We start from the raw sequence: 57,199 nt of genomic DNA, 5'->3' as shown, positions 1-57,199 counted from the left end.
TCCTGCGGCGCACCGGGGCGGGCGTCGATCTGCCAGCGCCGATGGCCCTGGGCCTGCAGCAGGAACACGTCGTACTGGTCGACATGGGCGCCGACCGAACCGCCCGGCGCGGCGAACGAGACCATGATGTCGTCGATGCGCCAGCGCGGCAGGAAATCGAAGGCCGGCAACAGGGCGGCCACGTCGGCGTCCCATTTGTCGACGTCTTGGACTAACAGGGTCCAGTCCTGCTGCGGCAGGCCGGGGAATTCGGACTCCTCGAACGGCCCATGCCGCAGGGAGTAACGATCGTTCGCGCGATCGTGCTGGATCAGGCGCGCCAGCACGCCTTCTTCGCAGGCTAGGCCGGCCAGGTCTTCGGGCTGGATCGGCGATTGCAGGCCGGGGAAGGCGTTGCGGATCAGCAGCGGGCGTTTCTGCCAGTAGTCGCGCAGGAACACGGCCGGCGTCATGCCGAGCGGCGGGCGTCGAGCGGCGTCGACTTCGATGAGAGGCGATTTCATGGGCGCGAAGTCTACGCCAGGGGCGTCGCGCTTGGCGTCGTCGTGGGTAGCGGAATCAGCGCGGCGTCAACGCGTCCTTCAGTTCGCTCTCGCGGCGTTCGATGTCGGTGTTGAGATCGCCGCCGCGGCCGAGTTCGGTGGCAGGCGCGGCTGCGCCGCCGCCTTGGGCCACACGCAAGCGCTGCAGATGCGCCGGCTCGCGCGGCAGGGTCAGGCCGCGCGCGGCGAGCAGTTGCTGGCAGCGCTGCTGCCATTGCGCGAGCTGCGGGAATTTGCCGTCGTTGATCGGCCACCAATAGACGTTCTCGACCACGGTCTGGGCGCCGATGCGCTCGGGTTTGGCCGCGCTTTCGAGGCGGTGGGTGGGGTCGGCGCCGTGTTCGAGCAGCCAATGGGTCTTGTCGAACTGGCCGCGCGAGTAATACGTCAGCAAGGTGTCGCCATCGCGGCCGTGGGCCGGGGCATCGATGTCGGCGCCGTGCTCGATCAGCAGCTTGACGTTGTCCCACTGCCCGGCGAGGGCGGCGATCCGGGTCAGAGGTTGCTGATCGAGGTCGCTGGCGTCGGCGCGGCCGCCGTGTTCGAGGAAGGCGCGTAAAACCTCCGGCGATTCGGCTTTGGCCGCCCACACCATGACCGTGCCGACCGCGGGCACGGCGCGGTTGGGGTCGGCGCCGGCATCGAGCAGGGCGACGACGCCGGCCGCATTGCCGCGCAGCACCGGCCAGGCCAACAGCGGCAGGCCGCCCGGGGACACCGCATTGGCGTCCGCGCCTTCGTTGACCAGGCGGCGTACCTCGTTGCCGTGGCCGGCCGCGGCGGCCTGCGCGAGTTCGAGTTCGGGGCCGTTGAAATGTTGCTCGATCTGCAAATTGGGGGCCATGGCGACGACGGGCTCGGCAGAAGGTGTGGATGCGGAGGATGCGACGGCGGGCATCGGTGCGGAGTCGCTGCAGGCGCACAGCGCCAGCAGGACCGAAGGCGCCCAGCGAGGACGCGAGCCGGCTGGACGAGAGCAGGCTGGACTAGAGCCGCTTCGGCGGAAGGGCACGCGGGTCATGCCGGCAGTATGGTCGCTGCGCCGATCATCCGGCGTGAGCCCGGTTCATCGGCCGAGGCTCAACCGAGCTGCTCGCGCAAGGCCGCTTCCTCGCTGTCGATATGGCTGGCCATGGAGTCGTCGAACACGCCGAAGCTATGCCGGTCGACCATTTCCAACACGCTGGGGATGGTATCGGGCTCCAGCCCGGCCTCGATCGCGGTGGCCACGCCGGTCTCGATGGCGTCGGTCGCGTCGGCGGCCAGGTCGCCGCCTTGTTCGACCAGGTCGCCCAGCGACTCGATGCCGTCGCCGAGGGTCTCCACGCCGTCGCCGAACGCGCCGAGGATCGCACCGGCCGGGCCGGGCAGATGCTCGTCGATGAATTCGGTGCCGCTGTCGACCAGGTCGGTGAAGCCGCCGACGATGTCGCCGAACAGGCCGCCGCCGTCGCCGATGGTCTCGGCGATGTCGCCGAGTTCGCCGATCGGCAGCTGGTCGGACGCATCGTTGATGCCGTCGATGGTGTCGTCGAGCGAGACGATCTCGGGACGCGCTTCGCCGTGCTCGTCGGTGGCGTCGAGGGTGACCCGGCGGCCGACCGCGTCGGGCAGGTTGAGCACGCTTTCGGCGGTGGCGTTGGTCGGCAGCACCGCATCGTCCTGCAGACGGTTCGCGGCCAGGCCGACCCCGTTGAGGATGGCGGCGAAACCAGCGGCGTTGTCCTCGGACAGGCCCGAGGTCGCGGCCTGCAATTCGGTCAGCAGGTCGCCGTCGACGCTATATGTGGTGATGTTGCCGTCGGCCTGCTCGAAGCTCAGGCCGCGCTCGGCCAGTGCCGCCTCGACCGTGGCCGGGTTGACCCCGGCCGGGTTGGAGACGATGCCGGGGTTGCCGGTGACCAGTGCCGCCGCGGTGGCGAGGCCGCCGCCGAGCGAGTGGCCGCTGAAGATCACGTTGTCGCCGCCGTGTTCGGCGACCGAGCCGGCGATGTCGATGGCCTGGTTGTAATAGGCCTCGTCGTTGTCGAGCGCCTGGGCCACGTCGGCGTTGACGTCCTCCAGGTCGGCGAAGTCGGTGCCCTCGAATTGCAGCACCGGCGCGGCATCGGGGCCGAATACGGCGGGGTCGGGGATGAACAGCTCGGCGTTGAAGCCCGAGCCTTCGGGATGCAATTGCTCTGAGGTCAGCCCGTACTGATCCAGCTCGGCGTCGCTGGCGCGGTGCCAGCCTTCGGGCACCTCGTCGTCGGCGCCGAGCGAACGGCTCAGCGCCAGCACTTCACGGTCGTGGTACAGCGTTTGCAGGGCTTCGGTCTGCTGCCACAGGGCGCCGTCCTGGTCCCGCTGCGCCTGGGTATAGCCCTGGGTCAGCAGTTCGCGCTGTTCCGGGTTCGAGGTCGCGGCGTTGACCCGCGCTTCGATCTGCTCGGGAGTCTGCGCCGGCGGCGGGGGCGGCGGTTCCTGCTGCAGGACTTGTTCGACGACACGGGAGACGCTTTGGACGAAATCGGTGACGAAGGACATGACCGTGATCCGGGCTGTGACGGCTGCCACGAATCTCGCCACAAGCTGCGCCGGTCCGCCATCCGGGCGGACCCTAGCTAGGGTCCGCCCGGGGGCGACCCGACTCAAGCCGGAGGTCGCCCCGGGGCGGCCCCACTCAAGCCGGAGGTCGCTCCAGGGCGGCCCGACTTCGCCCCGGAGCCCGTTCCGAACTCAGGCCGAAGTCGCGACCTCGTCGTAACCGCGGCCGACGAACTGCAGCAGGCACCAGCCGTGCCCGAACGGGTCGGCGATCTGGACGATGCGGCCCCAACTCGTGCTGCGGATGCGATCTTCCTGCACCGCGCCGGCGGCGACCGCGCTGGCGAGCGCGGCTTCGACGTCGTCCACGACCACGTCGCAATGCACCGGCGTCCAATGGCGCGAGTACACCCGTACATCGTGGCCGGCGGCCTGACTGCCCTCGGTCTTGAGCAGCAGGTAGACCGGCGCTTCGCCGCCGAGCAACTCGACCACCCGGTCGCCGAAGCGGCGGCCGACATGCAGGCCGAAGGCGTGGGTGTAGAACGCAGTGGCCTCGTCGAGGTGCGGTACGTCGATGTTGATCAGCTGTTTCATCGGGCGGCTCCGCAGGCGATAGCCGCCGATCATGCGCGATCCCGCGCTAAGGCCGCGTGGCGACGCGGCCGCGCGGCAGGCCTGGATCACGGTTTGGTAGAGGCGCGTTCCTTGGCCAGACGTTCTTCGAGCTTGCCGGCGCCGGTTGCGGCATAGCCGCGACAGCCGCTGGGCTCCTGCCCGGGGCGGTCGGAGCCGGCGTCGAGGCGCGCGAACAGATCGCTGGCGTTGGGATGCGGGGTCACCAGGATGTCGCAGGGCAGCGCGGCGACGGTATCGATGCTGCGGCGGAACGCCGCCAGCACGCCGGGATGCGCGGCCTCGTCGCTGTAGCGATACACCTTGTCGGTAAACGGAGTGAGACTGTCGGCGTAGGCGATGGCGCGGCAATCGCCGGCGTCGTCGCAGGCGCGCCAGCTCCAACTGGTGCCACCGGGCGTATGGCCCGGGGTGGCGTGCGCGGTCAGCACGATCGGGCCCAGGCTCAGGGTTTCGCCGTCGCCGATGGGGCGCACCGCGGTCACCGGCGGGAACGGCGACACGCTCAGGAACTGCGGATCGCCGCGGTCGCCCTTGCCGGTTTCCAGCGCGGCGATGGCCGGCGTGCGCGCGACCACGGTCGCGCCGGTGACGCGCTGCAGATAGGCGAGGCCGCCGGCATGGTCGTTGTGCTCGTGCGAATTGAGCAGGTAGCGGACTTGGCGCGGATCGAAACCGAGCTTGCGGATATTGGCTTCGATCTGCGGCGCGGCTTTTTCGGTGGCGCCGTCGATCAGCACATGGCCCTGCTCGGAAGTAATCAACACCGCGCTGAGCCCGCAGGTGCCGACGTACCAAGTATTGCCGTGAATGCGGCGCGGCGGCGCAGGCTGGTGCCAGTCGGGATCGGCCGCGCACGGCGTAAGCGCGGCGGTAGCGGCGGTGCTTGAATCGGCGCTGGCGCTCGAATCGGTGTTGGTGTTTGAGTCCGGTGATGGCGCACTCGCGCAAGCGCCGAGCATGGACAACAGGGAGGCGGCAAGCAGACCGGAGCGCAGGCGCATCAGCGAATCCCGAACGAAGTGGAAGGCCGCACACTATGTTCGATCATGCCGCGCAGTGGAACCGCTGTGCGCGAAGCGCGCTGATCTATCTGCTTTGGGCTTTGGGTAGGAGCGACGCAAGTCGCGACCGCGCAGGCTCATGATCGCGACGCCGCTGTCTGAAACCCTGCGGTCGCGGCTCGCGCCGCTCCTACCCAAAAGCGGCGCATCGCTCAGCTTTTTTGGGGCTTCAGGGGATTTTGGGGTAGGAGCGACGCAAGTCGCGACCGCGTCGCGCCATGATCGCGACGCCATTATCTGAAACCCCGCAGTCGCGGCTCGCGCCACTCCTACAAAGAAGCAACGCATCGTCAGGCTTTGGCTTTGCGCCTTGGGGTAGGAGCGACGCAAGTCGCGACCGCGTCGCGCCATGATCGCGACGCCATTATCTGAAACCCCGCAGTCGCGGCTCGCGCCGCTCCTACAAAGAAGCAACGCATCGTCAGGCTTTGGTTTTGCGCCTTGGGGTAGGAGCGACGCAAGTCGCGACCTCGTCGCGCCATGATCGCGACGCCATTATCTGAAACCCCGCAGTCGCGGCTCGCGCCGCTCCTACTCAGAGCGGCGTACACGACCGCGTCGCGGCCAGCGAATCAGATCTCGCGCGCCAACTTCTCGGCGAGGCCGATATAGCTGCCCGGGGTCATCGCCAGCAGGCGTTGCTTGTCCTCGGCCGGCAGTTCCAGCGAGGCGATGAACTCGCGCATCGAAGCTTCGTTGATGCCATGGCCGCGGGTCAGGGCCTTGAGTTGCTCGTAGGGGTTCGGCAGACCGTGACGGCGCATGACCGTCTGCACCGCTTCGGCCAACACTTCCCAGGACGCGTCGAGATCGGCGGCGAGGCGCTCAGGGTTGGCGTTGAGCTTGCCCAGGCCGCGCAACAATGCATCCAGACCGATCAGGGCGTGGCCGAAGGCGGTGCCGAGCGCGCGCAACACGGTCGAGTCGGTCAGGTCGCGCTGCCAGCGGCTGATCGGCAGCTTGGCGGCGAAATGCTCGAACAGGGCGTTGGCAATGCCGAAGTTGCCTTCGGCGTTCTCGAAGTCGATCGGGTTGACCTTGTGCGGCATGGTCGAGCTGCCGACTTCGCCGGCCTTGACCGACTGCTTGAAGTACCCCAGCGAAATGTAGCCCCAGACGTCGCGGCACAGGTCGATGCAGACCGTATCGATGCGGCGCTGCGCGTCGCAGACTTCGGCGATGCCGTCGTGCGGTTCGATCTGGGTGGTATAGGGCTGCCAGTCCAGGCCCAGTGAGGCGACGAAGCGCTGGGCGAAGGCCGGCCAGTCGATGTCCGGATAGGCCGAGACGTGGGCGTTGTAGTTGCCGACCGCGCCGTTGATCTTGCCCGGCATCTGCGCGCCGGCCAGGGTTTCGCCCTGGCGCTGCAGGCGCGCGACCACGTTGGCGATTTCCTTGCCGACTGTGGTCGGCGAGGCGGTCTGGCCGTGGGTGCGCGACAGCATCGGCAGCGCGGCGTAGTCGTGGGCCATCGCGCGCAGCTTCTGGATCAGCTCGTCCAGGCGCGGCAGCAGCACGTGCTGGCGGGCTTCGTTGAGCATCAGCGCGTAGCTGAGGTTGTTGATGTCCTCGCTGGTGCAGGCGAAATGCACGAACTCCAGGGCCGGGCCGAGTTCGGCGTCGTCCTTCAAGCGTTCCTTGATCAGGTACTCGACCGCCTTGACGTCGTGGTTGGTGGTGCGCTCGATTTCCTTGACCCGTGCGGCGTCTTCGATCGACAGCTCGTCGGCGAGCTTGCGCAGGCGGGCCGCGGCGGCTTCCGAGAAGGGCTTGAGTTCGACGATGCCGGGCTCGTTCGCCAGCGCCAGCAGCCACTCCACCTCGACCTTGACGCGGGCCTTGATCAGGCCGAATTCGGAGAAGATCGGCCGCAGCGCATCGACCTTGCCGGCATAGCGGCCATCGAGCGGGGACAGGGCGAGCAGGGTGGTCTTGGGATCGGCGGACATGGCACGCGCAGGGCAGTAAACAGTCCGCCATTCTACAGCCACACCGCCCCGGGCCGCTTCGGGCCCCTTGCCGGGCCTGCGGATCGAGCCCGGATGAAACCCGGACCGAACCCCATTTGGCGGTTCGCGCTCACACTCTCGACGCCTGGCCCGGCCCTCGCCATGATGACGCCCGCCAGCCGCTGCACGCGCCAGCCCCCAAGATCCGCCGGGCGTATCCTCGCAGCATCCGCGATACGCAGCGGCGCCTCGCGTCCCCCTTGAATCGATGGAGCTGGCCATGGCGACTTCCGCCAAGAACAAAAGCAAGACCGCAAGCAAGGCTGCGCCCAAGCGCGATGGCAAGCGCGCGACCGGCACGTCCGCGGTGGACAAGCGCGCGACCGGCACGTCCGCGGTGGGCAAGCGCGCAACGGGCGCGTCCCCAGTGGACAAGCGCGCTGCCGGCAAACCCGCTGCCGGCGTCCGCCTCGAACACGACAGCATGGGCGAGCTCAGCGTACCCGCCGAAGCCTTGTGGGGCGCGCAGACCCAGCGCGCGGTGCAGAACTTCCCGATCTCCGGCGTGCCGATGCCGCGCGAATTCATCCGTGCGCTGGCCCTGGTCAAGGGCGCGGCGGCCGAGGTCAATGCCGGTTTCGGTCTGCTCGACAAGGGCCCGGCAGCGGCGATCCGCGCCGCCGCGGCCGAAGTCGCCGAAGGCCGCCACGACGCGCACTTCCCGATCGACGTCTACCAGACCGGCTCGGGCACTTCCAGCAACATGAACGCCAACGAGGTCATCGCGACCCTGGCCACGCGCGCCGGCAAGCATGCGATCCATCCGAACGATCACGTCAATCTCGGCCAGAGTTCGAACGACGTCATCCCGACCACGATCCGGGTGTCGGCGCAGTTGGCGGTGACCGAATCGTTGTTGCCGGCGCTCAAGCACCTGCGCAAGACCATCGAGGCGCGCGCCAGGGGACTGGCCAAGGTCACCAAGACCGGCCGGACCCATCTGATGGATGCGATGCCGCTGACCTTCGGCCAGGAATTCGGCGCCTGGGCAGCGCAGTTGAACTCGGCGCAGGCGCGCATCGAGGACAGCCTGAAGCGGCTGCGCCGCCTGCCGATCGGCGGCACCGCGATCGGCACCGGCATCAACGCCGATCCGCGCTTCGGCAAGGCCATGGCCAAGGCCTTGTCGGCCGCCACCGGCAGCAAGTTCGAGTCGGCCTCGGACAAGTTCGAAGGCCTGGCGGCGCAGGACGACGCGGTCGAGCTGTCGGGGCAACTCAATGCGCTTGCGGTGGCCTTGATGAAGATCGCCAACGACTTGCGCTGGATGAACTCCGGGCCGCTCGCCGGCCTGGGCGAGATCGAACTGCCGGCCCTGCAGCCGGGCAGCTCGATCATGCCGGGCAAGGTCAATCCGGTGATTCCCGAAGCCCTGGCGATGGTCTGCGCCCAGGTCATCGGCCACCACGCAGCGATCACCGTGGCCGGGCAGAGCGGCAATTTCCAGCTCAACGTGATGCTGCCGCTGATCGCCCACGACCTGCTCGACTCGATCCGCCTGCTCGGCAACGCCATGCGCCTGCTCGCCGACAGCAGCATCGCCGGCCTGAAGGTGCGCGAGGCGCATGTGCGCGAAGCCCTGGACCGCAACCCGATCCTGGTCACCGCGCTCAACCCGATCATCGGCTACGAAAAGGCCGCGGCGATCGCCAAGCAGGCCTACAAGGAAGGGCGGCCGGTGCTGGAGGTGGCGATGGCCGCGACCGGCCTGCCGGAAAAACAGCTGCGGCGCCTGCTCGACCCGACCGCGCTGACCCGCGGCGGCATTCACGGCAGTGGCGGTGGCGGCGGCTGAAGAGGGGCCGGACGGCCTGGCGGTGGCTCGCCGCCGCGCTCGGCTGATGTTCGATTTCACGGCGAATTCACGCGCGAAATCGAATGTGCTGCACTCGGCTCGAATTGTTCGAGGATTTTATTTCGCGACCTGAGTGGGGTTTCGCGGCGAGGCCGGTTCGCTATCCTCGCTGCGCATACAGGCAGCAATCCAGTCGCCGGGACATACTCGGCGGCAGTCGGACAGACCGGCAGGGGCGGTCGAGCGACAACCGGCATCCGGGCCATCGGGCCCCGGGATAGGTCGCGTCGAACCCACCCCCTATCGGACTGATCCGCCGGACGCCGTCCCGTCCCGCGCCACGGGGCGGTGCGTCCGCGGTTTTCCCGGTTTTCGCACGCTTGCCGACGCCCCGTCGCGCAACCGGTTATTGAGCGGTAACCGGTCTGCAACGCCAGGTGTATATCGAGCGGTTCATGTCCCAACGTCCGGCCGACCGTCGCCAAGCGGTGGCCGGACGAGCTGTTTCCCCCGACCCCCGGATCCGATCCGGTCAGCCATAACCAGAAGTGGAGCTTCGCTCATGAATTCGATTCGATTCTTTCGGTACGCCGTCGTCCTGTCCCTGTTCGCCTGTGCCGGCTGCAACCCGCAGAGCCTGCCCATCGGCGACGATGTGAAGCCCGAATTGCTGGCCAGCCACGCCGCCCCGGTGGCCGCGGCAGCGGCCCAGGCCACGGTGGCCACGGTCGCCAAGGCGCGCTGAGCGCTTCTGTTCGGACCGGACCTGGCCGTGCTTCGGCACGGCCAGGCAGTCATGGCCGTGCCTTGCGCCGAGTGCGGCGGCCGCGTCATGCAGCGGGCGCGGCCTAGAGTGGCAGGCGCTCATGCGGCGGCTGTGGCGAGCGCGACTATCGGCGCTGCCTTCAGTGCAGGAGCCGGGGTTTTGCGCCGCTCGCGATCGCGCGCCGAGCATCGGGCCTTATCCGGCAATCGATATCCGGCGATGCCCGGCGGCGGCGTTGTAGCCGCATCGCCAGGATGCGGCGTCGTTCGCAAAGATTCGCCGCTCCGGCCGACGGCCGCGACCGCGACGATCGCGACCGCGGCCATGCCGTGTTTGCGCTCAGTTGCGGCAGTCGGTGACCACGTTGGTTTTGATCCCCGCGAAGGGTTTGAACGCGGGAAGGCTTGCGCTGAGTTGCTCTTGCGCCGCATGCAACTCGTCGAGCCGGTCGCACATGTCCTGCGCGCGCTGTTCGAACACCGCCGCATCGGCCTCGACCTTCTTGCTGATCGAGTCCGGATTGCCGCTGGCCAGCCCATTCAACACCGTGCCCACGGTCTTGCCGGCGAAGGCGGCGCCATCCTTGCCGATGGCGATGCCCTCCTTGCTGATGCCCATGGCGTGGGTGAAATAGCGTTGGCTGAGGGCCCGCTGGTCCGGGCTGAGCGCGACCGCCTTGCCGTTGAGGCTGAAGCTGCCGTCGGCGCCGATTTCGGCGGAGGCGCCGTCCTTGCCGCGCAGCGTCACGCGATCGTTGATCAAATCCATCGACACGGACATCCGGGCCGGCGGGCTGGGGGCGGGCGCTTGCGAGCAAGCGCTTGCCGACACGGCGATCAACACGGCGATGGGAAGCGAGAGCGAACGCACGGCTTTCATGGCGAACCTACCTTGGCGGTATATGGACGGCTGGACGAGGGCCGGATCGAACGTCCGGTCAGTCGTTTTGCGGCAGCTGGACACGGCCGGCGACGCCGTTGTGGACCACCGAGCCGCTGCCGATCGAATGCACGCGCAAGTCGCCGCGCACGCCGTTGACTTCCAGGTCGCCCGAGCCGATGCGGCTCAATTCGACCGAGCCGCCGACGTTGCTGAGTTCGACGTCGCCCGAACCGATCGAGCCGAGCTTGGCGTCGCGGGCGATGCGCTTGGCGGTGAGGTCGCCGGAACCGAGCGAGATCACCTGCAGCGAACCGATGTCCTGGAAATCGACGTCGCCGGAGCCGACATCGGCGGTGGCCAGGCCGCGTACGTTGCTGACCTTGATGTCGCCGGAGCCGACGTCGGCGCTGAGCGAGGCGACGCGGTCGACGTCGACGTCGCCGGAGCCGACCTTGAGCTGGACCATCATCGTGTCCGGCACGGTCGCCTGCAGTTTCATGTAGCTGTAGCGGTTGAGGCCGAAGTTGATGTTGGAACGGTGTTGGGCGACCACCACCAGCTTGTCGCCGACGCGCTTCTGGGTCACGGTCATGCCGGGCAGGTCGGCCGCATTGGTGGCGCAGGCGCGGCCGCTGACTGCGGCCTTGGCGCCGGGCGAGCCGGTGACGCTGAGCTCGTCCGGGCCGATGTCGAAGACCACGGCCTTCACCCCGGTCAGGTCGAGCTGCAGATTGCGCGGTGCGGAGAATTCGCAGCGTTCGGCGGCGTGAGCGGCGAACGGCAACGACAAGGCGAGGGCGAGCAAAGGGATCGTGTGGCGCATCGGGCGCTCCGGAGTTGAGGGTCGGTACGATGGATGCGGCGCAGGCGGGCCGGGTTGCAATTATTTTCGTGGGGCGGGCTTTCGTGGGCCGGGTATTGCGGTGGAACTCCGGTCCCGTCCGCGGACGGGGCCGGAAGAGCGGCGATCAGCCCTCGTCGCGCCAGCGGCGCAGGCGGATCGCGGCGTAGACCATCAGCGCGCCGAGCAGCGCACCGATCCACAAGTCGACCGTGGCGAAGGCCTGCAGGCTGCTGGTGAAATCGATGGCGCGGGCGATGTCTTCGGGGCCGTTGATGACGCTGTGGGAATCGACGCCGTTGATATGCGGGCTCAGGTACCAGCTGCCGGGGACGATGCTCAGCAGACCGCGGAACGCCACCGTGTACCAGATCGCGTCGTGCGGGATCTCGATGCCGGGCAGGATGTCGAGCCAGCTGATGAACATGCAGGCCAGCAGCGGGATCACCACCGCCCAGACGAAGGGCACGCTGCGGGCCCAAGCCGAGCACAGCATCAGCCAGCCGACCGTCGGCAGGGCCCACAGCGCATACACCGGGATTGAGCACAGGATCTGCAGGACCAGGCGCAGCGGATGCGCTTCGGTGAAGACCCCGCTCGCCCCGGGCACGCCGTTGAGCAGCACCGCGACCCACGACAGCAGCCACATCACCGCACCGACCGCCAGGCCGATGCCGATCGCCAGCACCGGGGCCAGCACCAGCGCCCACAACAGCTTGGACAGCACCGCCTGGGTGTCGGACACCGGCAGCGACTTCCAGAACAGGATGCTGCGGTCCTTGCGTTCGTCGTAGATCGAGCCCAGGGCGTAGAAGAACACCACGAACACGAACACCACGCAGGCCAGGCCCATGCCGCTGAGCAGGGCGATGTCGCCGGCGAGGCCGAACGCCGATTCATGGCCGGAGACGTTGATGTTGACCCCGTCCATGTGCACGTCGCCGCGGCGGATCGCGCTCTGCAGCATGATCGAGCTGGCGACCACGCCGAACAGGGAGAACACGATCGCGACCAGGCCGGTGATCACCGGGGCCCAGAAGAAGCCGCCGCGGTGTTCCCAGAACTCGCGCCGCAACAGCATCTTGAAGGTCTGCATCGGCGGGATCGCGGCGACCGCGCGCGGTGCGGCGGGAGCGAGGATGTCGTCGGCGACGTTCATGCGTAGGTCCCCTTCATGGTGGCGACGAACAGATCGGCCAGGCCGGGCGTACGTACTTCGCCGAAGCCGGCCAACTGCTCGGCCGGAACGCCGTCGAACAACATCACGGTCTTGCCGAACGGAAGCGAGCGTTCGTCCAGCGGTTTGAGTGCGCGTGCCTGGGCGGCGGCGTCGGTATTGACCAGCACTTCGATGAAGCGCTCGCCGAGCACTTCCATCGGGCTGTCGAGCACGACCTTGCCGTCGCGGATGAACATCACGTCGGTGAGGATGTGTTCGATCTCCTCGACCTGGTGGGTGGTCACCAGGATGGTCTTGTTCTCGTCGAAGTAGTCCTCGAGCAGGCGTTGGTAGAACTGCTTGCGGTAGAGGATGTCCAGGCCGAGGGTCGGTTCGTCGAGCACCAGCAGGCGCGCGTCGATGGCCATCACCAGCGCCAGATGCAGCTGCACGATCATACCCTTGGACATTTCGCGCACGCGCAGGTTGGGCTTGAGCTGGGTGCCGTGCAGGAAACGCTCGCACTTGGCCCGGTCGAAGCGCGGATGCACGCCGGCGACGAACTCGATCGCTTCGCGCACCCGCAGCCAGCGCGGCAGCACCGCGACGTCGGCGATGAAGCACACGTCGCGCATCAGCGCGTCGCGTTCGTGGCGCGGGTCGCGGCCGAGCACCGACAGCTCGCCGTCGAAGGCGATCAGGCCCAGGATGGCCTTGAGCGCGGTGGTCTTGCCGGCGCCGTTGGGTCCGATCAGGCCGACGATGCGGCCGGACGGGATGTCGAAGGCGGCGTTGTCGAGCGCGAGCTTGTTCTTGTAGACCTTGCGCAGGCCGCGCGCGGTGACGATATGACCCGGATCGATGTGGATGGCATTGGTCATGGGGCGTCTGCCTTGTCGTTGCCGGTGCGCGCACCGAGCAGTTCTTCGTTGCTGAGGCCCAGGCGCTGGATGCGCTCCAGGACCAGCGGCCATTCTTCGCGCAGGAAGCGTTCGCGCTCGTTGATGAGCAGTTTCCTTGCGGCTTCTTCGGTCACGTACATGCCCAGGCCTCGGCGTTTTTCGACCAGCGCCTCGTCCGCCAACTCCTGATAGGCGCGCGAGACGGTGATGGGGTTGAGTTGGTATTCGGCGGCGACTTGCCGCACGGACGGCAGGGCATCGCCTGGCTTGAGGACGCCGTCGAGCATCATCGCGACGACGCGCTCCTTGAGCTGGCGATAGATTGGAGCGCCGTCGCTCCATTGGATTGCGGTCATGGTTCAGCCCCGCGGCAGGAAGGAGAAATAAGGCATAACGAGGTTCCGTCGGTTACGGCGCGCGGCGGTCCCGGCCTTGCGTTTGGTTTCGGTGCTTGCCGGCTCCGCGGCAACGAGGGGCTCGACCGCATTGGCGATCGCGGTAAGGTCCGCGACTTCGCTGGCGATGCCGGCGACGAACAGGCTGACTTCGGCGGCGCTGGCGTCCTGGCCGAGCCGGTCGGCGCTGGCTTCGATGTGGCGCGCGATGGTGGCGACGTCGGTCTGGCGGCTGCGGGCGCGGGCGACGAAGTCGCGGTCGAAGCTGATCTGCGCCTTGATCTTGCCCAGCTCCAACTGGATCGGGCGGGTCGCCGGCGCGTCGCCGGCCAGCATGGCCAGTTCCGGAGCGGCGGCCGGATTCGGCGCGGGAGCGGGGAAGGCGACTACCAGGCCCAGAACCAGGGCGCCGCCGGCGGCCATCAGGGCTGAAATGGAATTGTGGAGCTTGCGGTTCATATCGAACGTCCTGCTCGTTAGTGGGCCGGTGTTGTATGCAACTATAACACCTAAACACGTCGCGTCAATCGATACCGACCCAACTAAAGTCATACTTGGCTCGCCAGTCCGGCCCCGCCGGCTTTCCTCCATCGATCCTCCCGAGGCTGCCCGATGACTTGTTCGCCGCTTCCCCGTTCAGGCCTGGCGCGTTGCGCCGGCCCCGTCGCCTTGCTGTCCCTGGTGCTCGCGGCCGGCGCGGCCGTCGCCGCCGGCGGGGCCATGCTCGACCGCAGCTACCGCCCGCTGGCCGGCAAGACCCCGGTCAACCTCGCCGTGCGCTATGGCGGCGACGTGGTGCTGGTGGTCAATACCGCCAGCAAATGCGGCTATACCCCGCAGTTCGAGGCCCTGGAAGGCCTGCAGGCCAAGTACAAGGGCCAGGGCTTCGCCGTGCTCGGTTTCCCCTCGGGCGATTTCAAGGCCCAGGAATTCGAGGACGAGAAGCAGATCCAGGAGTTCTGCACTTTGACCTACGGGGTCAAGTTCCCCATGTTCGAGAAGGTGCACGTGGTCGGCGAGCAGGCGACGCCTTTGTATAAGGACCTGAGCAAGGCCGCCGGCGAAGCGCCGAAGTGGAACTTCCACAAGTATCTGCTCGGCCGCGACGGCCGCCTGATCGCCAGCTACGGCAGCAAGACCACGCCGGACGATCCGGCCGTGGTCGCGGCGATCGAGCGGGCGCTGACGGCGCCGCGGCCGAAGGCCGCGAAAGCGCCGGCTGCCTCTGCCGCGCTGCCGACGACGGCTACGAAAGCGCCGGCTGCCGCCGCTACGCCGCGGCCGGCGGCAGCCCGCTGAGCCTTCCGGCCGCGCATCCGCGACGCTCGATTCCGGCGCCGAGTCGCGCCGGAATGGGCCGCCGCGCGCACCGATCTGCGCAGGCGATCCGGTATCCGGCGCTCGCAAGTCGCGGCCGGATGGAACTTACCGGCTTGTCCGCCGTCACACTGGAACATTGCCGCCGTAGCGCCGGCCCGCGACAATGACGGGCTTGCGCCGGACTGCGGCGTATCGATTCGCAAAAAGGAGCGGGACCCGATGAAGGCTTTCGTGCGCGGCGCGGCCGTGTTGATCACCACTGCGGCGCTGTTCAGCGGCGTCGCCTCTGCCCAGGACAAGACCGTGCTCGCCAACGACCGTGAAAAGATCAGCTATGCCATTGGCCTGGATGTGGCCAGTTCGCTCAAGCCGGTCGGTCCCGATCTCGACACCGCCGCCTTCGAGCGCGCAGTCAAGAACGTCTTCGACGGCGGCAAGCCGCTGATCACCCAGGAAGAAGCCCGCACCGTCGACCAAGCCCTGCGCGCGCGCATCGCTTCGCGCGACGGCAAGCCGGTTCCGGGCGCCGCCCCGGGCGCGCCGCCGCCGCCGGTGGCCAAGGACAAGGTCGGTCTGTTGATCGGCACCTTCATGGTCGGCCCGTCGCTGCAGCAGATCAAATCCGAGATCGAACTGCCGCTGCTGGTGCAGGCGCTGCGCACCTCGTTGAGCGGCGGCAAGCCGCTGCTCGCCGAAGCCGAGGCCCGCACCGTGCTGACCGGCTTCAGCGAACGCCTGCAGGCCAAGATGAAGGCCGAAGCGGCCGCGGCCGGCGACGCCAACCTGAAGAAGGGCAAGGACTTCCTCGAGGCCAACAAGAAGGTCAAGGGCGTGTTCGTGACCGGCTCGGGCCTGCAGTACATGGTGCTGCGCCAGGGCTCGGGCGAGCGTCCCAAGCCGACCGACAAGGTCAGCGTGAACTACAAGGGCACCTTGCTCGACGGCAGCACCTTCGACAGCTCCTACGATCGCGGCCAGCCGGCCGAATTCCCGGTCAACGGCGTGATCCAGGGCTGGCAGGAAGGCCTGGCGATGATGCCGGTCGGCAGCAAGTTCAAGTTCTGGATCCCGGCCGAACTGGCCTACGGCCCGTCGGGCGCGCCGCCGAAGATCGGCCCGAATGCGACCCTCGAGTTCGAAGTCGAGCTGCTCGATATTCTCTGATCGCTCGCCGCCCAGACTCGTTGCGTTCAGCCGCCGGCTGGCAGTTTGTCCAGCCGTCGGCCCGGTTCCCACCCTCGTTTTCGGTTATTTCGTCCTCAGGAGTGCAGTTTGATGAAGCCTTTCATGCGTAACACCGCCCTCGCGTTCGCCGTGGCCTCGATGGCGCTGTTCGCGTCCGGCTGCAACCAGGCCGGCAAGCCGGCCGACGGCAAGGCCGCCGACGCGAAGCCCGGCGACAAGGCCGACGCCAAGAGCGAGGTCAAGGCGCTCGGCGGGATGAAGACCGAGAAGGAACAGGAAAGCTATCTGATCGGCATGGACATGGGCCGTTCGCTCGAACTGCTCAAGGACGATCTCGACCTGGCCGTGCTGCAGAAGGCGATGCAGGCCAACATGAAGGGCGACAAGCCGCTGCTGAGCGACGACGAAGCGCGCCAGATCCGCGAGCGCCTGCAGGAAAAGGTCCGCACCAAGCAGATCGAGAAGATGGTCGCGATGGCCAAGAAGAACCAGGAAGAGGGCGACAAGTTCCTCGCCGCCAACGGCAAGAAGCCGGGCGTGGTGACCACCGCCTCGGGCCTGCAGTACCAGATGGTGACCGAAGGCAAGGGCGCCAAGCCCAAGAGCAGCGACACCGTGCGCGTGCACTACAAGGGCACGATGCTCGACGGCAAGACCTTCGACAGCTCCTACGATCGCAAGGAGCCGGCGGTGTTCCCGCTCGGCGCGGTGGTCCCGGGCTGGCAGGAAGGCATCGCCCTGATGCCGGTCGGCAGCAAGTTCAAGCTGTGGATCCCGAGCAAGCTCGGCTACGGCGAGCAGGGCACCCCGGGCGGCCCGATCGGCCCGAACGCGACCCTGGTGTTCGACGTCGAGCTGCTCGACATCGTCAAGCCGGGTGCAGGCGCTCCTGCCGGCGGCCCCGAGTCGGCCGCGATGGGCGGCACGCACCCGCAGCACTGAGTTTTGCGCCGCTCCGTGCCTGCGCGTGCGGGCACGGAGTCCGGCCGCATGGCCGGGCAATACCTTCGATAGAGAACTACCCATGCGCGTCACCATCTTCGGCACCGGCTACGTCGGCCTGGTCACCGGAACCTGCCTGGCCGACGTCGGTCACGACGTGGTCTGCGTCGACATCGACCAGGCCAAGATCGAGGGCCTCGAGCGCGGGGTGATCCCGATCTACGAGCCCGGCCTGGAACCGATGGTCAAGGCCAACCACGCCGCCGGCCGTCTCCACTTCACCACCGACGCCGCCGGCGCGATCGCCCATGGCGACCTGATCTTCATCGCCGTCGGCACGCCGCCCGACGAGGACGGCAGCGCCGACCTCAAGTACGTGCTGGCGGTGGCGACGACGATCGGCCGGCATATCGAGCGCCAGGTGGTCGTGGTCAACAAGTCGACCGTGCCGGTCGGCACCGCCGACAAGGTCCAGGCGACGATCGCCCGCGAACTGCAGGCGCGCGGCGTCGAGGTCGCGTTCGATGTCGCGTCCAACCCCGAATTTCTCAAGGAAGGCGATGCGGTCAACGACTGCATGCGTCCCGACCGTATCGTGATCGGCGCGTCCAGCACGGTCGCGCTGGAAAAACTCAAGCGCTTGTACGCGCCGTTCAACCGCAATCACGAACGCATCGTCTACATGGACCTGCGCTCGGCCGAACTGACCAAGTACGCCGCCAATGCGATGCTGGCGACCAAGATCAGTTTCATGAACGAAATCGCCAACATCGCCGAGAAAGTCGGCGCCGATATCGAAATGGTCCGCCAGGGCATCGGCTCGGATCCGCGCATCGGCTGGCACTTCATCTACCCCGGCGCCGGCTACGGCGGCTCGTGTTTCCCGAAGGACGTGCAGGCGCTCGCGCGCACCGCCCAGCAGCACGGCTACCAGGCGCGTTTGCTCGACGCGGTGGAAGCGGTCAACGACAGCCAGAAGGGCCATCTGTTCGAGCTGATCCAGCGCCATTACGGCGGCGACATCGCCGGCAAGACCTTCGCGGTCTGGGGCCTGGCGTTCAAGCCGAACACCGACGACATGCGCGAGGCGTCCAGCCGCACGCTGCTCAGCCAATTGTGGGAGGCCGGCGCGCGCGTGCGCGCGTACGACCCCGAAGCCAACGAAGAAGCCGAGCGCATCTTCGGCGAGCGCGACGACCTGGCCCTGTGCGATTCGGCGCGCGCCGCGTTGGCCGATGCCGACGCCCTGGTCGTGGTAACCGAGTGGAAGCAGTTCCGCAGCCCGGATTTCGTGCGCGTGCGCCAGGCCTTGGCCGACGGCGTGATCTTCGACGGGCGCAACCTGTACCATCCCGACGAGGTCGAAGCGGCCGACCTGGCCTATTACGGCATCGGGCGCGGGCGCTCGATCCTCATCGACGGCGCTTGAGCCGCCGACACGCCTGGATTACCGCCTGTGACTTCCGAACTCGAGCAACGCCTGATCGACCTGGAAACGCGCGTAGCGTTCCAGGAGCACGCGCTCAATGAACTCAGCGACGCACTCGCCGCGGCACGCAGCGAGGAAGCGCGCAATTCGCTGCTCATGTACCGCGCGCTCGATGAGATCAAGCAATTGCGCAGTGCCATGGCGGCCACGCCGCTCACCGGTGGCGATGCCGCCGGCGAACCACCCCCGCCGCATTACTGATACCGGATCATGAGCGACACTCTTCGCGACCAACTGTTGGGCCTGGGCTTCAAGCCGGCTCCGAAACCCGAACGCAGCGAGCGCCCCGAGCGCAGCGGCGACCCGCGACGCGGCGGCAAACCCGGCGAGCGTTCCGGACCGGCGCGCCAGGATGCGCGCAAGCCCGGCGAGCGCGGCGCGAGACCGCACGGCGAACGGCCGGGTGCCGGCAGGCCCGGTTCGGACAAGCCGGGCTCTGAGAGGCCCGGCTCCGATAGACCCGGTACCGACCGCCCCAACGCCAATCGGCCGCACGGCCAGCGTCCCGGCGGCAATAAGCCCGGCCAGGGCCGCCCCGGCCATCCGGCCGGTTCGGGCCGGCCGGGGCAGGGCAAGCCGCGCACGCGCGAAGACATCGACTTGGCCAAGGCCTATGCGATCCGCGCCCAGCGCGAGAAAGACGAACGCATCGCCGCCGAACAGGCCAAGCAGGAAGAGGCGCGTCTGCGCCGCGAGGCCCGCGCCAAGCTTGCCGAAGCGCTCAAGGACCAGGGACTCAACGCGCCCGATGCCGAGATCGCCCGTCACTTCCCCTACGGCGGCAAGATCAAGCGCGTCTACGTCACCGAAGCCCAGCTCAAGCAGCTCAACGCCGGCGAACTCGGCGTGGTCCAGCTCGAAGGCCGTTATGTGCTGGTGACCGCGGCGATGCTGGAGCAGGCCGAGGCGATCTTCGCCCCCGCGGTCGCGCTGAAGGTCGACCCGAATGCGCCGGCCGAGGACGATCCTTATGCCGATCCGCTGTACCAGGTGCCGGACGATCTGGTCTGGTGATCGTGGGCGGCGCTTCGCGCGCCGCCGATGTTTTCGCGATCCGGCTGTCGCCTTTCGCAGCCGCCCCTGTAGGAGCGGCGTGAGCCGCAACTAAGGGACGCGTAGAAGTGATAACGCCGACGTCGCTCATCGAAGCGGCGTACTTCCGCGGGGGTAGGAGCGGCGCAAGCCGCGACCGCGCTGCGACGGTCTTGCGGCGTCTCTTTCAAGCAAGACCGAGATCTAGATCTAGATCAAACGCCAAAAGCTTCCGCCACTAAAGCGGCGGGTTACTTTCTTTTGTCTAAAGCAACAAAAGAAAGGTAACTGCACTGACCAGGACCAAGTGCATCACTCTTCATCTGATGACCCGCTTTTTCCTAGGCGGACGGCAAATCAGAAATTCTCGACTGATCAAAGGCTTACTCTGAATCAAGGCCGGTTTACCAGGGAGGAGGTTTAAGCCTTTGATCCGCTTGGGTGATGCACTTGTACCTTGAGAGTGCAGTTCGCAGTTTGCGAGCAACTTGCTGCGGTGACCAGCACCGTCCCAGCAGCCGGCATACCCTGCGCCACAGCGCGGTGCCAGGCCGCAGTTTGCGCTGGACCCGTGGACGCTGGCGCAGTTGTCGAGCCCGCTCTCCAGCGCGCGTGGCGTCGTAGCCAGGCTGCAATCGAGGGCGCCCGCGCAACGCCGGCGCCCCCGCGGGTCGAAATCCATTGCGATGCAGTTCGCGAGCGATGGTGCTGGAGGCGCGATCCAGGATGCGAGCAATCTGTCGTATACCGGTACCTTGGGCCACCAACGACATGATCGCGCCGCGTTCTTCAGCGCTCAGCTGACTGTAGTTTCTTCCCATTCACGACGTCTCACCTCAGGTGTTGCACTTGAGCTTAGAGACCGCCTTACCTTTCTTTTGGGCCAGCAAAAGAAAGTAACCCGGCCGCGTCAGCGGACGGAAGCTCTGCTCTTGCTTTAAGAATACGCCGCGAGGTCGTCAAAGCGCGGTCGCGACTTGCGTCGCTCCTACCCCTCGCGACAGGACGCCGCTTCGATAGAGAGCGTCGGCGTTGTTGCCTCTGCGCGTCCCGCAGTCGCGACTCGCGCCGCTGCTACCCCTAGACAGCACGCCGCAACACGAACTCAACTGTTGACGGCGGCAGCCCAAGTCGCCGGTTCCTCGCCGGCAACGGCCGGTCGCATCTGTTCGATCATCGCCTCGATCGCCTGCGCGGTGTCCAGCGGCCGTTCCATCGGGAACAGGTGGCCGCCTTCGATCCAACGCCAACGTTCGCCGACCAGGCGCTGGGTCGGTGCGGAACCGGCGTTGCGCAGTTCGCGCGAACGCGTGCCGGCGAGGAAACCGACCGGCACGCGCAGTGACGGCGCCAAGCCGCTGAGCGCGGTGGTGGGCAGGGTGTGGTAGATGCGGTATTCGATTTCGCGCTCGAACGCGAGTTCGCGGCTGCCGTCGTCGGCGGCGCGGGTGCCGTGTTCGACGTAGTCGTCGAGCACGCGTTGGTCCCAGCAGGCGAACGCGGGCTTGGCGAGGAAGTGTTCGCGTACCGCGGCGCGGTCGGGCCAGAGCCGGCGGCGTTGCAAGGTGGCGCGCATCGGCATCAGCAGATTGTCCAGGCCGGTGCGGCGGCCGATCGAGACCAGGCGGGCGCGCCAGCCGGCGATCAGGGGCGAATCCAGCATGACCACGCCGGCGACGCGTCCGGCCAGGGCCGATTCGGTCAGCCGGTGCGCGGCGAGCAGGCTCAGGTAGCCGCCGAGCGAGTGCCCGACCAGCCAGATCCGACGCGCATTGCCGGCGGCGCTCTCGGCGCGGGCGACCAGTTCCTCGACCAGGTGCGGCCAGTCCGGGGTCACCGGGTAGCGTGGGTCATGGCCGATGCGTTCGGGCCGGACCACGTCGAAGCGTTCGGCCAGGGCAGCGAGCATCACCCGGTAGACCGGGGCCGGGAAGCCATTGGCGTGGGAGAACAGCAGCAGGTCTTGCATGGCGATCCGTGGGCGGGTCGGGGCGCCGGTCGCGATGAAACCGCGCGACGGGCCGGGAATGGCGCCACCATACCATTGCGTATTCAGGCGCGATAGCGGCGCCGGTCGCGTTTGCGGCCCCGTATCGAGTCGGCCGTTCTAGAGAGAGGTATCCGGCGGCACGAACGCCGTGGACGATGTCCGGCGCAGGTCGCCGCGCGTCGCTATATGCCGTGCGTATCGTCGCTGCACTGCGGCACGCCCGCGCGGACGCATCAGTCCTAGTCGAGGGCGCTGCTCAACCAGTGTTTCGACGCGTGGCCGAGTTCGCGGATCGTCGAAACGCCCAGGTCGCGGATGATCCGATGGGTGCGGTGCGGCAGCGGCGATTCGTCGATGTCGTGCGGGGCGATGTTCTTGCCGGGCACGCCGGGCAGGAACTCGATGCCGGCGGCGTGATAGCAATGCTGGACCAGCGCCGAGCAGTACAACGCGCCTTCCTTCGCCAGCAGGTTGCTGCGCCGGCGCAGGCGACGGCTGTGCATCGCCATCAGGGTGCCGACCAGTTCGCTGATCGAATAGCTCGACAGGCCCGACAGCAGGTCCAGGCCGGCGACCTGGATCTTGTGCACCTGTTCCGGGCTCAGGTCGAAATCGAGGATGGCGATGTTCGGAAAGGTTTCGGCATCGTAGTAACGATCGACGCGGTTTTCCTGTACGCCCAGGCGGATCTGCTTGTAGCGCAGGTCGAGGTCGGACTCGATCACCCACCATTGCCCGTCGATGCGGCGTTCGCTGAAGACGAAGGCGTGCGACCACAGGCTGCGGTGACCGTCCTCGGTCAAGGGCGCCTGCGCCTTGCGGATCAGTTTGTTGATCCAGTCGCGTCCGCCGCACAGGCCGATGCGGCCCGGGGCCGCGTGTTTCTCGATGAAGGCGGCGTTGCCGAGCGCATCGTCGGCGCGCTCGGCCGCCGCCTCGATGTCGTAACCGCCGGGTATCAGGATTTCGCTCATCCGTGCACGCTCGTGTTGACCAGTCCCTGGAGGGGGCGGCGCTGGCGCCGCCCGTCCGTGTTACTCGGGATCGTAATCCAGATTGGAGGCCAGCCAGCGTTCCGCCTGCGCCAGGGTCGCGCCCTTGCGGCGGGCGTAGTCCTCGACCTGTTCCTTGGAGACCCGGCCGACCACGAAGTATTGGCTGTCGGGGTGGCTGAAATACAGCCCGGAGACCGCCGCGGTCGGGTACATGGCGAAGCTCTCGGTCAGCTCCAGGGTGGTGTGGCGGGTCGCGTCGAGCATGCGGAACAGGAGACCCTTCTCGCTGTGCTCGGGGCAGGCCGGATAGCCGGGGGCCGGGCGGATGCCGCGGTAGCCCTCGTCGATCAAAGCCTCGTTGTCGAGGGTCTCGTCGGCGGCGTAGCCCCAGAACTCCTTGCGCACGCGCTGGTGCATGCGCTCGGCCAGGGCTTCTGCGAAGCGGTCGGCGAGGGCCTTGAGCATGATCGCGTTGTAGTCGTCGTGATCGGCCTCGAAACGGGCGACGTGCGGCTCGATGCCGATGCCCGAAGTCACCGCGAAGCCGCCGATCCAGTCCTGCCGGCCGGAGTCTTTCGGCGCGACGAAATCGGCCAGGCACAGGTCGGGCCGGTCGACCGGCTTGTCGACCTGCTGGCGCAGGAAGTGCAGGCGCACGGTCTCGCCCTTGCCTTCGCCGTTGCCGGGAAGTTGCACCTCGACGTCGTCGCCGACCGAATTGGCCGGCCACAGGCCGAACACGGCTTTGGCCTGTACCCACTTCTCGGCGACCATCTGCTTGAGCATGGCGCGCGCGTCGCGGTAGAGCTCGCTGGCCTGGCTGCCGACGATGTCGTCGGTGAGGATCGCCGGATAGCGCCCGGCCAGTTCCCAGGTGTTGAAGAACGGGGTCCAGTCGATGTACTCGACCAACTCGGCGAGCGGGTAGTCGTCGAACACATGCAGGCCCGGCTGCAGCGGCGCCGGCGGTTCGTATTCGCTCCAGTTGCCGTTGAAGCGCTGGCCGCGGGCCTTCTCCAGCGAGACCAGGCGCTTGCCGTCGCCGCGGTTGCGGTGGCGCTCGCGGATCTCGGCGTAGTCGGAGGCGTTGGCGGCGACGAAGGGCTCGCGCAACTCGATCGAGATCAACGACTGGGCCACGCCGACCGCGCGCGAGGCGTCCTTGACCCAGATCGTCGGCGACTTGTAGTGCGGGTCGATCTTGAGCGCGGTGTGCGCGCGCGAGGTGGTCGCGCCGCCGATCAGCAGCGGCATGGTGAAGCCCTGGCGCTGCATTTCGCGGGCGACGTGGCTCATTTCCTCGAGCGAGGGCGTGATCAGTCCGGACAGGCCGATCAAGTCGGCGTTTTCGGCCTTGGCGCGATCGAGGATGGTCTGCGCCGGCACCATCACGCCGAGGTCGACCACGTCGAAGTTGTTGCAGGCCAGGACCACGCCGACGATGTTCTTGCCGATGTCGTGGACGTCGCCCTTGACCGTGGCCATGACGATCTTGCCGTTGGACTTGCCGGCGTCGCCGGTGCGCAGTTTTTCGGCTTCGATGTAGGGCAACAGATAGGCCACGGCCTTCTTCATCACCCGGGCCGACTTGACCACCTGCGGCAGGAACATCTTGCCGGCGCCGAACAGGTCGCCGACCACGTTCATGCCGGCCATCAGCGGGCCTTCGATCACGTCGAGCGGGCGCGTGGACTGGGCGCGCGCGGCTTCGGCGTCTTCCTCGATCCACTGGTCGATGCCGTGCACCAGCGAGTGGCTGAGGCGGTCGCGCACCGGCTTGTCGCGCCAGGCCAGATCCTCGACCCGCTTCTCGCCTTTCTTGCCCTTGTAGCGTTCGGCCAGGGTCAGCAGGCGCTCGGTGCTGTCGTCGCGGCGGTTCAGCACCACGTCCTCGACCGCCTCGCGCAGTTCGCTGTCGAGGTCGTCGTACAACGGCAGGCCGCCGGCGTTGACGATGCCCATGTCCATGCCGGCCTTGATGGCGTGGTACAGGAACACGGTGTGGATGGCCTGGCGCACCGCCTCGTTGCCGCGAAACGAGAACGAGACGTTGGAGACGCCGCCGGAGATGTGGCTGTAGGGGAAGCGGCGCTTGAGCTCGCGGGTGGCCTCGATGAAATCGACCGCGTAGTTGTTGTGCTCCTCGATGCCGGTCGCGACCGCGAACACGTTCGGGTCGAAGATGATGTCTTCGGGTGGGAAGCCGATGCGTTCGGTCAGCAGCTTGTAGGCGCGCGTGCAGATCTCGACCTTGCGATCGATGGTGTCGGCCTGGCCGACCTCGTCGAAGGCCATCACCACCACCGCGGCGCCGTAGCGCCGGACCAGGCGGGCCTGGCGCAGGAATTCGGCTTCGCCTTCCTTCATCGAAATGGAGTTGACGATGCCCTTGCCCTGCAGGCACTTCAGCCCGGCCTCGATCACCGTCCACTTGGAGCTGTCGACCATCACCGGGATGCGGGCGATGTCGGGCTCGGCCGCGATCAGGTTGAGGTAGGTGACCATGGCCTGCTCGGAGTCGAGCAAGCCTTCGTCCATGTTGACGTCGAGCACCTGCGCACCGTTTTCGACCTGGTGGCGTGCGACCACCACGGCCTCGTCGTAGCGGGCCTCGGTGATCAGCTTGCGGAACTGCGCGCTGCCGGTGACGTTGGTGCGTTCGCCGACGTTGACGAAATTGCTTTCGGGCGTGATCTGCAGCGGTTCGAGGCCGCTGAGGCGGGTCTGGCGGGGAAGGGCGGTCATACGGGGGCTGATGCCTGGAGAGGGGAGTTGGGGCTGGTGAGAGGAACGAGGAGTGAGTAGTGAGGAACGAGTGAGACTGCTTTACTCATTCCTCACTTCTGCGCACTCGTTCCTCGCTTCAAGCCGCGTTTTCCAACTGCAGCGGACGGCGCGGTTCGACGCCTTCGACCACCGCGGCGATCGCGGCGATGTGCGCCGGGGTCGTGCCGCAGCAGCCGCCGACCAGATTGAGCAGGCCGGCGCGGGCGAACTCGCCGAGCACCGCGGCCATGTCCTCGGGGGTTTCGTCGTAACCGCCGAAGGCGTTCGGCAGGCCGGCGTTCGGGTGGGTGCTGATGTGCGAGTCGGCGATCTGCGCCAGCACGTCGATGTGCACGCGCAGGTCCTTGGCGCCGAGCGCGCAATTCAGGCCGATCGCGGTCGGCTGCACATGGCGCACCGAGTACCAGAACGCCTCGGCGGTCTGGCCCGAGAGAGTGCGGCCGGAGGCATCGGTGATGGTGCCGGAGATCATGATCGGCAGGCGGGCGCCGCGGGCGTCGAAGGCTTCCTCGACCGCGAACAGCGCGGCCTTGGCGTTGAGCGTGTCGAAGATGGTCTCGACCATGATCACGTCGGCGCCGCCGTCGATCAGGCCGTCGGTGGCTTCGCGGTAGGCGATGCGCAACTCGTCGAAGGTGATCGCGCGGTAGCCGGGCTGGTTCACATCCGGGCTCAGCGAAGCGGTGCGGCTGGTCGGGCCGAGCACGCCGATCACGTAGCGCGGCTTGGCCGGCTTGCACTCTCTGACATCGCGCGCCTCGGCTTCGTCGCAGGCCTGGCGGGCCAGGCGCGCGCCTTCCTCGTTGAGTTCGCGCGCCAAGTGCTCCAGGCCGTAGTCGGCCAGCGAGATCGTGGTCGAGTTGAAGGTGTTGGTTTCGATCAGGTCGGCGCCGGCGGCCAGGTACTCGGCGTGGATGCCGCCGATGATGTCGGGTCGGGTCAGGGTCAACAGGTCGTTGTTGCCGCGCTGGTCGCGCGAGCAGCCGCAAGCATCGCCATGGATGTGCTCGGCGTCGCCGTCGTGGCCGCCGGCGTACAGCCGGTCGTAGCCTTCGGCGAAGCGCTCGCCGCGGTAGTCGGCTTCCTGCAACTCGTGTTGCTGGATCATCGTGCCCATCGCGCCGTCCATGATCAGGATGCGTTCGTCCAGGCCGCGCAGCAGGCTGTGCGCACGTTCGGGGTTGAGCCAGGGCAGGGTTTCCATCGGGGCCTCCTTACTTCTTCGCCGGCTTGCGGGCCGGTTCGGCGGCGGGCTTGCGCGCCATCAGGGCGATCACTTCGAAATGCGGCGGGCGCCGTTCGCGGGTCACGGTTTCGCAGTTGACGATGTCGAAGCCGGCCTTGGCGGCGAACTTCTGCAGGTCCTTCTCGGCGAAGCCCAGGTTGACGTGGCCGAAGGCCTCGACCGCACCGCGGTGTTCATGGCTGGCCAGGCTGGTCAGCAGCAGGCGGCCGCCGGGGCGCAGCACGCGCGCGGCTTCGGCGACGGCCTGGGCCGGGTGTTCGGCATAGGTCAGCGCGTGCATCAGCACCACCAGGTCGAACGTGTCGGCCTCGAACGGCAATGCGTGCATGTCGCCCTCGCGCACCTCGACGTTGCGCAGCTTGCGCAGGCGTTCGGAGGCGGCGGCGACGACCTTGGTGCTGGCGTCCAGGCAGACGTAGCGGTTGGAGTGCGGCGCCAGCAGTTCGGCCAGCACGCCGTCGCCGGAGGCGATGTCGAGCACGTCGCCGGGTTGCAACAGCGGCAGGGCCGAGCGCGCCAGGGCTTCCCAAGTCCGGCCAGGCGAGTAATGGCGCTCCATGTCGCCGGCGACCGAGTCGGCCCAGTTCTGGTCGGAGGCCCGCATCGCGAGCACCGCGGCCACGCGCTCGGCGTCCTGGCGAAGCAAAGGGTCGTCGCTGCCGGTGCTCAGGGTCTGCCACAGCGCCCGCTGGGCGTGGTCGAGCGCGGCCTCGTCGAAACGGTAGTAAGCCGACACGCCGGCGCGGCGGTCGCGCACCAACCCGGCTTCCTTGAGCTTGGACAAATGCGTCGACACGCGCGGCTGGGCCAGGCGGGTGATCGCCGACAGCTCGGCCACGGTCAGCTCTTCGCCCTCAAGCAGGGCGAGCAGACGCACACGGGTGGCGTCGGCGAACACCTTCAAGCGGGACGACCAGCCTTCGAGATCCATGGGTGCAGCCTTGGGCATAGGGAAAGGGGAATCGGGAATCGAAGACGATGCGTCGGGCGGGCACTGGGACGATTCCCGATTGCCCTCGGCACATTCCCGATTGCTGCGTTCCATCAACGTATCGCGATATAGAGATAAGTGTGTTCCCGCGGGCCGTGCAGGTCAAGTCGGGGCCGGCTCGGCGTGCGCTGTGCAGACGCCTATCGGCGCAAACACAGGGGCGGACGCCGGGCAGGCGCATGGGTGGGGTTATTCGGCGCGCGCGGCTACAATTCACACTCGCGGCCATCGACAGGGCCGCGGACCAGGACGCAGAACCATCGCGCCGGTCGGGGATCGACAGCGGCAGCGCCTACGGGCGGCCGCGCGCCCCGGCCGCAGTGCTCAAACCAGCAGAGGTGCCGACGTGGATTTTGGCTTTACCGAAGAGCAGTTGATGATCCAGGACGTGGCGCGACGTATCGCCCAGGAAAAGATTGCTCCCAGCGCCGAGCACCACGACCAGACCGGCGAATTCCCGCTCGAGAACATCCGCACCCTCGGCGAGAACGGTCTGATGGGCATCGAAGTGCCGGCCGAGTACGGCGGTGCGGGCATGGACCCGATCTCCTACGTGCTGGCCATGGTCGAGATCGCCGCCGGCGACGCCGCCCACTCGACCATCGTGTCGGTCAACAATTCGCTGTTCTGCAACGGCATTCTCAAGTTCGGCACCGAAGCGCAGAAGCAGCTGTACGTGCGCGCGATCGCCGAGGGCCGCGAGATCGGCGCCTTCGCCCTGACCGAGCCGCAGTCGGGCTCCGATGCCACCGCGATGCGCTGCAAGGCGGTCAAGCAGGCCGACGGCAGCTTCGTCATCAACGGCAAGAAGAGCTGGATCACCTCCGGCCCGGTCGCCAAGTACATCGTGCTGTTCGCGATGACCGACCCGGACAAGGGCGCGCGCGGCATCACCGCGTTCATGATCGACACCGCCAAGCCGGGCTTTCACCGCGGCAAGACCGAGCCCAAGCTCGGCATCCGCGCCTCGGCCACCTGCGAGATCGAATTCGAAGATTACGTGGCCGCGCCCGAGGACGTGCTCGGCGAAGAAGGCCACGGTTTCAAGATCGCCATGGGCGTACTCGACGCCGGCCGCATCGGCATCGCCAGCCAGGCCATCGGCATCGCCCGCGCCGCCTACGAGGCCACGTTGACCTACGTGCGCGAGCGCAAGGCCTTCGGCCAGCCGATCGGCGCGTTCCAGATGACCCAGGCCAAAATCGCCGACATGAAGTGCAAGCTCGACGCGGCCCTGCTGCTTACCTTGCGCGCGGCGTGGAAGAAGGCCGAGACCGAAAAGAGCGGCGGCCGCTTCAGCAACGAGGCCGCCATCGCCAAGCTCACCGCATCGGAAGCGGCGATGTGGATCGCCCACCAGGCCGTGCAGATCCACGGCGGCATGGGCTATTCCAAGGAAATGCCGTTGGAGCGTTACTTCCGCGACGCCAAGATCACCGAGATCTACGAAGGCACCAGCGAGATCCAGCGTCTGGTCATCGCCCGCAACGAAACCGGTCTGCGCTGAAGCGACAGCCGATGAAACGTTTCGGCTCGTCACGGCCCACCGCCTGTCCTGAGGACGGCGGCATGGGCTTGCGCGCTGCGAACGACGTCGCCGTACACGGCCCGCGCCCGATGGCGCGCGGCCGCGTGGGCGCGTCGCTCGATTACGGCGCCGCGTCCATTGCCGCCCTGCAAGCTTCCAGGCACAAGCATTAACTCCTTCTCTTGGCCCGCGCGAAAGCGTGGGCCTCATTCCATCCGGACCTCAGAGTTCCCATGAGCAACAAACCCAAAGCCGCGTCCAAGCAGGAACCCGCCAAACAAGCCTCGGCCAAGAAAGCGGGCAAGCCCGCCGCCAAGACCGTCGCCGCGAAGCCTGCCGCAAGCAAGCCTGCCGCAACGAAGCCCGCCGCCGCGAAGAGCGCGACGGCCAAGTCGGTCGCCGCCCAGCCCGCCGCCAAGAGCCATGCACAGGTCGAAGCGCAGAGCGCGAGCGTGTCGCTGGAGCCGATCGTCGCCGCGATGCGCAAGCGCCTGCCGAAGGCGCGCCATGCGGAGGCCGAAGCGTTCGCCAAGGCGTTCTACAAGCGCATGAGCCTGGACGAAATGCCGCAGCATCAGGCCGACGGCTGGGCCGCGCTGGCGACCGATTTCCTCGACTACGCACGCGACCGCAAGCCGGGTTCGGCGCTGGTGCGCCTGTTCAACCCGACCCTGAAGACGCACGGCTGGGAATCGGCCCACACCGTGCTGCAGATCGCCAACGACGACATGCCGTTCCTGGTCGACTCGGTGACCATGGCACTGGCCGACCAGGGCATCGGCGTGCACGTGCTCGGCCATCCGGTGGTGACCTTCCTGCGCGACAAGGCCGGCAAGCTGGTCTCGGTCGGGCAGGGCGTACCCGAGTCGCTGATGCACCTGGAAATCGACCGCCTGACCAATGAGTCGATGGCCGCGGCCAAGAAGGCGCTGGAGATCGTGCTCGCCGACGTGCGCGCGATCGTCCGCGACTGGTCGCAGATGCGCGACAAGATGAACGAAGTCGCCGACGGACTGATCACCGAGCGCATGCCGGTCAACGACGACGGCAAGCGCGAAGCGCAGGCCTTCCTGCACTGGGCCGCGGAGAATCACTTCACCTTCCTCGGCTACCGCGAGTACGAGGTGATCAAGCACGACGGCCAGGACGTGCTCAGCGCGATCAAGGGCAGCGGCCTGGGCCTGCTGCGCGGCAAGGACGCCGGCAAGCCGCGTCCGCTGACCTCGCTGGCGGCGCACTACATTCCGCAGTCGGGTTCGGTCGATGCGCTGATCCTGACCAAGACCAATGCGCGCTCGACCGTGCACCGTCCGGGCTACATGGACTACATCGGCGTGCTGAGCTTCGACGCCCAGGGCCGTCCGGTCGCCGAGAAGCGCTTCCTGGGCCTGTACACCTCCAGCGCCTACAACCGCCGCCCCTGGGACATCCCGCTGGTGCGCCAGCGCCATGCCTACGTGATGGAACAGTCGGGCCTGGCCCCGGACAGCCACAGCGGCAAGGCCCTGCGCCACGTCCTGGAAACCCTGCCGCGCGACGAGCTGTTCCAGTCGAGCGAAGAGGAACTGTTCAAGACCACCTCGGGCATCCTCGGCCTGCAGGAACGCGTGCGCAGCAAGATGTTCCTGCGCCGCGACCGCTACGGCCGTTTCTTCTCGGGCCTGGTCTACATTCCGCGCGACCGCTTCAACACCGACGTGCGCCTGCGCGTGGAAGCGATGCTCAAGCGCCGCCTGCACGGCGAATACATCGACACCACCGTGCACATCGGCGAGTCGCCGCTGGCGCAGATGCATGTGATCGTGCGTCCGAAATCCGGCGAAGCGATCCAGATAGACAACGTCGCGATCGAGGCCGAACTGACCGAGATCGTGCGCAACCGCCAGGACGAGCTGCGCGATGCGCTGGTCCAGCGCCACGGCGAACAGCAGGGCCTGGCCCTGGCCAACCGCTACGGCCGCGCCTTGCCGGCGGGCTATATCGAGGAAGTCTCGGCCGGCGTCGCCGCCCAGGACATCGCCCACCTGGCCGCGCTGAACGGTCCGGACGACCTGCGCCTGAGCCTGTGCCGCACCCGCCAGGGCGAGGGCGGCCTGCGCTTCAAGTTCTACCGCCAGCTCGACGACATCCCGCTGTCGGACGCGCTGCCGATGATGGAGAACATGGGCCTGCGGGTGATCTCCGAGCACCCGTATCGCCTGTCGGTCGACGAGCAGCCGGTCTACATCCAGGACTTCGAGGTCGAGACCGCCAACAACGACATCGACATCGACAGCCTCGACGAAAACTTCGAGGACGCGTTCGCGCAGATCTGGCGCGGCAACGCCGAGAACGACGGCTTCAACCGCCTGATCCTCACCGCCAACCTGTCCTGGCGCCAGGTCGCGATGTTGCGGGCCTACTGCAAGTACCTGTTGCAGGTGGGCGTGCCGTTCTCGCAGAGCTACGTCGAGGAAACCTTCTCGCGTTACCCGCTGCTCGCGCGCCTGCTGGTGGAATTGTTCGAGGCTCGCTTCGACCCCTGCACCGGCAGCGAGAGCAAGGTCGAGATCAAGGCCGGCCAGGACCTGCTGGTCCGGCAGCTGCAGGCCCTGTCCGGCGGCGACGCCGCGGTCATGGCCGCGGTCAAGCCGGTCATCGACGCGCGCAACGGCAAGCGCGACGAGCAGGCCAAGGCCACCGTCGATGCGATCAAGGCGCTGCTCGACCGCGTCTCCAGCCTCGATGAAGACCGCATCCTGCGCAGCTTCATCGGCGCGATCAACGCCACCCTGCGCACCAGCTACTACCAGCGCACCGCCGACGGCGCCGATCGCGGCTACGTCAGCTACAAGTTCGATTCGGCGCTGGTGCCGGACCTGCCCAAGCCGCGTCCGTACCGCGAAATCTTCGTCTACGGCCCGCGCGTGGAAGGCGTGCATCTGCGCTTCGGCCCGGTCGCCCGCGGCGGCCTGCGCTGGTCGGATCGTCGCGAAGACTTCCGCACCGAGGTGCTGGGTCTGGTCAAGGCGCAGATGGTCAAGAACACCGTGATCGTGCCGGTCGGCTCGAAAGGCGGCTTCTTCGCCAAGCGTCCGCCGGTCGGCGGCGGCTCTACATCGGAAAGCCGCGACGCCGTGCTCGCCGAAGGCATCGCTTGCTACAAGATGTTCATCAACGGCCTGCTCGACATCACCGACAACATCGTCGACGGCAAGATCGTGGCGCCGCGCGAGGTGGTCCGCCACGACCAGGACGATCCGTATCTGGTCGTCGCCGCCGACAAGGGCACCGCGACCTTCTCCGACATCGCCAACGGCATCGCCGCCGAGCACAAGTTCTGGCTCGACGACGCCTTCGCCTCGGGCGGTTCGGTCGGTTACGACCACAAGGGCATGGGCATCACCGCCAAGGGCGCCTGGGAGTCGGTCAAGCGCCACTTCCGCGCCATGGGGCGCGACAGCCAGACCCAGGACTTCACTGCGGTCGGCATCGGCGACATGTCCGGCGACGTATTCGGCAACGGCATGCTGCTGTCCGAGCACATCCGCCTGATCGCCGCGTTCGACCACCGCCACATCTTCCTCGACCCGAACCCGGACGCGGCGAAGACGTTCAAGGAACGCGAGCGCATGTTCAAGCTGCCGCGCTCGAGCTGGGACGACTACGACAAGAAGCTGATCGGCAAGGGCGGCGGCGTGTACCCGCGTTCGGCCAAGTCGATCCCGCTGTCGCCGGAAATCAAGGCCGCGCTCGGTATCGACGCCGGCATCGCCGCGATGAGCCCGGTCGAGCTGATGAGCGCGATCCTGAAGTCGCCGGTCGACCTGCTGTGGAACGGCGGCATCGGCACCTACGTCAAGTCCAGCGGCGAAACCAACAGCGACGTCGGCGACCGCGCCAACAACGGCCTGCGCGTCGACGGCCGCGAGCTGCGCTGCAAGGTGGTGGGCGAGGGCGGCAACCTCGGCCTGACCCAGCTCGGCCGCATCGAAGCGGCCCAGCACGGCGTGCTGCTCAACACCGACTTCATCGATAACTCGGCCGGCGTGGACACCTCGGACCACGAGGTCAACATCAAGATCCTGCTCAACGGCCAGGTGCAGGCGAAGAAGCTGACCCTGCCGGACCGCAACAAGCTGCTGGCTTCGATGACCGACGAGGTCGCCGAGCTGGTGCTCAACGACAACTACCGCCAGAACCAGGCGATCAGCCTGATGGAGCGGATGAGCCAGACCCGCTTGGGCTCGAAGCAGCACTTCATCCGCACTCTGGAAGCCCAGGGCCTGCTCGATCGCCAGATCGAGTTCCTGCCGTCGGACGCCGAGATCTCCGAGCGCAAGGCGCGCGGTCAGGGCCTGACCCGTGCGGAACTGTCGGTGCTGCTGTCGTACTCCAAGCTGGTCGCGTTCCAGCAGATGCTCGACTCGGACGTGCCGGAAGACCCGTACCTGTCGAAGGAACTGGTGCGTTACTTCCCGCAGCCGTTGCAGACCAAGTACGCCAAGGCGATGGAGAACCACCGCCTGAAGCGCGAGATCATCGCCACCGCGGTGACCAACTCGACCATCAACCGGATGGGCGCGACCTTCCTGCTGCGCATGCAGGAAGACAGCGGCCGCACCCCGGGCGAGGTCGCCAAGGCCTTCACCATCACCCGCGAGACCCTCGACGCGCGCGATTTGTGGACCCAGATCGACGACCTCGACGGCAAGGTCGCCGAGTCGACCCAGATCGACGCCTTGCAGGTGATCTGGAACCTGCAGCGCTCGTTCACCCGTTGGCTGCTGTCGCGTCCGGGTGCGATCCCCGACATCACCACTGCGGTGGAGCGCTACCACGACGGTTTCAAGAACATCCGTGCCGGTCACGGCATCCTCGGCGACGGCCAGCGTCCGGCCCACGATGCCGCGTTCGCCGACTGGAAGGTCAAGGGCGTGCCGGAAGCGCTGGCCGCCCAGCTGGCCGCGCTGCCGTACCTGGAGCCGAGTTGCGACATCATCGAACTGGCGCGCGAGCGCAAGCTCAAGCCGGTCGAGGTGGCCAAGGTCCACTTCCGCCTCGGCGAAGCGCTGCGCCTGCCGTGGCTGCAGGAGCAGATCGACGCGCTGACCGTCGACGGCCGCTGGCATGCGGTCGCACGCGGCGTGCTGCGCGAAGAACTGGGCGCGCAGCAGCGCATCCTGGTCGGCCAGGTGCTGTCGATGCCGGGCGCCAACGCCGACGCCAAGATCAAGCATTGGCTCGGCCGCGACGACGTCTCGCTGCGTTTCACCCTGGCCATGCTCAACGAGCTGGCCGCGCAGAAGTCGCTGGACTACCCGACCGCCTCGGTCGCCGTGCAGCGTCTGTCGCAGTTGGCGGCGCGCGGCTGATCGAGCGCTGACTCAAGCGCCGATGACGATAGTCCCCAAGCCCCTCTCCCGTCCGGGAGAGGGGCTTTTTTGTGCGCTCTGTCATGTCGCGGTAAAGGCGCTCCGCTTTGGAGCAGGAGCGGTGCGAGTCGCGACCGCGACATCGCAGTGACGAGACAAGCGGCAAGAACGCGGTCGCGGCTCTTGCCGCTCCTACCCCTGAAGCGGCTCCTTCGCCGACCGTCGCGACCGGCGTGCAGAATCCGCCACGCCCTCCGGGTTATGCTGACGGCATCCTTCCGGAGCCGCCGATGACCGCGACGCAACGCATCGCCTTCCTCGCCAGTCACACCGACGACGCGCAACGCGCGCTCGCCGATCTCGTCGCACGTCACGGCCAGCACGAGCCCGATGCGGCCGACGTCCTGGTCGCGCTCGGCGGCGACGGCTTCATGCTGCAGACCCTGCATCGCCACGGCGGCCTCGGCAAACCGGTGTACGGGATGAAGCTCGGCACGGTCGGGTTCCTGATGAACCAGCACAACGGCGACGACCTGTTCGCCCGCCTCGATGCGGCCGAGCCGGCGGTGCTGCGGCCGCTGGAAATGGTCGCCCAGACCGAATCGGGCGCGACCTTCGGCTCGCTGGCCTATAACGAGGTGTCGCTGTTGCGCCAGACCCGCCAGGCTGCGCACATCCGCATCGACCTCAACGGCCAGACCCGGCTCGACGAGTTGATCTGCGATGGCGTGCTGGTGGCGACCGCGGCCGGCAGCACGGCCTATAACTTCTCCGCTCACGGCCCGATCCTGCCCTTGGGGTCGGCGGTGATCGCGCTGACCCCGATCGCGGCGTTCCGGCCGCGGCGCTGGCGCGGCGCCTTGCTCAAGGCCGACACCGAGATCCGTTTCCGCGTGCTCGACCCGTATAAGCGTCCGGTCAGCGCCACCGCCGATTCGCACGAGGTGCGCGACGTGGTCGAGGTGATGATCCGCGAATCGCGCGACCGCACCGTCACCTTGCTGTTCGACCCCGAGCACAACCTCGAAGAGCGGATGCTGATCGAGCAGTTCACCAGCGGCTGAGCCGGTTCAGACCAGCCCCAGCAGCAGCTCGCGCAGGCGCGGATCGGCCAGGTCGGGCAGGGCGGCCGCGTGCGCCGCTTCGAACCATTGCAGGCGTCGATGCTCGTCGCCGCACGCCTGCGGCTCGCCGTCCCAGGCCTCGACCCGGTAGACGCGCAGGACCAGGCCGTCGAATGCGAACTCGGCCAGCACGCTCGCCGCCGCAGCGACCTGTTCGTCGGAAGCATCGAGCTGGGGCGGACCTATGCCGGCTTCCTCGCGCAGCTCTCGCCACAGAGTTTGTTCGGGCGTTTCGCCGACCTCGACGTGGCCGCCGAGCATGTCCCAGCAATTCGGCGCCAGCCGCTTGTGCGCGGCGCGCAGGCCCAGCAGCACCCGGCCTTGGCGCCACAGCAGGGCGCCGACCAGATCGATGCCGTGCTCGCTTGCGCTCATCGTTTGCGGTAGGTCCTTCGGTCTGTGCGCCGAGCAGGGCGAGCGTTCGCCGGCCCGGCTCGAAACTGCTTTAAGTTCAAGGTTTAATATATTGTTATATCAATAGCTTGAGATATTTAATTAAAGTCAGTTCGCGTCAGCGGTCTTGCCGCGCATCCGCCGTGCGACTTCGCTGGCCGCGGCGATCAGCAGGGTCAGGCCGATCGTCGACAGCAACTGCAGACGCGGGCCTTCGATCGACAGCGCCAACACGAACACCAGGCCGAGGATCGCCAGGCCGGCCCAGGTCACGTAGGGGAAGGCCCACATCTTGAACGGCAGCACGGTGCCGGCGCGGTCGGCGCGGCGGCGCAGGATCAGCTGCGAGACCAGCGACAGCGCCCACACCAGCAAGCAGGTCGAACCGACCACGTTCAACAGCGCCGGCAACACCTTGTCCGGGTACAGCAGCTCCAGCGCGGTGGCGACGAAGCCGAAGGCCACGCTCGCCAGCACCGCCACCGTAGGCACGCGGCTGCGGCTCAGGTGAGCGAGCGAGCGCGGCGCTTCGCCGCGTTCGGCCAATGAATAGATCATGCGCGAGGCGCCGTAGAGATTGGCATTGAGCGCCGACAGCAGGGCGACCACCGCGACCAGGGTGATCGCGGTCGCCGCGCCGGGGATGCGCGCGACCTGCAGCACCGCGGCGAACGGCGAATTCAACGACTCGCTGGTCCACGGCACCACTGCGATGATCACCGCGAGCGAGCCGATGTAGAACACCAGGATGCGCCAGGCGACGGTGCGGATGGCATGGGTGATGCTGCGCTGCGGGTCCTGGGTTTCGGCCGCGGCGACCGCGACGATCTCGGTGCCGCCGAAGGCGAACACCACCACCAGCAGGGCCGCGCCGACCCCGGCCCAACCCTTGGGCGCGAAGCCGCCGTGGTCGAAGAAGTTCGACAGGCCCGGCGAGGGCACGTTCGGCAACAGGCCGCACACCAGCAGCACACCGATGGCGATGAAGGCGAGGATCGCGGCGACCTTGAGGATCGCGAACCAGAACTCGAACTCGCCGAAATTGCGCACCCCGAGCAGGTTGACCCCGGTGAACACCGACATGAACACCAGCGACATCAACGCCACCGGCAATTGCGGCCACACCGTCGCGAGCAGGCCGGCGGCGCCGACCGATTCGGCCGCGATCACGATCACCAACTGCGCCCACCACAGCCAGCCGAGGGTGGCGCCCGCGGTCGGGCCCATGGCGTCGGCGGCGTAGACCGAGAACGCGCCGCTGGTCGGCCGTGCCGCGGCCATCTCGCCGAGTGCGCGCATGACGATGATGACCAGTGCGCCGGCGATCAGATACGACAGCAACACCGCCGGTCCGGCGCTGCGGATGCCGACGCCCGAACCGAGGAACAGGCCGGCGCCGATCGCGCTGCCCAGGCCCATCATCACCAACTGGCGCGACTTCAAGGCATGGCCGAGCTGGGAGGCGGCGGCGCCGTTCATGAGCGTGGCGGGACGGGAAGGCTGGACTTCGGTTGGGGACATGTCGGGCGTCCGGACGATGAGGCGGTGCGGAACGATACCTTGTCGCCGCGCTCGGCAACGAGGCCCGCGGCGATTCCGGCCCGAAACCGCAGGAATTCGGCCGGGCGGACCCAACGCCGCGCGGCTAGTCCGAGCGCGCGGCCGAGTCTTCGGCCGGCCCTGGCGCAGCGCTGGGCTTTCCGTCGAGCGAACCCGCGACATCGGCCAGGGCCAGGCTGACGACCATCGCCCCGGCCTCCTCGTCGAGGCGCAGGTCGACCCGATAGCGCTCGCACAACCGCTGCACGATCGCCAGCCCGAGGCCGAGGCCGGCGCTGCCTTCGCGTTTGTGGAAGGGTTCGTGCAGGCGTTCGCGCAGCTCGGCCGGGATCGGATGGCCACGATTGGCGATGCGCAGGCGGCCGCTTGCGACGCCCATGGCGATCGTGCCGCTGTCGGTGTGGGCGAAGGCATTGCCGATCAGGTTCGACAACAGGATGTGCAGCACCGGCTGCGGCAGATCGATGCGCGCGTCGTCGGGCACGTCGACCTCGACCTCGACCGGCTTGCCGACGAGCGAGACCGCTTGTTCGATCACCACCTGCTCCAGCACCGGCAGCAGCGCGATCGGCGTATCGGGCAACACCAACGGCGCTTCGCGCGCCAGGGTCAGCAGGGTGGCGACCGTCTGTTCGAGTTGCCAGGCCGATTGGCGCAGATGCAGCAGATGCTCGCGGCCGGCCGTGGACAAGGCGGGCTCGGCCAGCAGGCGTTCGCCGGCGCTGCGGATCACCGCCAGCGGCGTGCGCAGTTCGTGGCTGGCATCGCGGGTGAAGGCCTGCTCGCGGTCGATGAAGGCCTGGGTGCGTTCGGTCATCGCCTCCAGGCCGCGCGCGAGTACGCCGACCTCGTCGTCGGGAAAGCCCGCGGCGATGCGCTGCGGCCAGCGGTTCGGCGCCATCGTGTCGACCAGCGCGGCCAGCCGCGACAGCGGCGCGGTGCTGCGTCGCGCCAGCCAGGCGCCGATCGCCAGGGCCAGGCCGACCACCGCCAAGGCCGACCAGCCCAGCCATTGCAGGATGCGGTCGCGCATCGGCCGCACCACCAGTTGTTGGCTGACCTCGGCGACCAGCCAGGCGCCTGGCGCCGGTGCCGGCGGCTGCAGCGCCTTGACGTGATAATGGCGGCCGTTGCGGCCGGCGAATTCCGAACGCCAGGGCTCGGACTCGCGCGCGGCGACCAGGTCGGCGGGGAACTGCGCGCTGTCGGCATACACGCGCATGAAGGCCTGTTGCGGCTCGGCCCAACGCGCATCGAGCGCGTGCCGGCGCAATTGCGCCGCGGCTTCCTGTTCCAGCATCGACTCGAAGAACGCGTCTTCGGTCGCATACATGAAGGTCACCGCATACAGCCCGAACAAGGCCGCGACCGACAGGGCGAAGCCGGCGAAGGCGAGCATCAGGCGATTGCGCAGGCGCCGCTTCGGTCGTTGCGCCGCGGCGCTCATGGCATCGCGCCCTCATCGCTTTCGAGCTTGAAGCCGACGCCGTGCACGGTGCGCAGCATCGGCCGCGCGAACGGCTTGTCCAGCGCCTGGCGCAACAGATACAGGTGCGAACGCAGCGGATCGGATTGCGGCGGCGCATCGCCCCACAGGCGCTGGATCAGTTCGCTACGGGTCAAAGTGCGCGGCCAGGCCTCGGCCAGGATGGTCAGGATGCGCAGGGGCGTGTGTTGCAGCTCCAGCAGGCGCCCTTGGCGCCGCACTTCGCCGCTGCGGCGATCGATGCTCAGGCTGCCGATGCGCAGATCGTGCGACTCGCCCGCGCGGTGTCGGCGCGACAGAGCCAGGCAGCGCGCCAGCAATTCTTCGCCGGCGAAGGGCTTGACCAGGTAGTCGTCGGCGCCGGCTTCGAAGCCGCGCAATTTGTCGTCGAGGCCGTCGCGTGCGGTCAGCATCAGGATCGGCACGTGACGGTCGGCGCGTGCGCGCAGTTCCGCACACACGCGCAAGCCGTCGAGGCCGGGCAGGGTCAGGTCGAGCACCAACACGTCGGGCGGATCGTCCAAGGCCAATTGCAGGCCGTTGCGGCCGTCGGCGGCGAAATCGACGGCGTGGCCGTGCGATTCGAACATCGCCGCCATGGCCGTGCGCAGGGCCAGGTGGTCTTCGATCACGAGGATGCGCAGGCGGTCGTGCATCAGCGCTCAGCCGTCGATCCGTTCGAGAAGGCGCTTAGCATCGGCCATGTCCGGTTGGCTGACCAGCACCTCGCCGATCATCGCCCGCGCCCGGGCCTCGTCGCCGAGCCGCCAATGCGCTTCGGCCATGCCCAGGCGCAACTGCGGCTCCGGCATATACGGCGCGGCCAGTTGCATGATCGCCAGAGCGGCGCGGGTGCGGTCCGGCTCCGGATGCGCCTGCAACTGGTAATAACCGATCAGCCCGATCAGCGGCACGTGGTAGGCGCCCGGATCGTCGGCGAGCGCCTTGTGCGCGGCCTCGCGCTCGCCAGCGAGCAGGCGCTCGACCAGGGCCAGGCTGCGTTCGTCGCGCCAGGGCGTGCGTGCGACCGGCGTGCGCCCGAGCGCGGCGACGATGGCTTCGGCGACGGCCGGCGTGGAGTAGGGGTTCTGGCCGGTGATCAAGTGGCCGTCGACGGCCAGCCCCGGCATCATCAAGGGCGCCTCCCGCCAGCGTGCGCCGCGTTCGCGCAGGGCGTCTTCGAGCTGAAAACGGAACTGCTTGGCCCAGCGCTTGCCGAAGATCGCTTCCTCTTCGTTGCTGAAACCGGTCAGTGCGCGGCCCGCGACCAGGTAGGAGCCATCGTCGAGCCGCACGTCGACCAAGGCCGCCGGGCCGTGGCAGACCGCGGCGACCACGCCGCCGCGCTCGTACACCTCGGCGAGCAGTCGTTTCAGTGCCGGATCTTCCGGCAGGTCGAACATCGCGCCCTTGCCGCCGACCACGTAGACCGCGGCGTAATCCTCGGCGCGCAAGCTTGCGGTGGCCAAGGTCGCGCCCAATTGGCGCAGGCCCTGGCCCTCTGCGAGCAGGCGCGCATTGAAGGCGAGCTTCGGGTCGTACTTGTCGGCCTCGGCGGCGCCGCCGCGCGGGCTGGCGACGTCCACCGCGAGGCCGTTGTCGCGGAAGATCAGATAGGCCTGGGCGAACTCGTCCATCTCGAAGCCGGGACGGGTCTTGCCCTGGTCGCGGCCTTCGCCGCTGACCACGATCAGGACCTTGTCGGCGGCCTGGGCGAGGCCGGTGGCGGAGCACGCCAGCAGCAGGCCCAGGGCCAGTTGGCGCACAGACGGGGATCGGAGGTTCATGGTGAGGACTGCGTGTGAAGGAAGGCCAGTCTCGCCAGCGCCTGTGAAGCAAACTTCAAACGGCGGTGGCCAAGGCCCAGGCAACCGTGCGCGTACAGCGCGTAGCCGAAGACCGACCCCGACACAGGGCACTCCGTCCTATCTGCGTGGCGCGCGACAGGGCACAATGACCGCATGCCTGACCGTGATGCCGACCCGTTGATCGTCGCGATTTCCTCGCGCACCCTGTTCGACATGGAAGAGAGCCATACGCTGTTCGAGCGTGAGGGTATCGACGCCTACGCCGACTTCCAGCGCGAACACGAAGACGACGTGCTGCGTCCCGGCGTCGCCTTCCCGTTGGTGCGCAAGCTGCTCGCGCTCAACGAAGGCGCGCCGCCGGAAGCGCCGCGGGTCGAGGTGATCCTGATCTCGCGCAACTCCGCCGACAGCGGCCTGCGCATCTTCAATTCGATCGCCCACCACAGCCTGTCGATCAAGCGCGCCGCTTTCAGCAACGGCGCGCCGCCGTTTCCGTACATCCGTCCGTTCGGCGCCGACCTGTTCCTCTCGGCCAATGCCGAGGACGTCAGCGCCGCGCTCGCCGCCGGCGTCGCCGCGGCGACCCTGCTGCCGGCGATTCCGCCGTCGCGACTGGCGCCGCATCTGCGCCCGGACCAGTTGCGTATCGCCTTCGACGGCGACGCGGTGATCTTCGACGACGAGGGCGAGCGCGTTTCGCGCGAGGGCGGCCTGGCTGCGTTCGCCGAGCACGAGCGCAGCCATGCCGGCGAGCCGCTTTCGGGTGGCCCGTTCCGCGGCTTCCTCGACGCTCTGCATCGCCTGCAGAAAGCCTTCCCGGTCGGCCAGGACGCACCGATCCGCACCGCCCTGGTCACCGCGCGTTCGGTGCCGGCGCACGAGCGGGTGATCCGCACCCTGCGCGAGTGGGGCATCCGTCTCGACGAGGCCTTGTTTCTCGGCGGTCGTCCCAAAGGCCCCTTCCTGGAAGCCTTCGGCGCCGACATCTTCTTCGACGACTCCGAGCACAACATCCTGTCGGCGCGCGACCACGTCGCCGCCGGGCATGTGCCGCATGGAGTCGCGAACCGCTAGGCGGCCGTGTTTCGCTTAAGCGAGCGACAGCGGCGATGAACTGCTGCTAGCTGCGGCGCGCTCAGCGGTTCAAGCACCTGCTCTAACGCGACCCGCTCAATCGTCGTCGTGATGATGACCCAGTTGGCTGCGCACCTCGCCGCCGGGGAACTTGCTGGTGTGCACGTTCGCATAGGCGTTGCCGCCGCGCAGCGCGCGCAACAGTTCGTCGAACTCGCCGGCGGCGACGCCCTGGCCGGACGGGCCGACCACGTCGGCGGCCATGATCACGCCCTGGATGGTCGCCGGCGCCGGCGGACAGGCCTGGACGCCAGGAGGCGTCGGCGGGCTGGCCAGGTTCGAGCACAGCCACACGGCGATGCCGCCGTTGACGCTGCGCTGGCCCACGTGGATATGCGCCTGGGTGACGTCGCCTTCGAGACCGGAATACGAAAGCTGATAGTGGATCGCGCCGCCGTCGCCGATGCGGGCACGGAACCCGCCGCTGGCGGCGGTGGAGACCAGCGGAACTTCCTGGCTGCCTTCCAGGACTGCGCGGAACTCGCGGTGTTCGGCCTGAGCCGAAACCAGCGGAAGCAACGCGACCATCGCAACTGCAGCGATGCGTTTCATGTCGTCGTCCTCGTGAATCGTTCCCGCATTGCGGGCGGACGCAAGACGCGTCCGAACGGACGCTGCTCCCAGAGCCGTTAGCCGCGGGTGAAAACATTCCCGGCATCAAACGTGCCAGAAATACCCGGATTTCTGGCTCGGTTCGTGCAGGTGTTTCGCTCCGCGCGAGCCCCATCACAGCAATGGCAATGGCACGGCGCTGTCAAAACTGCCATTGCCGTAACGATTTTGCTTCTGTAGTGGTTGGCTGTGCGTAGCCTCGCACTCGCGAAGGCGATCGAAGACCCGAAGGGCGGCCCGCAGGGATGCGGGCCGTTTTTTATCGGGACAGGGATGTCCCGTATGAAAAAGCCTTGCGTTGGCATCGATCGTGCGGGCAAGTGATTCAAAGAGAAGCAACTTCTTTGGTTTACCTTTCTTTTGTTGCTTTAGACAAAAGAAAGTAACCCGCCGCTTTAGTGGCGGAAGCTTTTGGCGTTTGATCCTGTTCCTGTTCCTGTTCCTGTTCCTGTTCCTGTTCCTGTTCCTGATCTTGCTTGAGCGAAACGCCGCAAGACCATTACGGCGCGGTCGCGGCTTGCGCCGCTCCTACCCTGGGGCTGCCGGAAGCGCCTCGCAACGGGAGGCGCCGGCCCGCCCATTGACGGCTATCGTTGCCAGCGTCCTGGTTCAGGGCAGCATCTTTTCCAGGGGCAGGCGGACGTCGGTCACGCGCCACTTCAGGCCATCGCGGGTCAGTACGAACACGACCGGATCGCCGTCGGCGTTGGCGACCGTGGCGGTGAAACGAGACGGCGATTCGAAGCGATAACTGGCGTGCTTGAGCGGTTCCGCCGGTGGCACCTGCGCATAAGCGTCGCGGCTCGGCGCGGACGAATCGAGGCGGCGCAGCAGATTGCGGCCTTCGAGCACCGCACCGATGCCGACCGGAGTGGCGATGGCGTCGACCGCGGTGCCTGCGACGCCGCTGGCCAGGCTGATGCCGAGCGCGGCGAGCGGATTGGACTGCAGTTCGGGGCCGGCGCGGCGGACGATGTAATCGTCGACCTGGGCCTTGAGGCTCAGGCGCAAGGCGGCGAAGTCGACGTGTTTGCTGAGCTCGCCGGCGTTGCGCTCCTTGACCGCGCTGCGGATGGCATTGACGGTCAGGAACGGCCCGGCGGCGACGTAGCCGAGCAACAGGACCAGGGCCAGGACGAACACGGCTATCCATTTCTTCATCGCGACGATCCAGGTTGGCGGACCGCCAGAGTAACGGCCCTGGCCTTACCTTGGCTTAAGAAACCTGGCGGGGGCTGGAACTTCTGTTGCTCCGGCGGATGCGAGCGCGCCTTAAGCCTCGTTCCAGCCTGGAACCCCGGCCGAATGCATGAGGCGTTCGTTCACCCTAGGCGGCTCAGGCGATCTCGACCGGGCGTGCGTCGCGCGCGTAGCGCTGTGCGGCCAAATGCAGGGCCAGGGCGGCCAGCGAACATACCGAGCCGGCCATGAACGCCGCTTTGCCGCCACCGTGTTGCCAGGCCAGGGCGGCCATGCCGGCGCCGAGCACGCCGCCGATGCCGCCGCTGAAGCCGGACAACATGCCCTGCGCCGAGGCCATGTCGCGGCGCGCCGGGAACAACTCGGCCATGCGCCGCATGCAGCCGGCGTGGAAGGCGGCGAAGCTCAGCGAGTGGCCGGTCTGGGCCAGGGCCATCCAGGCGAAGGAATCGGCGAGCCAGGCCACCATCACCCAGCGCAGGGCGGTCGCGAGGATGCAGGCCGCGATCAGGCGATGCGCACCGAAGCGCTGCACCAGCCGCGGCGCCTGCCAGAACATCAGGATCTCGCACATCACCCCGATCGCCCACAGCAGGCCGACCGCGAAACCGTCGTGGCCGTGCGCCTGCAGTTGCAGGGTGTAGAACACGTAGAACGGGCCGAAGCTCAGCTGCACCAGCAAAACCGTGCCGAGCAGACGGCGCGTGCCCGGCCGCCGCCACAGACGTTCGCGCGGCGCGCCTTCGAGCGGCGCCGGCGACGGCGGATCGGCGCGGTGCAGCCAGGCCGCGGCGACGGTCAACACCAGCCATGGCAAGCTCAGCCAGACGAAAGCATCGTTGCCGAGCCGGTCGAGCAACCAGCCGTAGCTCGCCGCGACGATCAGGAAACCGACCGAGCCCCACATGCGGATCTTGCCGTAGTCGTGATTGCGCGTGCCGAGCGCGTTGAGGGTCATCGCCTCGAACTGCGGCATGACCGCGTTGAAGAACAGCGCGAACGCGCCCATCACCACGAACAACATCGCGCCGCCCTCGAAGCGCGCGAAGCCGGCGAACATCGCCAAGGCCAGCACGCAGCCCGCGACCAGCCAATGCCCCGGCGCCGGGCTGCGCGCGACCTGCCGCGCCCAGGTCGGCGGCGCCAGGATGCGCCCGCCGTACCACAGCGCCAGCATCGCCCCGACCGCATACCCGCCGTGGCCGTTGGCGCTGACCCAACGCCCGATGTAGGGCGTATACGCCCCGAGCATGCCGAAGTAGCCGAGGTAGAACAGGGCGTAGCGGCGGAATTCGGCGGTGGACAAGTGGGGCTCGGCGAAGCGCGGTGGATGCCGCTCACGATACCGGAAGCGGTGTGGGATTCGGTTGCCGTGGGGCGCGGTTTCGGGAGGTTTTTGGGTCGGCCCGACAGGCGATGCGGTGTCGGATCGGTAGGTCGGACCTGAGGGAGTGCGAGCGCTTGAGCTATCGCAGTTTCTTTGGTCGCGGCTTGCGCCGCTCCTACCCAAGAGCAGCGTCGACCGTTGCCGTAAGGGTCTGCAGTTGTCTTTGCCTTTGCTGTGCGCAGCTTTGCACTCGCGAAGGCAACAGAAGACCCGGAGGGCGGCCTGCATGGATGCAGGCCGTTTTTCATCGGGACAAGGATGTCCCGTATGAAAAATCCCTGCGGATGCACCGATCGTGCGGGCTTGTGATTCAAAACAAAGCATTTTTCTTTGGTTACCTTTCTTTTGTTGCTTTAGACAAAAGAAAGTAACCCGCCGCTTTAGTGGCGGAAGCTTTTGGCGTTTGATCTTGTTTCTTAAGAAGCCTCAATCAAGAGCAAAGCTTCCGCCCGCTAACGCGGCCGGGTTACTTTCTTTTGCTGAGCCCAAAAGAAAGCTAACCAAAGAAAAGGGCTCTCCTTGCAAGGGCACAAGCCCGCAAGATCGAAGCCGACGCAGGGATGCTCCAGACAGGCCATCCATGGCCTGCTTGCGCACGGCCCGCATCCCTGCGGGCCGCCCTACGGGTCAGCTTTTGACCGGCAAAGCAGCAAAGCAAAGCAGATCAAAATCTCGGCAACGGCAACGGCAACGGCAACAGCAACGGACGTCGTGCCCTTGGGTAGGAGCGGCGCAAGCCGCGACCACGCGACCGCACGCGCCAGCGCTACCACGAACGGCAATCAGAACCCGAAAATCAGAACTCCAGATCCAACGCCGCGCACAGATAATCGGTGAACGGCGCCAACCCGGCCAGATCCTTTTCCAGCGTCTTCAACAACCGCGGCCCGGTCATGGTCTCGTCGTCGATCGCCCGCAAGGCGACGAAGTTCTTGCGTCGCAGGTCGTCGGCGAATTCGAAATCGGCGGGAAAGCCGCGCGGGGCGCGGGTCAGCATTTCGCTGTCGTCGAGGTCGTAGCGTTTGCGGAATTTCGCATCGTGCGCAGCGGCCTTCCAACTGCCCGGGTTGTCGAGCACGAAATGGCGGATCTTGCGCAACGACTCGGGTTGCGGATGCCACACGCCGGAGGCGATGAAGCAGTTGCCGCCTTCCAGGTGGAGGTAGAACGAGGGCGCCTCGATCTGGCGGCCGCGTTCGTGGAACAGGCGCGCGCCCTGGTGGGTCTTGTACGGCGCCTTGTCGTTGGCGAAACGGGTGTCGCGCTGGATGCGGAACAGCGAGCCGCCGACGTTCTTCGGCTCGGAGCGGTAATGCGGGCTGACTTCGGCCAGGCCCGGTTGAAGGTCGGTCAGCAGGCGCAGGAAGGGTTCGCGCACATGGCTTTCGAAATCGGACTTATGGGCATGGAACCATTCGCGATTGTTGTGACGCGCCAGCGCACGCAGGAACTTGAAGCTGGCTTCGGAAAAATAGCGGCTCATGCGGCGGGCTCTTCGGCAGGCTCGTAACGGGGGAGGGGCAGTATCACAGGGCGGGCTTCAAGCCGGCGTTGATATCGCCTGCCCAGGCCTCGAGGCGGTCGAGCAAGGCCTGCTTGCCGCCATCGGCGCCGGCGAGCGCGCGGGTCTGCGCCAGTTCGGCATGGAAGCGTTCGAAGCTATACTCGGACAGGCCGGCCTCGTCGTATAGACGGTGACGGCGGTAATCGTCCCAGCGTTCGCGTTCCCGTGCATCCAGGGTCTGCGGCCAGTTGCGGGCACGATAACGGAACAGCAGTTCCGGCAGGCGGGCGTCGCGGAAATCGAAGGCGGCCTGGGCCAGCGCCTGCGGCGGCGTGGTCCGCACCTGACGGAACAGGCGCTTGTCGCCGTCGCCGATGAAGGCGTCGTACAGCGAGGCGTCGACATCGGACGGTTCGCGGGCGCGGTCGTTGGCGTAGACGCGGCGGACTTTCTCGACCAGTTCCGGGCCGGCTTCGCGGATCTGCGCGGCGCGATACTCGACCTGGGCCGGGTCGATCGACAGACGTTCGAAATCGGCCGGGCGCAGATGGTTCCAGGCGATCAGCGCCGGGCAGCGGTTCAGATGCACTTCCTTGAGCGCGACGCGTTCCTCGCCCTCGGGCAGGTCGGCGGTCGGCGTGTACAAGCGGTCGGCGATCTCGTCCGGCGCCAGCCGCAACAGCGCCGCCGGGTCCTGGGCCAGGTCGAACACCAGCACCCGATTGTCGATGCGCGGATGCCGCGCCAATGGGATTACCGGCGCCGCGCACAGGCGGCTGGCCGGATAGCGCTGCGATACGTGCAAAGCCGGGGTCATCGCGATGATGTCGAGCAAGGTCGCGGCGAAGCGCTTGTCGCGCAGACGCAAGGCGTACTCCCACAGCTTCGGCTGCGCGGTCTTGAACTTGCGCGCGATGCCGATCAGGGCGCGTACGTCCGACAGCGCCTCGTGGGCGTCGCCTTCGCGCACACCGTTGGCTTCGGCCAGGTGTTCGAGCTTGAATGAGGTAGTGCCGTCGTCGCGTTGCGGCCAGACCACGCCCTCGGGGCGCAGCGCATGGGCCAGGCGCATCACGTCGAGCAGGTCCCAGCGGGTGTTGCCGCCGCGCCATTCGCGCTCGTAAGGGTCGTAGAAATTGCGGAACAGGCCGTAGCGGACGAATTCGTCGTCGAAGCGCAGCGAGTTGTAGCCGGCGCTGCAGGTCTCCGGCCGCGACATCTCGTCGGAGATCAGGGCGAAGATCTCGGCCTCGCTGACGCCGTCGCGCAAGGCGTCCTGCGGCGCGATCCCGGTGATCAGGGTCGCCACCGGCGAGGGCAGCAGGTCGTCGGCGGGTTTGACGAAGACGCTGATCGGCTCGTCGACCGGATTCAGGTCGGCATCGGTGCGGATCGCCGCGAATTGGGCGATGCGGGTCGTGCGCGGGTCGGCGCCGAAGGTTTCGAGGTCGTAGAACAGAAAACTGGCAGGCATGGGATCAATCGTCCGCCGGCAGGGGCGACAAACGCTCGCGCACCAGCGCATCGACCGCGGGCCAGTCGAGGCTGGCCAGGCTGTCGTGGCCCCGGGTCAGTTCGACCAGGAGCTCGCGTTGTTGCAGGCCGCGGGCATAGGCCACTTCGTAGGGCATGCGGTGGAAGGTCACCATCGCGTAGCGCGGCATGAAGCGCTCGGGATGGCGTTCGGCGAGTTCGTGCTCGAGGGCGCGTTGCAGCAGGTAATCGTCGTTATCGACGCGGTCGCGCATCTCCAGATAGTTCTCCAGCGCCATCGCCTGGATCGCGCGCGCGCTCGGCAGGCGCTCGGCCTGGAACGCGGCGAAGGCGGCGGCGCGGTCGTCGTCGGCGAGCAGACGCTCGGCCAGGGCGACGCAGTCCTCGAAGGCGCAGTTCATGCCCTGGCCGTGGAAGGGCACCATCGCGTGGGCGGCATCGCCGAGCAGCACGGCGCGGTCGTCCAGGTGCCAGCGGTCCAGATACAAAGTCGCGAGCAGGCCAGCCGGGTTGCGCTCGAAGTCTTGTTCGAGTTGCGGGATCAAGGGCACCGCGTCGGCGAAGTCGCGTTCGAACAAGGCGCGCGCGTCGGCGCCGTCGCGCACGGTCTCGAAGCTCGGGTCGCCTTCGTTGGGCAGGAACAGGGTGACGGTGAAGGTGCGTTCGTCGTTCGGCAGGGCGATGCACATATAACGGCCGCGCGGCCAGATGTGCAGGGCGTTCGGCTCGATGCTGAAACCGCCGTCGGGCGAGGGCGGGATCTCCAGTTCCTTGTAGGAATGGCCGAGGAACTCGGTGCGCTCGCCCAATTCCACTGCCTGCTTCATCGCCCCGCGCAAGGCCGAGCCGGCGCCATCGGCGCCGACCAGGCTGTCGAACACGATCTCGTGCGCGCTGTCGTCGCGGTCGTCGTGGAACACCGCCAGGCGGCGTTCGAAATCGACCGATTGCAGGCCGCGATGGAAGTGCAGCTGGGCGCCGGCGTCTTCGGCGATCTGCAGCAGGATCAGGTTCAACTCGCCGCGGTGCACCGACCAGATCACCTCGCTGTCGTCGCGCCCGTAGCGCTGCAGGTCGGTGCGGCCGTCGTGGAAATGCACCATGCGCCCGCGCATCATCACCGCCTGCGCCATCACCGCGTCGTCGGCTCCGGCCAGGCGCAAGGCATGGCGGCCGCGTTCGGCCAGGGCGAGATTGATCGAGCGTCCCCCTTGATAGCCCTTCAGACGCGGGTCGCCGCGCTTCTCGTAGACATCGACCTCCCAGCCGCGCCGCGCCAGCAAGGTGGCGAGCAGCGCGCCGGCCAGGCCGGCGCCGATGATGGTGATGTGCTTGGGGACGACGGAGTTGTTCAAGGAGTCGGGTCCTTGCGGTCGGCGATAGGGGCGAGGGCGGCGTATCCGTCGCTATTCCCACCTTCGCGGGAATGACGATAGGAGGATGCGTATGGCCGGATCGTATGCGGCCTGGACGAAATCGAATCCGGCTGGAGCGAATGCAGAATCAAGCGCTCCTCCAAGCTTCCACCGCCCGCGCGAAGCGCAGCACGTCGGCGTGGGTGTTGTACAAGGGCGCCGGCGAGATGCGGATCACGTCGGGTTCGCGCCAGTCGCCGAGTACCCCGTTGCCGGCGAGGTAGTCGAACAGGTCGCGGCCGGCGGCGCGGCCGCTGAGACCGCGACCTCCGATCACCCGCAGCGACAGCTGGCAGCCGCGCTGCGCCGGGTCGGCCGGGGTGACGATGTCGAGGGTGTCGGCAAGGCGCGCGCGGATCAGGGCTTCCAGGTAATCGGTCAGGCGCAGCGACTTCTCGCGCAAGGCGCGCATGCCGACCCGGTCGAACAGGTCCAGCGATGCGCGCAGCGGGGCGAGGCCCAGGATCGGCGGGTTGCTGAGCTGCCATCCCTCGGCGCCTGCGGTCGGGACGAAATCAGGCCCCATGCGGAAACGGGTCGAGGTTTCGTGGCCCCACCAGCCGGCGAAGCGCGGTCGCTCGCTGCGGGCGTGGCGTTCGTGGACGAAGCAGCCGGCGACCGCGCCGGGGCCTGAGTTCAAGTACTTGTAATGGCACCACACCGCGAAGTCGACGCCGCTGTCGTGCAACTGCAATTCGAGGTTGCCGACGCCGTGGGCGAGGTCGAAGCCGCATACCGCGCCCTGGGCCTGAGCGAGGCGCACGATCGCCGGCAGGTCGAAGGCCTGGCCGCTGCGGTATTGCACGCCGGGCCACAGCACCAGGGCCAGGCGCGGGCCGTGCTCGGCGATGGCGCGTTCGATCGTCGCCATCGAGATCAGCCCGCCGGGTTCGTCGGGCTCGACCTCGATCAGGTCGGTGGCCGGGTCGAAACCGTGGAAGGCGATCTGCGAGGCGACGGCGTAGCGGTCGGACGGAAACGAACCGGCTTCGATCAGGATCGCCGGGCGCTCGCGGGTCGGCCGGTAGAAGCTGACCATCATCAGGTGCAGGTTGGCGGTCAGCGAATTCATCGCGATCACTTCGCCGGGCTGCGCGCCGACCAGGCGCGCGAGCGGGTCGCGCACCAGTTCGTGATACGGCATCCACTGCGCCTGGCCGGTGAAGTGGCCCTCGACCGCTTCCATCGCCCACTTGTCCAGCACCTCTTCGACGTGCGCGCGTGCGCCGCGCGGTTGCAGGCCGAGCGAATTGCCGACGAAATAGGCCTGCTCCTGCTCGCCGTGGCGGGGAACCAGGAATTCGCCGCGCAGGGTCGGCAACGGGTCGGCGGCGTCGAGCGCGGCGGCATGGGCGGGGGACGACAAATCGGTCACGGGAAAGGCCTGGGAACATGGAGCGGTGATAGGAGGCGAGGGTGCGAGGGCGTGCTGGGCCGGGCACTCACTCGAAGCGCGATTTCGACAGCCCCAGCCATTCCAGCGCGGTGCCGTGGTACAGCCGCGCCTGGTCGGCGGGTGCGAGATCGAGCGAGGCGATGCCGGCGCCGGGCGTTTGTTCGCCGAGCGGGAACGGATAATCCGTGCCGAGCATCACCCGCGACACGCCGCAGGTGTCGAGCAGGTATTCGAGTGCGCGCGGGTCGGCGACCCAGGAATCGAAGTAGAACTGGTTGAGATAGTCGCGCGGGTTGCGCGGGTTGTCGGTCGCGACCAGGTCCGGGCGCATGTTGAAGCCGTGTTCGATGCGGCCGATGGTGTAGGGGAAACTGCCGCCGCCGTGAGCCAGGCAGATCTTCAGCTTCGGCAGGCGTTCGAGCACGCCGCCGAACACCAGGCAGCAGGCGGCGCGCGATTGCTCGGCCGGCATGCCGACCAGCCACGGCAGCCAGTACTTCGGCATGCTCGGCGTGCCCATCATGTCCCAGGGGTGGACCAGGATCGCCGCACCGAGGTCGCTGGCCGCTTCGAAGAATTCGAACAGTTCGGGTGCGTCGAGGTTCCAGTCGTTGACGTGGCTGCCGATCTGGCAACCCTGCAGGCCGAGCTGGTCCATGCAGCGTTCGAGTTCCTGCACCGCCAGCCGCGGCGACTGCAGCGGCACCGTGCCGAGGCCGGCGTAATGGCGCGGATAGTCGCGGCAGGCCTGGGCCATGTGGTCGTTGAGCGCCTGGTGCAGGTCGAGGGCCTGGTTGGCCTTGGCCCAGTAGCTGAACATCACCGGCACGGTGCTGATGACCTGCACCTGCACGCCGAAGCGCGCGTAGTCGTCGATGCGCTCCTGCGGGTCCCAGGTCTTGGACCAGATCTCGCGGAAGAACTTGCCGTCCTTGTAGATGCGGTGGCGGCCGTCGTCGGTGTGGTGGATCACCGGAAAGCGCTCGTCGCCGTACTTGCGCGCCAGGTCGGGCCAGTCGCGCGGCAGATAATGAGCGTGGGTGTCGATCTTGAGCATCGTCGCCTCAGGTGTCGGGCATCACGTAGCGGCCCGGCGCCGGGTTCAGATGGCCGCAGTCCATGCAGGTCCGATGTTCGCGCGAGGAATAGAAACGCTCGAACACCGGCGGGAAGTCGGCTTCGATGTCGTGCAGATGGAAGAACTCTTCGTACAGCTTGTGGTTGCAGCGTTCGCAGTACCACATCAGGCCGTCGTCTTCGTGGGCCAGGCGCTTGCGTTCGATGACCAGGCCGATCGAGTCGGGCATGCGCTGCGGCGAATGCGGCACGCGCGGCGGCAGCAGGAAGGTCTCGCCGGCGCGGATCGGGATGTCGCGCACCGTCCCATCCTCCTGGATGCGCAGGACCATCTCGCCTTCGAGCTGATAGAACCACTCCGGGCCTTCGTCCCAGTGATAGTCGGTGCGCTGGTTAGGGCCGCCGACCACCATGACGATGAAGTCGCCGAGATAAATCACCTTGTTGCCGACCGGCGGCTTGAGCAGATGCCGGTGTTCGTCGATCCACTGGCTGAGGTTGATCGGTCCAGGAAGCATTCACTTGCCCTCGGGCGGTGCGCCGGCTCGCGACGAAGCGAAGGCGGCGATGCATTTGAGTTCGATGGCGATCGGTGTCGGCAGCGCGGTGATGCCGAGCGTGGTCCGGCACGGCGCGCGTTCGAGCTCGGGGAAATACTCGGCCCAGACCGCGTTGTAGGCGGCGAAATCGCGGGCCATGTCGGTCAGGTACACGGTCACGTCGACCAGGTCGTCCCAACCGGCGCCGCTGGCTTCGAGCACGGCGCGGACGTTGGCGAACACCGAGCGGCATTGCAGCTCGATGTCGTAGGCGATCAGGCGGCCCTCGGCGTCGTGGACGTTGCCGGGGATGGCGTTGCTGGCGGCGTCGCGCGGGCCGATCCCGGACAGGAACAGCAAGTCGCCGACCCGGCGCGCATGCGGGTACAGGCCGACCGGCCGCGGCGCCTTGGCGGCGCTGATGCCGCCGCCGCTCATCGCGGCGAACCGCCGTGGGTCGAGTGCACCGTGGCGACGGCGCGCTCGTAGGTGTCCTGCAGGGCCTCGAAGCTGTCGATGTTCATGCCGGTGTCGTGGACGCGGCCGTTGCGCAGGCTGTACACCCAACCGTGCACGGCGAGCGGCTGCTTACGCGCCCAGGCGTCGCGAACGATGGTGGTCAGGCTGAGGTTCTGCACTTGCTCGATCACGTTGAGTTCGCACAAACGGTCGTGGCGCTCCTCGGCATGGGCATGCGAGATGCAGGCCACGTGCTTGTCGGCGACGTCGCCGACATGGCGGATCCAGTTGTCGGCCAGGCCCAGGCGCTGGCCGTGCAAGGCCGCGTGCACGCCGCCGCAGCCGTAGTGGCCGACCACGAGGATGTGCTTGACCTTGAGCACGTCGACCGCGAACTGGATCACCGACAGGCAGTTGAGGTCGGTATGCACCACGACGTTGGCGATGTTGCGGTGGACGAAGACCTCGCCCGGGGCCATGTCGATGATCTGGTTGGCCGGCACGCGCGAATCCGAGCAGCCGATCCAGAGGTATTCGGGCGCCTGTTGGCGCGAGAGGCGGGCGAAGAACTCCGGGTCTTCGGCGCTGATGCGCTCGGACCATTCGCGGTTTCGTTCAAGCAGGTCGTGCAACGGGGTCATACAACGGTCATCCCAGGTGAAGGCCGACGTTCTTGGCGTCGGTGAAGAAACGCATGGCCTCGGCGCCGCCTTCGCGGCCGAGGCCCGACGCGCCGACGCCGCCGAACGGCGTGCGCAGGTCGCGTTGCAGCCAGGTGTTGACCCAGACCATGCCGACGCGCAACTGCGCGGCGAGGCGGTGGGCGCGGTTGAGGTCGCGGGTCCAGATCGACGCCGACAGGCCGTAGTCGCCGGCATTGGCCAGGGCCAGCGCCTGGGCGTCGTCGTCGAAGGCCTGCAAGGTCACGACCGGGCCGAAAATCTCCTCGCGATTGCTCGCGCAGTCCGGGCCGAGGCCTTCGATCACCGTCGGCGCGACGTACCAGCCGGGCCGGTCGAGGGCGTGGCCGCCGCACAGCACTCGGCCGCCTTCGCTGCGCGCGCGTTCGAGCGCGGCCAGGACCTTGTCGTAATGCGCTCGCGACACCAGCGGGCCGAGCGCGGTGCTCTCGTCGTCGGGCTCGCCGATCTTCAGCGCCTGCGCGCGTTCGACCAGGGCGTCGCGGACTTCGTCGTAGATCGAGCGTTCGATCAACACGCGCGAGCCGCACAGGCAGATCTGCCCGGAATTCTGGAACGCCGAGCGCACCAGGGTGTCGAGGTGGGCGCGCCAGTCGCTGTCGGCGAACACCAGGGTCGGGTTCTTGCCGCCGAGCTCCAGCGAGACCTTGCGCAACAGCGGCGCGGCGATGCCGGCGATGCGCTGGCCGACCGCGGTGCTGCCGGTGAACGAGATCGCGCGCACCGCCGGGTGCCGGACCATCGGTTCGCCGACCTCGGGGCCGAGGCCGTGGACGATGTTGAGCACACCGCGTGGGAAGCCGATTTCGGCGGCCAGCTCGCCGAGCATACTGGCCGTGGCCGGGGTCGTTTCGGACGGTTTGGCGACTACCGTATTACCGGCCGCGAGCGCCGGGGCGATCTTCCAGGTGAACAAGTACAGCGGCAGGTTCCACGGCGAGATCGTCGCGACCACCCCGAGCGGCGCGCGCAGGGTGTAGTTGAGCCCGGCCTGGCCGTGGTGGGATTCGCTGGCGAACTGGGTCGCGGCGTGAGCGAAGAAGCGCAGGTTGGAGACCGCACGCGGGATCTCGGCCTCGCGGGCCAGGCGGATCGGCTTGCCGGCGTCGCGCGATTCGGCGCTGGCGAAGTCCTCCAGCCGCGCCTCCAGGGCGCTGGCCAGGGCTTCGAGCCAGCGCGCACGTTCGCTGTGGGGCAGGGCCGACCAAGCCGGGAACGCGGCCCGGGCCGCGGCGACCGCGAGCTCGACGTCGGCGGCGTCGCCGGCCGCGACCTGCGCATACGCTTGCGCATTGGCGGGGTCGTGGACATCGAGCCAACGACCGCCGACCGCATCGCGCGCCTGGCCGTCGATCCAGTGCCGGAATCTGTGCATGCGCCAAGCTTAACGCGTGGGCGCGGCAGCGCCCATAGCGTGGGGCGGCGGCAGGTCGCGGTTCGGTGACGGCGGGGTTTGAGATCTGCGTGCGTTTCGAGGCGGACGCGGCGTTCGCAGGCCGAGTGGCGTGCAATGACGGCGCCTGCGACTTTGCCGAACCGGTCCGTGGCGCGCGGCCATGACCAAAGTCATGCATGACTGTTGGCCCAGATGCGCTGCAGCAAAATCGCCATCTGCGCTCGCGACGACCGGCGCGGGCGGTCGGTAACACACGCGAATTACCGCGAAATCAGATGAATCGCTGCGTCCCCTGTCTCGTATCGGCAACTCCGATCGGCGCAACGGCGGCATCGCGAGTCACTGTCTCCCGGCACTTGACTGCCCGCGCAGGCACTGCGCACATTCCGAGAGGTGACTTTCATCCATGCCTTGCGGCGGCATCCAGCACTGCCGATCGGGCCCACAACGGCGGAACAATCTAGTGGATAGACGCAACTTCCTGACCATGTCGGGGCTCGGCATCGCCGGGCTGATGATTCCCTACGGCAGCGCCATCGCCGCCGAAGCCCTGTTGACGCCGCTGGACGTGGCCAAGAAGAAGGTACTCGCCGACACCGCGCTGACCGCGGCGAAAGGCGCGGGCGCGACCTATTGCGACGTGCGCATCGGCCGTTATCTGCGCCAGTTCGTCATCACCCGCGAGGACAAGGTCCAGAACGTGGTCAACACCGAGTCGACCGGCATCGGCATCCGCGTGCTGGTCAACGGCGCCTGGGGCTTCGCCGCGACCAACCAATTGAACGCCAAGAGCGTGGCCGAGGCGGCGCAGCAGGCGGCCGCCATCGCCCGCGCGAACTCCAAGACCCAGACCCAACCCGTGGTGTTGGCCAAGACCCCGGGTGTCGGCGAGGTGGCGTGGAAAACGCCGATCCGCAAGAACGCCATGGAAGTGCCGATCAAGGACAAGGTCGACCTGCTGCTCGGGGTCAACGCCGCCGCGGTCAAGGCCGGCGCCGACTTCGTCAACTCGATGCTGTTCCTGGTCAACGAGCAGAAGTACTTCGCCTCGACCGACGGCTCCTACATCGACCAGGACGTGCACCGCATCTGGGCGCCGATGACGATCACCGCGATCGACAAGGCCAGCGGCAAGTTCCGCACCCGCGAAGGCCTGTCCTCGCCGATGGGCATGGGCTTCGAATACCTCGACGGTGCGGCCTCGGGCAAGACCGTCTCGCCGAACGGCGTGGTCAATTACAGCAACTCTTACGACATGCTCGAAGACGCGGTCGCCGCCGCCAAGCAGGCGCGGCAGAAGCTCACCGCGCCGTCGGTCAAGCCGGGCAAGTACGACCTGGTGTTGGACCCCTCGCACACCTGGCTGACCATCCACGAATCGATCGGCCATCCGCTCGAACTCGACCGCGTGCTCGGCTACGAGGCCAACTTCGCCGGCACCAGCTTCGCCACCGTCGACAAGCTCAAGAGCGGCTTCAAGTACGGCAGCGACCAGGTCACGGTGTTCGCCGACAAGACTCAGCAGGGCAGCCTCGGCGCGGTCGGCTACGACGACGAAGGCGTCAAGACCAAGCGCTGGAACCTGATCAAGGACGGCACCCTGGTCGACTACCAGACCATCCGCGACCAGGCCCACATTCTCGGTAAAAGCGAGTCCGACGGCTGCTGCTACGCCGACTCCTGGTCGAGCGTGCAGTTCCAGCGCATGGCCAACGTGTCGCTGGCGCCGGGCAAGAACAAACTCAGCGTCGCCGACATGATCAAGGACGTCGAGAACGGCATCTACATCGTCGGCGATGGTTCCTTCTCGATCGACCAGCAGCGCTACAACGCCCAGTTCGGCGGCCAGCTGTTCTACGAGATCAAGAACGGCAAGATCACCGGCATGCTCGAAGACGTGGCCTACCAGATCCGCACCCCGGAATTCTGGAACTCCTGCGTCGCGGTCTGCGACGAAAGCGACTACCGCCTCGGCGGCTCGTTCTTCGACGGCAAGGGCCAGCCGGGCCAGGTCTCGGCGGTCTCGCACGGTTCCAGCACGGCGCGCTTCAACGGCGTCAACGTCATCAACACCGCCCGCAAGCTCGGCTGACCGGCGCAGGAGAATCCACCCATGAGCATCTTCACCGAAGCCGAAG

At 67.5% G+C, this 57,199-nt stretch carries 48 protein-coding genes and 2 pseudogenes (2 of these 50 only partly in view); 15 read left to right on the top strand and 35 right to left on the bottom strand.

Annotated features, from left to right (window positions below):
* The 6 genes from ACTOWK_RS05015 to purB all read right to left on the bottom strand — a co-directional run.
* A protein-coding gene (locus ACTOWK_RS05015) for a JmjC domain-containing protein (RefSeq protein ID WP_441329088.1) crosses the window boundary here: on the bottom strand, positions 1–503 show its beginning. The gene continues 739 nt to the left of window position 1, outside the view; the window shows 503 of its 1,242 coding nt (coding positions 1–503); the start codon lies at positions 501–503; its stop codon lies off the left edge, out of view.
* Positions 504–558: 55 nt separating this feature from the next.
* Positions 559–1,386 (bottom strand): ankyrin repeat domain-containing protein, encoded by an 828-nt coding sequence (locus ACTOWK_RS05010; protein ID WP_441329087.1) that lies wholly within the window; start codon positions 1,384–1,386, stop codon positions 559–561.
* Between the two features lie 236 nt (positions 1,387–1,622).
* On the bottom strand, positions 1,623–3,068 hold the full coding sequence (locus ACTOWK_RS05005) for a hypothetical protein (protein ID WP_441329086.1): 1,446 nt from the start codon (positions 3,066–3,068) through the stop codon (positions 1,623–1,625).
* Between the two features lie 192 nt (positions 3,069–3,260).
* Positions 3,261–3,665 carry a VOC family protein gene (locus ACTOWK_RS05000; protein WP_441329085.1) on the bottom strand — a complete coding sequence of 135 codons (405 nt, stop codon included), beginning with the start codon at positions 3,663–3,665 and terminating at the stop codon, positions 3,261–3,263.
* Between the two features lie 86 nt (positions 3,666–3,751).
* Entirely contained in the window at positions 3,752–4,708 is a 957-nt protein-coding gene (gene bla, locus ACTOWK_RS04995; protein ID WP_441329084.1) for a subclass B3 metallo-beta-lactamase, read from the bottom strand.
* Between the two features lie 632 nt (positions 4,709–5,340).
* Complete coding sequence (purB, locus tag ACTOWK_RS04990) at positions 5,341–6,717, bottom strand: adenylosuccinate lyase (protein ID WP_441329083.1); 1,377 nt, start codon at positions 6,715–6,717, stop codon at positions 5,341–5,343.
* A gap of 280 nt (positions 6,718–6,997) precedes the next feature.
* Between purB and ACTOWK_RS04985 the strand changes: the two genes are divergently transcribed.
* Together ACTOWK_RS04985 and ACTOWK_RS04980 are read left to right on the top strand one after the other, a co-directional pair.
* Positions 6,998–8,572 (top strand): class II fumarate hydratase, encoded by a 1,575-nt coding sequence (locus ACTOWK_RS04985; protein ID WP_441329082.1) that lies wholly within the window; start codon positions 6,998–7,000, stop codon positions 8,570–8,572.
* Between the two features lie 562 nt (positions 8,573–9,134).
* Positions 9,135–9,317, top strand: coding sequence for a hypothetical protein (locus tag ACTOWK_RS04980; protein ID WP_441329081.1), 183 nt, complete (start codon positions 9,135–9,137; stop codon positions 9,315–9,317).
* Positions 9,318–9,677: 360 nt separating this feature from the next.
* On the opposite strand, the gene ACTOWK_RS04975 is transcribed toward ACTOWK_RS04980, so the two are convergent.
* The 6 genes from ACTOWK_RS04975 to ACTOWK_RS04950 form a co-directional block, all read right to left on the bottom strand.
* Complete coding sequence (locus ACTOWK_RS04975) at positions 9,678–10,217, bottom strand: DUF2884 family protein (RefSeq protein WP_441329080.1); 540 nt, start codon at positions 10,215–10,217, stop codon at positions 9,678–9,680.
* A 58-nt stretch (positions 10,218–10,275) separates the two neighbouring features.
* Positions 10,276–11,043, bottom strand: coding sequence for a hypothetical protein (locus ACTOWK_RS04970; RefSeq protein WP_441329079.1), 768 nt, complete (start codon positions 11,041–11,043; stop codon positions 10,276–10,278).
* 145 nt (positions 11,044–11,188) lie between these two features.
* A complete protein-coding gene (locus tag ACTOWK_RS04965; RefSeq protein WP_441329078.1) occupies positions 11,189–12,220 on the bottom strand; it encodes an ABC transporter permease in 1,032 nt (343 codons plus the stop codon).
* Positions 12,217–13,101, bottom strand: a complete 885-nt coding sequence (locus tag ACTOWK_RS04960; RefSeq protein ID WP_441329077.1) for an ABC transporter ATP-binding protein — start codon at positions 13,099–13,101, stop codon at positions 12,217–12,219. The genes ACTOWK_RS04965 and ACTOWK_RS04960 overlap by 4 nt, the downstream gene beginning before the upstream one ends.
* Entirely contained in the window at positions 13,098–13,478 is a 381-nt protein-coding gene (locus ACTOWK_RS04955) for a GntR family transcriptional regulator (protein WP_441329076.1), read from the bottom strand. Before ACTOWK_RS04955 ends, ACTOWK_RS04960 begins: the two co-directional genes overlap by 4 nt.
* 3 nt (positions 13,479–13,481) lie before the next feature.
* Entirely contained in the window at positions 13,482–13,976 is a 495-nt protein-coding gene (locus ACTOWK_RS04950) for a hypothetical protein (protein ID WP_441329075.1), read from the bottom strand.
* Positions 13,977–14,129: 153 nt separating this feature from the next.
* Between ACTOWK_RS04950 and ACTOWK_RS04945 the strand changes: the two are divergent.
* The 6 genes and pseudogenes from ACTOWK_RS04945 to ACTOWK_RS04920 all read left to right on the top strand — a co-directional run.
* Positions 14,130–14,711 (top strand): annotated as a pseudogene (locus ACTOWK_RS04945) (glutathione peroxidase); the annotation flags it as partial.
* A 345-nt stretch (positions 14,712–15,056) separates the two neighbouring features.
* On the top strand, positions 15,057–16,001 hold the full coding sequence (locus ACTOWK_RS04940; protein WP_441329074.1) for an FKBP-type peptidyl-prolyl cis-trans isomerase: 945 nt from the start codon (positions 15,057–15,059) through the stop codon (positions 15,999–16,001).
* A 123-nt stretch (positions 16,002–16,124) separates the two neighbouring features.
* Positions 16,125–16,964, top strand: coding sequence for an FKBP-type peptidyl-prolyl cis-trans isomerase (locus ACTOWK_RS04935; protein ID WP_441329073.1), 840 nt, complete (start codon positions 16,125–16,127; stop codon positions 16,962–16,964).
* A gap of 82 nt (positions 16,965–17,046) precedes the next feature.
* Positions 17,047–18,393, top strand: coding sequence for a UDP-glucose dehydrogenase family protein (locus ACTOWK_RS04930; protein WP_441329072.1), 1,347 nt, complete (start codon positions 17,047–17,049; stop codon positions 18,391–18,393).
* A gap of 27 nt (positions 18,394–18,420) precedes the next feature.
* The gene (locus tag ACTOWK_RS04925; protein WP_031372970.1) at positions 18,421–18,654 is read left to right on the top strand and encodes a SlyX family protein; all 234 of its coding nucleotides are present in this window, start codon (positions 18,421–18,423) and stop codon (positions 18,652–18,654) included.
* Positions 18,655–18,663: 9 nt separating this feature from the next.
* The gene (locus ACTOWK_RS04920) at positions 18,664–19,467 is read left to right on the top strand and encodes a DUF2058 family protein (protein WP_441329071.1); all 804 of its coding nucleotides are present in this window, start codon (positions 18,664–18,666) and stop codon (positions 19,465–19,467) included.
* A gap of 422 nt (positions 19,468–19,889) precedes the next feature.
* Here ACTOWK_RS04920 and ACTOWK_RS04915 read toward each other — a convergent pair whose 3' ends face one another.
* The 6 genes and pseudogenes from ACTOWK_RS04915 to ACTOWK_RS04890 form a co-directional block, all read right to left on the bottom strand.
* On the bottom strand, positions 19,890–20,306 hold the full coding sequence (locus tag ACTOWK_RS04915; protein WP_441329070.1) for a transposase: 417 nt from the start codon (positions 20,304–20,306) through the stop codon (positions 19,890–19,892).
* A gap of 284 nt (positions 20,307–20,590) precedes the next feature.
* Positions 20,591–21,454 carry an alpha/beta fold hydrolase gene (locus ACTOWK_RS04910; RefSeq protein WP_441329069.1) on the bottom strand — a complete coding sequence of 288 codons (864 nt, stop codon included), beginning with the start codon at positions 21,452–21,454 and terminating at the stop codon, positions 20,591–20,593.
* 260 nt (positions 21,455–21,714) lie between these two features.
* Positions 21,715–22,449 (bottom strand): hypothetical protein, encoded by a 735-nt coding sequence (locus tag ACTOWK_RS04905; RefSeq protein WP_441329068.1) that lies wholly within the window; start codon positions 22,447–22,449, stop codon positions 21,715–21,717.
* A gap of 60 nt (positions 22,450–22,509) precedes the next feature.
* Positions 22,510–25,215, bottom strand: coding sequence for a methionine synthase (gene metH / locus ACTOWK_RS04900; RefSeq protein ID WP_441329067.1), 2,706 nt, complete (start codon positions 25,213–25,215; stop codon positions 22,510–22,512).
* Positions 25,216–25,333: 118 nt separating this feature from the next.
* Positions 25,334–26,461, bottom strand: coding sequence for a homocysteine S-methyltransferase family protein (locus ACTOWK_RS04895; RefSeq protein ID WP_441329066.1), 1,128 nt, complete (start codon positions 26,459–26,461; stop codon positions 25,334–25,336).
* Positions 26,462–26,507: 46 nt separating this feature from the next.
* A pseudogene (locus tag ACTOWK_RS04890) lies at positions 26,508–27,434 on the bottom strand (ArsR/SmtB family transcription factor); the annotation flags it as partial.
* A gap of 406 nt (positions 27,435–27,840) precedes the next feature.
* On the opposite strand from ACTOWK_RS04890, the gene ACTOWK_RS04885 reads away from it, so the two are divergent.
* The 4 genes from ACTOWK_RS04885 to ACTOWK_RS04870 all read left to right on the top strand — a co-directional run bounded on the left by ACTOWK_RS04885 (position 27,841) and on the right by ACTOWK_RS04870 (position 35,440).
* Positions 27,841–29,001, top strand: coding sequence for an acyl-CoA dehydrogenase family protein (locus ACTOWK_RS04885; RefSeq protein WP_441329065.1), 1,161 nt, complete (start codon positions 27,841–27,843; stop codon positions 28,999–29,001).
* An 11-nt stretch (positions 29,002–29,012) separates the two neighbouring features.
* Entirely contained in the window at positions 29,013–29,195 is a 183-nt protein-coding gene (locus tag ACTOWK_RS04880; RefSeq protein ID WP_441329064.1) for a hypothetical protein, read from the top strand.
* A 60-nt stretch (positions 29,196–29,255) separates the two neighbouring features.
* Positions 29,256–34,376, top strand: coding sequence for an NAD-glutamate dehydrogenase (locus tag ACTOWK_RS04875; protein ID WP_441329063.1), 5,121 nt, complete (start codon positions 29,256–29,258; stop codon positions 34,374–34,376).
* Between the two features lie 290 nt (positions 34,377–34,666).
* Positions 34,667–35,440: an NAD kinase gene (locus ACTOWK_RS04870; protein WP_441329062.1), complete on the top strand. Its 774-nt coding sequence runs from the start codon at positions 34,667–34,669 to the stop codon at positions 35,438–35,440.
* Positions 35,441–35,446: 6 nt separating this feature from the next.
* Here the strand turns inward: ACTOWK_RS04870 and ACTOWK_RS04865 are convergent, their stop codons facing one another.
* The 5 genes from ACTOWK_RS04865 to ACTOWK_RS04845 form a co-directional block, all read right to left on the bottom strand.
* Positions 35,447–35,875 (bottom strand): NUDIX domain-containing protein, encoded by a 429-nt coding sequence (locus ACTOWK_RS04865; RefSeq protein ID WP_441329061.1) that lies wholly within the window; start codon positions 35,873–35,875, stop codon positions 35,447–35,449.
* Between the two features lie 126 nt (positions 35,876–36,001).
* The gene (locus ACTOWK_RS04860) at positions 36,002–37,372 is read right to left on the bottom strand and encodes an amino acid permease (RefSeq protein ID WP_441329122.1); all 1,371 of its coding nucleotides are present in this window, start codon (positions 37,370–37,372) and stop codon (positions 36,002–36,004) included.
* Positions 37,373–37,538: 166 nt separating this feature from the next.
* Positions 37,539–38,900 carry a sensor histidine kinase gene (locus ACTOWK_RS04855; RefSeq protein WP_441329060.1) on the bottom strand — a complete coding sequence of 454 codons (1,362 nt, stop codon included), beginning with the start codon at positions 38,898–38,900 and terminating at the stop codon, positions 37,539–37,541.
* Positions 38,897–39,583: a response regulator transcription factor gene (locus ACTOWK_RS04850; protein WP_441329121.1), complete on the bottom strand. Its 687-nt coding sequence runs from the start codon at positions 39,581–39,583 to the stop codon at positions 38,897–38,899. The genes ACTOWK_RS04855 and ACTOWK_RS04850 overlap by 4 nt, the downstream gene beginning before the upstream one ends.
* An 18-nt stretch (positions 39,584–39,601) precedes the next feature.
* Positions 39,602–40,726 carry a type 1 glutamine amidotransferase domain-containing protein gene (locus ACTOWK_RS04845; RefSeq protein WP_441329059.1) on the bottom strand — a complete coding sequence of 375 codons (1,125 nt, stop codon included), beginning with the start codon at positions 40,724–40,726 and terminating at the stop codon, positions 39,602–39,604.
* 174 nt (positions 40,727–40,900) lie between these two features.
* On the opposite strand from ACTOWK_RS04845, the gene ACTOWK_RS04840 reads away from it, so the two are divergent.
* Complete coding sequence (locus ACTOWK_RS04840; protein ID WP_441329058.1) at positions 40,901–41,821, top strand: 5'-nucleotidase; 921 nt, start codon at positions 40,901–40,903, stop codon at positions 41,819–41,821.
* Between the two features lie 96 nt (positions 41,822–41,917).
* Here the strand turns inward: ACTOWK_RS04840 and ACTOWK_RS04835 are convergent, their stop codons facing one another.
* From ACTOWK_RS04835 to ACTOWK_RS04780, 12 genes are all read right to left on the bottom strand, one after another.
* Positions 41,918–42,433 (bottom strand): CHRD domain-containing protein, encoded by a 516-nt coding sequence (locus ACTOWK_RS04835; RefSeq protein ID WP_441329057.1) that lies wholly within the window; start codon positions 42,431–42,433, stop codon positions 41,918–41,920.
* A gap of 669 nt (positions 42,434–43,102) precedes the next feature.
* The gene (locus ACTOWK_RS04830) at positions 43,103–43,654 is read right to left on the bottom strand and encodes a DUF2939 domain-containing protein (RefSeq protein WP_441329056.1); all 552 of its coding nucleotides are present in this window, start codon (positions 43,652–43,654) and stop codon (positions 43,103–43,105) included.
* A gap of 175 nt (positions 43,655–43,829) precedes the next feature.
* Positions 43,830–44,999, bottom strand: a complete 1,170-nt coding sequence (locus ACTOWK_RS04825; protein WP_441329055.1) for an MFS transporter — start codon at positions 44,997–44,999, stop codon at positions 43,830–43,832.
* An 877-nt stretch (positions 45,000–45,876) separates the two neighbouring features.
* The gene (locus ACTOWK_RS04820) at positions 45,877–46,563 is read right to left on the bottom strand and encodes a DUF2461 domain-containing protein (protein ID WP_441329054.1); all 687 of its coding nucleotides are present in this window, start codon (positions 46,561–46,563) and stop codon (positions 45,877–45,879) included.
* 43 nt (positions 46,564–46,606) lie between these two features.
* Positions 46,607–48,058, bottom strand: a complete 1,452-nt coding sequence (sbcB, locus tag ACTOWK_RS04815; RefSeq protein ID WP_441329053.1) for an exodeoxyribonuclease I — start codon at positions 48,056–48,058, stop codon at positions 46,607–46,609.
* Positions 48,059–48,062: 4 nt separating this feature from the next.
* Positions 48,063–49,433, bottom strand: a complete 1,371-nt coding sequence (locus tag ACTOWK_RS04810) for an FAD-dependent oxidoreductase (RefSeq protein ID WP_441329052.1) — start codon at positions 49,431–49,433, stop codon at positions 48,063–48,065.
* A 148-nt stretch (positions 49,434–49,581) separates the two neighbouring features.
* Positions 49,582–50,868, bottom strand: a complete 1,287-nt coding sequence (kynU, locus tag ACTOWK_RS04805) for a kynureninase (protein WP_441329051.1) — start codon at positions 50,866–50,868, stop codon at positions 49,582–49,584.
* Positions 50,869–50,935: 67 nt separating this feature from the next.
* On the bottom strand, positions 50,936–51,946 hold the full coding sequence (locus tag ACTOWK_RS04800; protein WP_441329050.1) for an amidohydrolase family protein: 1,011 nt from the start codon (positions 51,944–51,946) through the stop codon (positions 50,936–50,938).
* A 7-nt stretch (positions 51,947–51,953) separates the two neighbouring features.
* Entirely contained in the window at positions 51,954–52,484 is a 531-nt protein-coding gene (locus tag ACTOWK_RS04795) for a 3-hydroxyanthranilate 3,4-dioxygenase (protein WP_441329049.1), read from the bottom strand.
* Positions 52,485–52,943, bottom strand: a complete 459-nt coding sequence (locus ACTOWK_RS04790) for a RidA family protein (RefSeq protein WP_441329048.1) — start codon at positions 52,941–52,943, stop codon at positions 52,485–52,487.
* Entirely contained in the window at positions 52,940–53,605 is a 666-nt protein-coding gene (gene can / locus ACTOWK_RS04785; RefSeq protein ID WP_441329047.1) for a carbonate dehydratase, read from the bottom strand. The genes ACTOWK_RS04790 and can overlap by 4 nt, the downstream gene beginning before the upstream one ends.
* Before the next feature lie 7 nt (positions 53,606–53,612).
* Positions 53,613–55,040, bottom strand: a complete 1,428-nt coding sequence (locus ACTOWK_RS04780) for an aldehyde dehydrogenase (protein ID WP_441329046.1) — start codon at positions 55,038–55,040, stop codon at positions 53,613–53,615.
* A 484-nt stretch (positions 55,041–55,524) separates the two neighbouring features.
* Between ACTOWK_RS04780 and ACTOWK_RS04775 the strand changes: the two genes are divergently transcribed.
* Together ACTOWK_RS04775 and ACTOWK_RS04770 are read left to right on the top strand one after the other, a co-directional pair.
* Entirely contained in the window at positions 55,525–57,153 is a 1,629-nt protein-coding gene (locus ACTOWK_RS04775; RefSeq protein ID WP_441329045.1) for a TldD/PmbA family protein, read from the top strand.
* Positions 57,154–57,174: 21 nt separating this feature from the next.
* Positions 57,175–57,199, top strand: the start of a protein-coding gene (locus ACTOWK_RS04770; RefSeq protein ID WP_441329044.1) for a TldD/PmbA family protein. Its footprint extends 1,310 nt past the window's final position; the window shows 25 of its 1,335 coding nt (coding positions 1–25); the start codon lies at positions 57,175–57,177; its stop codon lies off the right edge, out of view.

This window comes from Lysobacter sp. CA196 (genome assembly GCF_052078695.1).
Taxonomy (GTDB): domain Bacteria; phylum Pseudomonadota; class Gammaproteobacteria; order Xanthomonadales; family Xanthomonadaceae; genus Lysobacter.
Note: the sequence above shows the minus strand (reverse complement) of the source record. Positions and strands in the feature narration are given on the sequence as shown.

Excerpts from the sequence above, each read along its gene's own strand:
- ACTOWK_RS05010 (WP_441329087.1), bottom strand. The coding sequence starts at position 1,386 with ATGGCCCCCAATTTGCAGATCGAGCAACATTTCAACGGCCCCGAACTC.
- ACTOWK_RS05005 (WP_441329086.1), bottom strand. The coding sequence starts at position 3,068 with ATGTCCTTCGTCACCGATTTCGTCCAAAGCGTCTCCCGTGTCGTCGAA.
- ACTOWK_RS05000 (WP_441329085.1), bottom strand. The coding sequence starts at position 3,665 with ATGAAACAGCTGATCAACATCGACGTACCGCACCTCGACGAGGCCACT.
- bla (WP_441329084.1), bottom strand. The coding sequence starts at position 4,708 with ATGCGCCTGCGCTCCGGTCTGCTTGCCGCCTCCCTGTTGTCCATGCTC.
- purB (WP_441329083.1), bottom strand. The coding sequence starts at position 6,717 with ATGTCCGCCGATCCCAAGACCACCCTGCTCGCCCTGTCCCCGCTCGAT.
- ACTOWK_RS04985 (WP_441329082.1), top strand. The coding sequence starts at position 6,998 with ATGGCGACTTCCGCCAAGAACAAAAGCAAGACCGCAAGCAAGGCTGCG.
- ACTOWK_RS04980 (WP_441329081.1), top strand. The coding sequence starts at position 9,135 with ATGAATTCGATTCGATTCTTTCGGTACGCCGTCGTCCTGTCCCTGTTC.
- ACTOWK_RS04975 (WP_441329080.1), bottom strand. The coding sequence starts at position 10,217 with ATGAAAGCCGTGCGTTCGCTCTCGCTTCCCATCGCCGTGTTGATCGCC.
- ACTOWK_RS04970 (WP_441329079.1), bottom strand. The coding sequence starts at position 11,043 with ATGCGCCACACGATCCCTTTGCTCGCCCTCGCCTTGTCGTTGCCGTTC.
- ACTOWK_RS04965 (WP_441329078.1), bottom strand. The coding sequence starts at position 12,220 with ATGAACGTCGCCGACGACATCCTCGCTCCCGCCGCACCGCGCGCGGTC.
- ACTOWK_RS04960 (WP_441329077.1), bottom strand. The coding sequence starts at position 13,101 with ATGACCAATGCCATCCACATCGATCCGGGTCATATCGTCACCGCGCGC.
- ACTOWK_RS04955 (WP_441329076.1), bottom strand. The coding sequence starts at position 13,478 with ATGACCGCAATCCAATGGAGCGACGGCGCTCCAATCTATCGCCAGCTC.
- ACTOWK_RS04950 (WP_441329075.1), bottom strand. The coding sequence starts at position 13,976 with ATGAACCGCAAGCTCCACAATTCCATTTCAGCCCTGATGGCCGCCGGC.
- ACTOWK_RS04940 (WP_441329074.1), top strand. The coding sequence starts at position 15,057 with ATGAAGGCTTTCGTGCGCGGCGCGGCCGTGTTGATCACCACTGCGGCG.
- ACTOWK_RS04935 (WP_441329073.1), top strand. The coding sequence starts at position 16,125 with ATGCGTAACACCGCCCTCGCGTTCGCCGTGGCCTCGATGGCGCTGTTC.
- ACTOWK_RS04930 (WP_441329072.1), top strand. The coding sequence starts at position 17,047 with ATGCGCGTCACCATCTTCGGCACCGGCTACGTCGGCCTGGTCACCGGA.
- ACTOWK_RS04920 (WP_441329071.1), top strand. The coding sequence starts at position 18,664 with ATGAGCGACACTCTTCGCGACCAACTGTTGGGCCTGGGCTTCAAGCCG.
- ACTOWK_RS04915 (WP_441329070.1), bottom strand. The coding sequence starts at position 20,306 with ATGGGAAGAAACTACAGTCAGCTGAGCGCTGAAGAACGCGGCGCGATC.
- ACTOWK_RS04910 (WP_441329069.1), bottom strand. The coding sequence starts at position 21,454 with ATGCAAGACCTGCTGCTGTTCTCCCACGCCAATGGCTTCCCGGCCCCG.
- ACTOWK_RS04905 (WP_441329068.1), bottom strand. The coding sequence starts at position 22,449 with ATGAGCGAAATCCTGATACCCGGCGGTTACGACATCGAGGCGGCGGCC.
- metH (WP_441329067.1), bottom strand. The coding sequence starts at position 25,215 with ATGACCGCCCTTCCCCGCCAGACCCGCCTCAGCGGCCTCGAACCGCTG.
- ACTOWK_RS04895 (WP_441329066.1), bottom strand. The coding sequence starts at position 26,461 with ATGGAAACCCTGCCCTGGCTCAACCCCGAACGTGCGCACAGCCTGCTG.
- ACTOWK_RS04880 (WP_441329064.1), top strand. The coding sequence starts at position 29,013 with ATGAAACGTTTCGGCTCGTCACGGCCCACCGCCTGTCCTGAGGACGGC.
- ACTOWK_RS04875 (WP_441329063.1), top strand. The coding sequence starts at position 29,256 with ATGAGCAACAAACCCAAAGCCGCGTCCAAGCAGGAACCCGCCAAACAA.
- ACTOWK_RS04870 (WP_441329062.1), top strand. The coding sequence starts at position 34,667 with ATGACCGCGACGCAACGCATCGCCTTCCTCGCCAGTCACACCGACGAC.
- ACTOWK_RS04865 (WP_441329061.1), bottom strand. The coding sequence starts at position 35,875 with ATGAGCGCAAGCGAGCACGGCATCGATCTGGTCGGCGCCCTGCTGTGG.
- ACTOWK_RS04860 (WP_441329122.1), bottom strand. The coding sequence starts at position 37,372 with ATGAACGGCGCCGCCGCCTCCCAGCTCGGCCATGCCTTGAAGTCGCGC.
- ACTOWK_RS04855 (WP_441329060.1), bottom strand. The coding sequence starts at position 38,900 with ATGAGCGCCGCGGCGCAACGACCGAAGCGGCGCCTGCGCAATCGCCTG.
- ACTOWK_RS04845 (WP_441329059.1), bottom strand. The coding sequence starts at position 40,726 with ATGAACCTCCGATCCCCGTCTGTGCGCCAACTGGCCCTGGGCCTGCTG.
- ACTOWK_RS04840 (WP_441329058.1), top strand. The coding sequence starts at position 40,901 with ATGCCTGACCGTGATGCCGACCCGTTGATCGTCGCGATTTCCTCGCGC.
- ACTOWK_RS04835 (WP_441329057.1), bottom strand. The coding sequence starts at position 42,433 with ATGAAACGCATCGCTGCAGTTGCGATGGTCGCGTTGCTTCCGCTGGTT.
- ACTOWK_RS04830 (WP_441329056.1), bottom strand. The coding sequence starts at position 43,654 with ATGAAGAAATGGATAGCCGTGTTCGTCCTGGCCCTGGTCCTGTTGCTC.
- ACTOWK_RS04820 (WP_441329054.1), bottom strand. The coding sequence starts at position 46,563 with ATGAGCCGCTATTTTTCCGAAGCCAGCTTCAAGTTCCTGCGTGCGCTG.
- sbcB (WP_441329053.1), bottom strand. The coding sequence starts at position 48,058 with ATGCCTGCCAGTTTTCTGTTCTACGACCTCGAAACCTTCGGCGCCGAC.
- ACTOWK_RS04800 (WP_441329050.1), bottom strand. The coding sequence starts at position 51,946 with ATGCTCAAGATCGACACCCACGCTCATTATCTGCCGCGCGACTGGCCC.
- ACTOWK_RS04795 (WP_441329049.1), bottom strand. The coding sequence starts at position 52,484 with ATGCTTCCTGGACCGATCAACCTCAGCCAGTGGATCGACGAACACCGG.
- ACTOWK_RS04790 (WP_441329048.1), bottom strand. The coding sequence starts at position 52,943 with ATGAGCGGCGGCGGCATCAGCGCCGCCAAGGCGCCGCGGCCGGTCGGC.
- can (WP_441329047.1), bottom strand. The coding sequence starts at position 53,605 with ATGACCCCGTTGCACGACCTGCTTGAACGAAACCGCGAATGGTCCGAG.
- ACTOWK_RS04780 (WP_441329046.1), bottom strand. The coding sequence starts at position 55,040 with ATGCACAGATTCCGGCACTGGATCGACGGCCAGGCGCGCGATGCGGTC.